The 55,158-nt window shown below is 67.2% G+C and carries 54 protein-coding genes, 2 tRNA genes and 1 pseudogene; 29 read left to right on the forward strand and 28 right to left on the reverse strand.

Annotated features, from left to right (window positions below; translation table 11 throughout):
- The first annotated feature begins 51 nt into the window (after positions 1-51).
- Positions 52-255: a hypothetical protein gene (locus CLG85_RS11365; protein ID WP_260348907.1), complete on the forward strand. Its 204-nt coding sequence runs from the start codon at positions 52-54 to the stop codon at positions 253-255.
- A 139-nt stretch (positions 256-394) separates the two neighbouring features.
- Here CLG85_RS11365 and CLG85_RS11370 read toward each other — a convergent pair whose 3' ends face one another.
- Complete coding sequence (locus CLG85_RS11370; protein ID WP_095883996.1) at positions 395-2,842, reverse strand: ATP-dependent helicase; 2,448 nt, start codon at positions 2,840-2,842, stop codon at positions 395-397.
- Between the two features lie 219 nt (positions 2,843-3,061).
- On the opposite strand from CLG85_RS11370, the gene CLG85_RS11375 reads away from it, so the two are divergent.
- The 4 genes from CLG85_RS11375 to CLG85_RS11390 all read left to right on the forward strand — a co-directional run bounded on the left by CLG85_RS11375 (position 3,062) and on the right by CLG85_RS11390 (position 9,349).
- On the forward strand, positions 3,062-6,505 hold the full coding sequence (locus CLG85_RS11375; protein WP_260348908.1) for a pyruvate carboxylase: 3,444 nt from the start codon (positions 3,062-3,064) through the stop codon (positions 6,503-6,505).
- A gap of 234 nt (positions 6,506-6,739) precedes the next feature.
- Positions 6,740-8,278, forward strand: a complete 1,539-nt coding sequence (locus CLG85_RS11380) for an ATP-dependent DNA helicase (RefSeq protein ID WP_095883673.1) — start codon at positions 6,740-6,742, stop codon at positions 8,276-8,278.
- 133 nt (positions 8,279-8,411) lie between these two features.
- Positions 8,412-8,858: a MaoC family dehydratase gene (locus CLG85_RS11385; RefSeq protein WP_095883674.1), complete on the forward strand. Its 447-nt coding sequence runs from the start codon at positions 8,412-8,414 to the stop codon at positions 8,856-8,858.
- 74 nt (positions 8,859-8,932) lie between these two features.
- A complete protein-coding gene (locus tag CLG85_RS11390) occupies positions 8,933-9,349 on the forward strand; it encodes a PaaI family thioesterase (protein ID WP_224847342.1) in 417 nt (138 codons plus the stop codon).
- 12 nt (positions 9,350-9,361) lie between these two features.
- Here the strand turns inward: CLG85_RS11390 and CLG85_RS11395 are convergent, their stop codons facing one another.
- Positions 9,362-9,964: a flavin reductase family protein gene (locus CLG85_RS11395; RefSeq protein WP_095883675.1), complete on the reverse strand. Its 603-nt coding sequence runs from the start codon at positions 9,962-9,964 to the stop codon at positions 9,362-9,364.
- A gap of 91 nt (positions 9,965-10,055) precedes the next feature.
- On the opposite strand from CLG85_RS11395, the gene CLG85_RS11400 reads away from it, so the two are divergent.
- Both CLG85_RS11400 and CLG85_RS11405 read left to right on the forward strand, forming a co-directional pair.
- Positions 10,056-10,532: a GNAT family N-acetyltransferase gene (locus tag CLG85_RS11400; RefSeq protein ID WP_375796914.1), complete on the forward strand. Its 477-nt coding sequence runs from the start codon at positions 10,056-10,058 to the stop codon at positions 10,530-10,532.
- Between the two features lie 50 nt (positions 10,533-10,582).
- A complete protein-coding gene (locus tag CLG85_RS11405) occupies positions 10,583-11,347 on the forward strand; it encodes an EcsC family protein (protein WP_095883676.1) in 765 nt (254 codons plus the stop codon).
- A 223-nt stretch (positions 11,348-11,570) separates the two neighbouring features.
- Here CLG85_RS11405 and ptsP read toward each other — a convergent pair whose 3' ends face one another.
- The 7 genes from ptsP to CLG85_RS11440 all read right to left on the reverse strand — a co-directional run bounded on the left by ptsP (position 11,571) and on the right by CLG85_RS11440 (position 18,707).
- The gene (ptsP, locus tag CLG85_RS11410) at positions 11,571-13,820 is read right to left on the reverse strand and encodes a phosphoenolpyruvate--protein phosphotransferase (protein ID WP_095883683.1); all 2,250 of its coding nucleotides are present in this window, start codon (positions 13,818-13,820) and stop codon (positions 11,571-11,573) included.
- 304 nt (positions 13,821-14,124) lie between these two features.
- A complete protein-coding gene (locus CLG85_RS11415) occupies positions 14,125-15,384 on the reverse strand; it encodes an aspartate kinase (RefSeq protein WP_095883677.1) in 1,260 nt (419 codons plus the stop codon).
- A 213-nt stretch (positions 15,385-15,597) separates the two neighbouring features.
- Positions 15,598-16,242, reverse strand: a complete 645-nt coding sequence (locus CLG85_RS11420) for an SDR family NAD(P)-dependent oxidoreductase (protein ID WP_095883678.1) — start codon at positions 16,240-16,242, stop codon at positions 15,598-15,600.
- Positions 16,243-16,252: 10 nt separating this feature from the next.
- Entirely contained in the window at positions 16,253-16,702 is a 450-nt protein-coding gene (locus CLG85_RS11425; protein WP_095883679.1) for a DUF1178 family protein, read from the reverse strand.
- Positions 16,703-16,762: 60 nt separating this feature from the next.
- Positions 16,763-17,230, reverse strand: a complete 468-nt coding sequence (locus CLG85_RS11430; protein WP_095883680.1) for an NUDIX hydrolase — start codon at positions 17,228-17,230, stop codon at positions 16,763-16,765.
- A 34-nt stretch (positions 17,231-17,264) separates the two neighbouring features.
- Positions 17,265-18,479: a 3-deoxy-D-manno-octulosonic acid transferase gene (locus CLG85_RS11435; RefSeq protein WP_260348909.1), complete on the reverse strand. Its 1,215-nt coding sequence runs from the start codon at positions 18,477-18,479 to the stop codon at positions 17,265-17,267.
- 144 nt (positions 18,480-18,623) lie between these two features.
- Positions 18,624-18,707: transfer RNA gene (locus CLG85_RS11440), tRNA-Tyr, on the reverse strand.
- Positions 18,708-18,860: 153 nt separating this feature from the next.
- Between CLG85_RS11440 and rlmB the strand changes: the two are divergent.
- The 6 genes and pseudogenes from rlmB to CLG85_RS11470 all read left to right on the forward strand — a co-directional run bounded on the left by rlmB (position 18,861) and on the right by CLG85_RS11470 (position 22,841).
- A pseudogene (gene rlmB, locus CLG85_RS11445) lies at positions 18,861-19,641 on the forward strand (23S rRNA (guanosine(2251)-2'-O)-methyltransferase RlmB).
- 48 nt (positions 19,642-19,689) lie between these two features.
- The gene (locus CLG85_RS11450) at positions 19,690-20,010 is read left to right on the forward strand and encodes a hypothetical protein (RefSeq protein WP_095883605.1); all 321 of its coding nucleotides are present in this window, start codon (positions 19,690-19,692) and stop codon (positions 20,008-20,010) included.
- A 108-nt stretch (positions 20,011-20,118) separates the two neighbouring features.
- Positions 20,119-21,240 (forward strand): 3,4-dihydroxy-2-butanone-4-phosphate synthase, encoded by a 1,122-nt coding sequence (gene ribB / locus CLG85_RS11455; protein WP_095883606.1) that lies wholly within the window; start codon positions 20,119-20,121, stop codon positions 21,238-21,240.
- Positions 21,241-21,242: 2 nt separating this feature from the next.
- A complete protein-coding gene (locus CLG85_RS11460) occupies positions 21,243-21,794 on the forward strand; it encodes a 6,7-dimethyl-8-ribityllumazine synthase (RefSeq protein ID WP_095883607.1) in 552 nt (183 codons plus the stop codon).
- On the forward strand, positions 21,791-22,273 hold the full coding sequence (nusB, locus tag CLG85_RS11465; protein ID WP_095883608.1) for a transcription antitermination factor NusB: 483 nt from the start codon (positions 21,791-21,793) through the stop codon (positions 22,271-22,273). The genes CLG85_RS11460 and nusB overlap by 4 nt, the downstream gene beginning before the upstream one ends.
- Before the next feature lie 256 nt (positions 22,274-22,529).
- Complete coding sequence (locus CLG85_RS11470; RefSeq protein WP_095883609.1) at positions 22,530-22,841, forward strand: hypothetical protein; 312 nt, start codon at positions 22,530-22,532, stop codon at positions 22,839-22,841.
- Positions 22,842-23,176: 335 nt separating this feature from the next.
- Here CLG85_RS11470 and CLG85_RS11475 read toward each other — a convergent pair whose 3' ends face one another.
- Together CLG85_RS11475 and CLG85_RS11480 are read right to left on the reverse strand one after the other, a co-directional pair.
- The gene (locus CLG85_RS11475) at positions 23,177-23,917 is read right to left on the reverse strand and encodes a COG3904 family protein (RefSeq protein WP_095883610.1); all 741 of its coding nucleotides are present in this window, start codon (positions 23,915-23,917) and stop codon (positions 23,177-23,179) included.
- The gene (locus CLG85_RS11480) at positions 23,914-25,257 is read right to left on the reverse strand and encodes a hypothetical protein (protein ID WP_176476680.1); all 1,344 of its coding nucleotides are present in this window, start codon (positions 25,255-25,257) and stop codon (positions 23,914-23,916) included. Before CLG85_RS11480 ends, CLG85_RS11475 begins: the two co-directional genes overlap by 4 nt.
- A gap of 115 nt (positions 25,258-25,372) precedes the next feature.
- On the opposite strand from CLG85_RS11480, the gene CLG85_RS11485 reads away from it, so the two are divergent.
- Positions 25,373-25,828, forward strand: a complete 456-nt coding sequence (locus CLG85_RS11485; protein WP_375796915.1) for an MmcB family DNA repair protein — start codon at positions 25,373-25,375, stop codon at positions 25,826-25,828.
- Between the two features lie 19 nt (positions 25,829-25,847).
- Here CLG85_RS11485 and CLG85_RS11490 read toward each other — a convergent pair whose 3' ends face one another.
- Positions 25,848-26,036: a DUF6324 family protein gene (locus tag CLG85_RS11490; protein WP_092424081.1), complete on the reverse strand. Its 189-nt coding sequence runs from the start codon at positions 26,034-26,036 to the stop codon at positions 25,848-25,850.
- A gap of 72 nt (positions 26,037-26,108) precedes the next feature.
- Here CLG85_RS11490 and CLG85_RS11495 point away from each other — a divergent pair, with 72 nt between their 5' ends.
- Entirely contained in the window at positions 26,109-26,624 is a 516-nt protein-coding gene (locus CLG85_RS11495; protein WP_375796916.1) for a GNAT family N-acetyltransferase, read from the forward strand.
- A 53-nt stretch (positions 26,625-26,677) separates the two neighbouring features.
- Positions 26,678-26,754: transfer RNA gene (locus tag CLG85_RS11500), tRNA-His, on the forward strand.
- Between the two features lie 136 nt (positions 26,755-26,890).
- Here the strand turns inward: CLG85_RS11500 and CLG85_RS11505 are convergent.
- Complete coding sequence (locus tag CLG85_RS11505; RefSeq protein WP_095883612.1) at positions 26,891-27,214, reverse strand: DUF6476 family protein; 324 nt, start codon at positions 27,212-27,214, stop codon at positions 26,891-26,893.
- Here CLG85_RS11505 and CLG85_RS11510 point away from each other — a divergent pair.
- From CLG85_RS11510 to CLG85_RS11530, 5 genes are all read left to right on the forward strand, one after another.
- On the forward strand, positions 27,213-28,241 hold the full coding sequence (locus tag CLG85_RS11510) for an RluA family pseudouridine synthase (RefSeq protein ID WP_260348910.1): 1,029 nt from the start codon (positions 27,213-27,215) through the stop codon (positions 28,239-28,241). The genes CLG85_RS11505 and CLG85_RS11510 overlap by 2 nt on opposite strands.
- 180 nt (positions 28,242-28,421) lie before the next feature.
- The gene (gene rpoH, locus CLG85_RS11515) at positions 28,422-29,318 is read left to right on the forward strand and encodes an RNA polymerase sigma factor RpoH (RefSeq protein WP_095883613.1); all 897 of its coding nucleotides are present in this window, start codon (positions 28,422-28,424) and stop codon (positions 29,316-29,318) included.
- 111 nt (positions 29,319-29,429) lie between these two features.
- A complete protein-coding gene (locus CLG85_RS11520; RefSeq protein WP_095883614.1) occupies positions 29,430-30,404 on the forward strand; it encodes a Gfo/Idh/MocA family protein in 975 nt (324 codons plus the stop codon).
- Between the two features lie 139 nt (positions 30,405-30,543).
- The gene (phaR, locus tag CLG85_RS11525; RefSeq protein ID WP_095883615.1) at positions 30,544-31,101 is read left to right on the forward strand and encodes a polyhydroxyalkanoate synthesis repressor PhaR; all 558 of its coding nucleotides are present in this window, start codon (positions 30,544-30,546) and stop codon (positions 31,099-31,101) included.
- 123 nt (positions 31,102-31,224) lie between these two features.
- The gene (locus CLG85_RS11530; RefSeq protein ID WP_095883616.1) at positions 31,225-32,166 is read left to right on the forward strand and encodes a DMT family transporter; all 942 of its coding nucleotides are present in this window, start codon (positions 31,225-31,227) and stop codon (positions 32,164-32,166) included.
- Here CLG85_RS11530 and CLG85_RS11535 read toward each other — a convergent pair.
- The 12 genes from CLG85_RS11535 to CLG85_RS11590 form a co-directional block, all read right to left on the reverse strand.
- On the reverse strand, positions 32,154-33,365 hold the full coding sequence (locus tag CLG85_RS11535) for a DegT/DnrJ/EryC1/StrS family aminotransferase (protein ID WP_095883617.1): 1,212 nt from the start codon (positions 33,363-33,365) through the stop codon (positions 32,154-32,156). The two genes, CLG85_RS11530 and CLG85_RS11535, sit on opposite strands and share 13 nt — an antisense overlap.
- A 114-nt stretch (positions 33,366-33,479) precedes the next feature.
- Positions 33,480-34,781: an NAD(P)/FAD-dependent oxidoreductase gene (locus CLG85_RS11540; protein ID WP_260348911.1), complete on the reverse strand. Its 1,302-nt coding sequence runs from the start codon at positions 34,779-34,781 to the stop codon at positions 33,480-33,482.
- Between the two features lie 86 nt (positions 34,782-34,867).
- On the reverse strand, positions 34,868-36,232 hold the full coding sequence (locus tag CLG85_RS11545) for a glutamine synthetase family protein (protein WP_095880968.1): 1,365 nt from the start codon (positions 36,230-36,232) through the stop codon (positions 34,868-34,870).
- The gene (locus CLG85_RS11550) at positions 36,229-36,915 is read right to left on the reverse strand and encodes a type 1 glutamine amidotransferase (RefSeq protein ID WP_095880967.1); all 687 of its coding nucleotides are present in this window, start codon (positions 36,913-36,915) and stop codon (positions 36,229-36,231) included. Before CLG85_RS11550 ends, CLG85_RS11545 begins: the two co-directional genes overlap by 4 nt.
- 63 nt (positions 36,916-36,978) lie before the next feature.
- Positions 36,979-38,322 (reverse strand): glutamine synthetase family protein, encoded by a 1,344-nt coding sequence (locus CLG85_RS11555; protein ID WP_095880966.1) that lies wholly within the window; start codon positions 38,320-38,322, stop codon positions 36,979-36,981.
- Positions 38,323-38,516: 194 nt separating this feature from the next.
- Positions 38,517-39,326, reverse strand: coding sequence for an ABC transporter permease (locus CLG85_RS11560; RefSeq protein WP_095880965.1), 810 nt, complete (start codon positions 39,324-39,326; stop codon positions 38,517-38,519).
- Positions 39,323-40,204 (reverse strand): ABC transporter permease, encoded by an 882-nt coding sequence (locus tag CLG85_RS11565; protein WP_095880964.1) that lies wholly within the window; start codon positions 40,202-40,204, stop codon positions 39,323-39,325. The genes CLG85_RS11560 and CLG85_RS11565 overlap by 4 nt, the downstream gene beginning before the upstream one ends.
- A 50-nt stretch (positions 40,205-40,254) precedes the next feature.
- The gene (locus CLG85_RS11570; protein WP_095880963.1) at positions 40,255-40,977 is read right to left on the reverse strand and encodes a transporter substrate-binding domain-containing protein; all 723 of its coding nucleotides are present in this window, start codon (positions 40,975-40,977) and stop codon (positions 40,255-40,257) included.
- Between the two features lie 50 nt (positions 40,978-41,027).
- Entirely contained in the window at positions 41,028-41,810 is a 783-nt protein-coding gene (locus CLG85_RS11575; protein ID WP_260348912.1) for an ABC transporter ATP-binding protein, read from the reverse strand.
- 145 nt (positions 41,811-41,955) lie between these two features.
- Positions 41,956-42,396, reverse strand: coding sequence for a tellurite resistance TerB family protein (locus CLG85_RS11580; RefSeq protein ID WP_224847298.1), 441 nt, complete (start codon positions 42,394-42,396; stop codon positions 41,956-41,958).
- A 93-nt stretch (positions 42,397-42,489) separates the two neighbouring features.
- On the reverse strand, positions 42,490-42,969 hold the full coding sequence (locus tag CLG85_RS11585) for a tellurite resistance TerB family protein (protein WP_260348913.1): 480 nt from the start codon (positions 42,967-42,969) through the stop codon (positions 42,490-42,492).
- 73 nt (positions 42,970-43,042) lie between these two features.
- The gene (locus CLG85_RS11590; protein ID WP_095883637.1) at positions 43,043-43,831 is read right to left on the reverse strand and encodes a 23S rRNA (adenine(2030)-N(6))-methyltransferase RlmJ; all 789 of its coding nucleotides are present in this window, start codon (positions 43,829-43,831) and stop codon (positions 43,043-43,045) included.
- 347 nt (positions 43,832-44,178) lie between these two features.
- Here CLG85_RS11590 and CLG85_RS11595 point away from each other — a divergent pair, with 347 nt between their 5' ends.
- Positions 44,179-45,312: an acyltransferase family protein gene (locus CLG85_RS11595; RefSeq protein WP_095883638.1), complete on the forward strand. Its 1,134-nt coding sequence runs from the start codon at positions 44,179-44,181 to the stop codon at positions 45,310-45,312.
- Between the two features lie 80 nt (positions 45,313-45,392).
- On the opposite strand, the gene pyrG is transcribed toward CLG85_RS11595, so the two are convergent.
- Complete coding sequence (pyrG, locus tag CLG85_RS11600; RefSeq protein WP_095883642.1) at positions 45,393-47,036, reverse strand: CTP synthase; 1,644 nt, start codon at positions 47,034-47,036, stop codon at positions 45,393-45,395.
- A gap of 171 nt (positions 47,037-47,207) precedes the next feature.
- Complete coding sequence (gene secG, locus CLG85_RS11605) at positions 47,208-47,588, reverse strand: preprotein translocase subunit SecG (RefSeq protein WP_095883639.1); 381 nt, start codon at positions 47,586-47,588, stop codon at positions 47,208-47,210.
- A gap of 280 nt (positions 47,589-47,868) precedes the next feature.
- Here secG and CLG85_RS11610 point away from each other — a divergent pair, with 280 nt between their 5' ends.
- Positions 47,869-48,810, forward strand: coding sequence for a DMT family transporter (locus CLG85_RS11610; protein ID WP_095883640.1), 942 nt, complete (start codon positions 47,869-47,871; stop codon positions 48,808-48,810).
- Here the strand turns inward: CLG85_RS11610 and CLG85_RS11615 are convergent.
- Positions 48,731-49,420: a thiamine diphosphokinase gene (locus tag CLG85_RS11615; RefSeq protein WP_095883641.1), complete on the reverse strand. Its 690-nt coding sequence runs from the start codon at positions 49,418-49,420 to the stop codon at positions 48,731-48,733. The genes CLG85_RS11610 and CLG85_RS11615 overlap by 80 nt on opposite strands.
- Before the next feature lie 470 nt (positions 49,421-49,890).
- Between CLG85_RS11615 and CLG85_RS11620 the strand changes: the two genes are divergently transcribed.
- The 6 genes from CLG85_RS11620 (at position 49,891) to CLG85_RS11645 (ending at position 54,888) form a co-directional block, all read left to right on the forward strand.
- Positions 49,891-51,153 carry a hypothetical protein gene (locus tag CLG85_RS11620; RefSeq protein ID WP_260348914.1) on the forward strand — a complete coding sequence of 421 codons (1,263 nt, stop codon included), beginning with the start codon at positions 49,891-49,893 and terminating at the stop codon, positions 51,151-51,153.
- Positions 51,123-51,878 carry a hypothetical protein gene (locus CLG85_RS11625; RefSeq protein WP_260348915.1) on the forward strand — a complete coding sequence of 252 codons (756 nt, stop codon included), beginning with the start codon at positions 51,123-51,125 and terminating at the stop codon, positions 51,876-51,878. Before CLG85_RS11620 ends, CLG85_RS11625 begins: the two co-directional genes overlap by 31 nt.
- Before the next feature lie 260 nt (positions 51,879-52,138).
- Entirely contained in the window at positions 52,139-52,936 is a 798-nt protein-coding gene (locus CLG85_RS11630) for a S49 family peptidase (RefSeq protein ID WP_095881158.1), read from the forward strand.
- Position 52,937: 1 nt separating this feature from the next.
- Entirely contained in the window at positions 52,938-53,117 is a 180-nt protein-coding gene (locus CLG85_RS11635; protein ID WP_095881157.1) for a hypothetical protein, read from the forward strand.
- Position 53,118: 1 nt separating this feature from the next.
- Positions 53,119-54,078: a calcium/sodium antiporter gene (locus CLG85_RS11640; protein ID WP_095881156.1), complete on the forward strand. Its 960-nt coding sequence runs from the start codon at positions 53,119-53,121 to the stop codon at positions 54,076-54,078.
- Positions 54,079-54,099: 21 nt separating this feature from the next.
- Complete coding sequence (locus tag CLG85_RS11645; protein ID WP_095881155.1) at positions 54,100-54,888, forward strand: SDR family oxidoreductase; 789 nt, start codon at positions 54,100-54,102, stop codon at positions 54,886-54,888.
- The last annotated feature ends 270 nt before the right edge of the window (positions 54,889-55,158 follow it).

The following is a 55,158-nucleotide window of genomic DNA, read 5'->3' on the forward strand; positions in this document are numbered from 1 at the left end:
CCCTGATCGACGATGTACTTGATCAGGCTGTTCTGCGGCTTGAGATCGAGGATGTCCGCCGCGCAGCTGCTGCTCCGGGGGAGCGTCGCCGAGATCGCCGCGCTCGTCGACGCGCCAGCGGACCAGATCGCGGATGGCTTGGTCCGGGCGGGCTTCACCGTCGACACCGAGGACGAGACCCTTTCGGCCATCGCCGAGGCCTCGGGGCGCGACGAGGCGGCGATCCTCGCGGCGCTGGTCTCCGTAGCCCGCTGAGGATCGCCTCCGGCGGGCGTTTTGCAAAGAGAAGAGGCCCGGAGCGCGCTGCACCGGGCTTTCTTCTAGGCTCAAATATCCCGGGGGAGGCGCCGCGGCGGCGGCGGCGGGGGCGGAGCCCCCATCCAGCGCGGCAAGATCAGAAGGGCACGTCGCCCGCCGAATCCGCCGCCGCGACGAATCGCGCCACCACCTTCTTCACCCCGGCCTTCTCGAAATCGATCTCGAGCTTGTCGCCTTCGAGGCCGATGATCTCGCCGTAGCCGAATTTCTGGTGGAAGATCCGCTCGCCCATCTCGAAGGCCGAGACCGCCTGCAGGTCGATCACCGTGTTGCGACTCTCGCGCGGCTGGCTGACCGACCGGGCGCTCGACGAGCGCTCCTGCAGCCGCTTCCAGCCCGGCGAGTTGTAGACATTGGCCTCGGCTGCGCGGGTCTCCAGCCCGGAGCCGCCACCGAAGCCGCCGCTCATGCCCGCCGCTCCGTAGCCGCCGCCGTAAAGCCCGGGCGGGGTGAGAATCTCGACGTGCGCCTCGGGCAGCTCGTCAATAAAGCGCGACGGCAGGGCGGATTGCCACTGGCCGAAGACCCGGCGGTTCGCGGCGAAGGAGATGGTGCAGAGCTCCTCGGCGCGGGTGATGCCGACATAGGCGAGTCGCCGCTCCTCCTCGAGTCCCTTGAGCCCGCTCTCGTCCATCGAGCGCTGCGAGGGGAAGAGCCCGTCCTCCCAGCCCGGCAGGAAGACCGCCGGGAACTCGAGGCCCTTGGCCGCGTGCAGCGTCATGATCGAGACCTTGGCGCCGGTCTCCTCGGTCTCGTTGTCCATGATCAGCGCGACGTGCTCGAGGAAGCCCTGGAGGTTGTCGAAGCTCTCGAGCGCTTTCACCAGTTCCTTGAGGTTCTCGAGCCGTCCCGGCGAGTCGGGGTTCTTGTCGAGCTGCCACATCTCTGTGTAGCCGCTTTCATCGAGCATGGTCTCGGCCAGCTCCATGTGGCTGACTGCGCGGCTCAGCGGCTTGTCCTCGTCGATCAGCACAAGGTCGTCGTCGTCCTGCTGCACTTCCGAGGGCAGGCCGAGCTGCTGCCGGGCGATCTCGTGCCAGCGTTCGATCTGGTCGACGAAGGTGGCGAGCTTGGCCGCGCCCTTGCCGGTGATTTCCTTGTCGCGCAGCAGCAGCCGCGCGCCCACCAGCAGCGGCACGCCGTGTTCGCGCGCCTTCAGCTGGATCTTCTGCTGCGCCTTGTCGCCGAGCCCGCGCTTGGGAGTGTTGACGATGCGCTCGAAGGCAAGGTCGTCCTCGGGCGAGACCACCAGCCGGAAATAGGCCATGGCGTCGCGGATCTCGAGCCGCTCGTAGAAGCGCGGGCCGCCGATCACCCGGTAGGGCAGGCCGATGGTCAGGAAGCGGTCCTCGAAGGCGCGCATCTGGTGCGAGGCGCGCACGAGGATCGCCATGTCGTCCAGCGAGAAGGCGTGCATCCCGCGCGAGCCGCGCTGCGCAGCCTCGATCTCCTCGCCGATCCAGCGCGCCTCTTCCTCGCCGTCCCAATGGCCGATGAGGCGGACCTTTTCGCCGCCCTGCGCCTCGGTCCAGAGCTCCTTGCCGAGCCGGTTCTCGTTGCCGCGGATCACCGAGGAGGCGGCGGCGAGGATATGCGCGGTCGAGCGGTAGTTCTGTTCCAGCCGCACCACATGGGCGCCGGGGAAGTCCTTTTCGAAGCGCAGGATGTTGCCCACCTCGGCACCGCGCCAGCCGTAGATCGACTGGTCGTCGTCGCCGACGCAGCAGATGTTGGTGTGGCCCTGTGCCAGCAGCCGCAGCCAGAGGTACTGGGCGACGTTGGTATCCTGGTACTCGTCCACGAGGATGAAGCGGAACCAGCGCTGGTATTGCTCCAGCACGTCGGCGTGCTGCTGGAAGATCGTCACCACGTGCAGCAAGAGGTCGCCGAAGTCGCAGGCGTTCAGCTCGCGCAGGCGGGTCTGGTACTGGGCATAAAGCTCGGTGCCGCGGTTGTTGAAGGCCGAGGCCTCCGACGCGGGCACCCTGTCGGGCGTCCAGGCGCGGTTCTTCCAGTTGTCGATCAGCCCCGAGAGCTGCCGCGCGGGCCAGCGCTTTTCGTCGATGTTGTTGGCCGCGATCACCTGTTTCAGCAGGCGGATCTGGTCGTCGGTGTCGAGAATGGTGAAGTTGGTCTTCAGCCCGACCAGCTCGGCGTGGCGGCGCAGCAGCTTGACGCAGATCGAGTGGAAGGTGCCCATCCAGGGCATTCCCTCGACCGCATGGCCGAGAAGGCGGCCGACCCGCTCCTTCATCTCGCGCGCGGCCTTGTTGGTGAAGGTCACCGAGAGGATCTCGTTCGGCCGCGCTCGTCCCGTCGTCAGCAGGTGCGCGATGCGGGAGGTGAGCGCCTTGGTCTTGCCGGTGCCCGCTCCCGCGAGCATCAGCACAGGGCCATCGAGCCGCTCCACCGCCTCGCGCTGCGCCGGGTTGAGATCGTCGAGGTAGGGCGCGGGACGCGCCGCCATGGCCCGCTGCGACAGCGAGGCCCCCTCGAATGCATCCATGTCGTCGAAACTGCTCATGCCCCAAATCTAGCGCGCCATGTTGCATTGCGAAAGGTGCGTTCTGTTTTTGTTCATCACTTTCCTTCAGGCTTTCGGACCCGCCGCCGCCGGCACGCGAGACAGTTTGCAAAGATTTGTGGCAGTAATGCTAAGTTTGCATAGAGACCTTGCGCTGCAACGCAGCATGGCGTTCACTCCACGTCACCCGGCCCGGCAGGCCAGTGACGGAGGAAAGAAATGCCAGAGTTCCAGAAGATCCTCATCGCCAACCGTGGCGAGATCGCGATCCGCATCATGCGTGCGGCAAACGAGATGGGAAAGAAGACAGTTGCCGTCTACGCCGAAGAGGACAAGCTGGGGCTCCACCGTTTCAAGGCGGATGAGGCCTATCGCATCGGCGAGGGTCTGGGGCCGGTCGCGGCCTACCTTTCGATTCCCGAGATCATACGCGTGGCCAAGGAAAGTGGCGCCGATGCGATCCATCCGGGCTACGGTCTGCTCTCCGAGAACCCCGAATTCGTCGATGCCTGCGATGCGGCGGGGATCACCTTCATCGGCCCCAAGGCGGCGACCATGCGCGCGCTCGGCGACAAGGCCAGCGCCCGCAAGGTGGCGATGGAGGCCGGGGTGCCGGTCATCCCTGCAACCGAGGTGCTGGGTGACGATTTCGACGCCATCGCCAAGGAGGCGGCGGAGATCGGCTACCCGCTGATGCTCAAGGCGAGCTGGGGCGGCGGCGGGCGCGGGATGCGCCCGATCGAGGGGCCGAAGGAGCTGAAGGAAAAGGTGCTTGAAGGCCGGCGCGAGGCCGAGGCCGCCTTTGGCAACGGCGAGGGCTATCTCGAGAAGATGATCACCCGCGCCCGCCACGTCGAGGTGCAGATCCTCGGCGACAAGATGGGCAATATCTACCACCTCTACGAGCGCGACTGCTCGGTGCAGCGCCGCAACCAGAAGGTCGTCGAGCGCGCCCCCGCGCCGTACCTCTCGGAGGCGCAACGCGAGGAGATCTGCGAGCTCGGCCGCAAGATCTGCGCCCATGTGAACTACGAATGCGCCGGCACCGTCGAGTTCCTGATGGATATGGACAGCGGCAAGTTCTACTTCATCGAGGTCAACCCCCGCGTGCAGGTCGAGCACACCGTCACCGAGGAGGTGACCGGCATCGACATCGTGCAGGCGCAGATCATGATCGCCGAGGGCAAGAGCCTTGCCGAGGCCACCGGCAAGGCCAGCCAGTACGACATCCGCCTCACCGGTCACGCGCTGCAGACCCGGATCACCACCGAGGATCCGACCAACAACTTCATTCCCGACTACGGACGGATCACCGCCTACCGCTCGGCCACCGGCATGGGAATCCGACTCGACGGCGGCACCGCCTACGCGGGCGGGGTGATCACCCGCTATTACGACTCGTTGCTGGTCAAGGTCACCGCCAAGGCGCCGACGCCGGAGAAGGCCATCGCCCGCATGGACCGCGCGCTGCGCGAGTTCCGCATCCGCGGCGTGAGCACGAACATCGACTTCGTGATCAACCTGCTCAAGCACCCGACCTTCCTGACCAACCAGTACACCACCAAGTTCATCGACACGACGCCCGAGCTCTTCGACTTCAAGAAGCGCCGCGACCGCGGCACCAAGGTGCTGACCTACATCGCCGACATCACCGTCAACGGGCACCCCGAGGTGCAGGGACGCCCCAAGCCCCATGCCGAGCTGAAGCCTGCCCGCGCGCCCCAGTTGCGCGCCGAGACGCCGCCGCCGGGCACCCGCACGCTGCTGGAAGAGAAGGGCGCGCAGGCTGTGGCCGACTGGATGGCGGCACAGACACAGCTGCTGATTACCGACACCACCATGCGCGACGGCCACCAGTCGCTGCTGGCGACCCGCATGCGATCGCTCGACATGATCAAGGTGGCCCCGGCCTATGCGGCGAACCTGCCCGGCCTCTTCTCGGTGGAATGCTGGGGCGGCGCGACCTTCGACGTCGCCTACCGATTCTTGCAGGAATGCCCCTGGCAGCGGCTGCGCGACATCCGCGCCAAGATGCCCAACGTCCTGACGCAGATGCTGCTGCGCGCCTCCAACGGCGTCGGCTACACCAACTACCCCGACAACGTGGTGCAGAGCTTCGTCGCGCAGGCGGCCGAGAGCGGCGTCGACGTCTTCCGCGTCTTCGACTCGCTGAACTGGGTCGAGAACATGCGCGTCGCGATGGACGCGGTGATCGAGAGCGGCAAGATCTGCGAGGGCACGGTCTGCTACACCGGCGACATCCTCGATCCGGCCCGCGCCAAGTATGACCTCAAGTACTATGTCGCCATGGGCAAGGAGCTCCGGGACGCGGGCGCGCATGTGCTCGGCCTGAAGGACATGGCCGGCCTGCTGAAGCCCTCGGCCGCCGGCGCGCTGGTCAGGGCGCTGAAGGAAGAGGTCGGCCTGCCGATCCACTTCCACACCCATGACACCTCGGGCGCCGCCATCGCCACCATCATGGAAGCCTCGAAAGCGGGCGTCGATGCGGTGGATGCGGCGATGGACGCGCTCTCGGGCAACACCTCGCAGCCCACGCTCGGCTCCATCGTCGAGGCGCTGCGCCACACCGAGCGCGACACCGGGCTCGACGTGGGTGTGATCCGCGAGGTCTCGAACTACTGGGAGGCGGTGCGCGGCCAATACGCGGCGTTTGAATCGGGCATGCAGGCGCCCGCCTCCGAGGTCTACCTGCACGAAATGCCGGGCGGGCAGTTCACCAACCTCAAGGCGCAGGCGCGCTCGCTGGGGCTCGAAGAGCGCTGGCACGAGGTCGCCAAGACCTATGCCGACGTCAACATGATGTTCGGCGATATCGTCAAGGTGACCCCGTCCTCGAAGGTGGTGGGGGACATGGCGCTGATGATGGTGAGCCAGGGGCTTTCCCGCGCGCAGGTCGAGGACCCGAAAAGCGACGTCAGCTTCCCCGACTCGGTGATCGACATGATGCGCGGCAACCTCGGCCAGCCGCCGGGCGGCTTCCCCGAGGGGATCGTCAAGAAGGTGCTGAAGGGCGAGACCCCGAACACCGAGCGCCCGGGCAAGCACCTGCCGCCCGCCGATTTCGCGAAACTCCGCGCCGAGCTGCAGGCCAAGTTCGAGGACGTCGAGTTCGACGACGAGGACTTCAACGGCTACCTCATGTATCCCAAGGTCTTCACCGACTACGTGGCGCGGCACGAGGATTACGGCCCTGTCCGGGTGCTGCCGACGCTGACCTACTTCTACGGCATGCAGCCCGGAGACGAGATCACTGCCGAGATCGACCCCGGCAAGACGCTGGAGATCCGCCTCATCACCGTCGGCGACACGCAGGACGACGGCGAGGTGCGGGTGTTCTTCGAGCTCAACGGCCAGCCGCGCACCGTGCGCGTGCCCGACCGCAAGGCCAAGGCTGCGGGCGGCGCCAAACCCAAGGCCGAGCCCGGCAACCCGAACCACATCGGCGCGCCGATGCCGGGCGTCGTCGCCACCGTCGCGGTGCAGGCGGGGTTTAAGGTCAAGGAGGGCGATCTGCTCTGCACCGTCGAGGCGATGAAGATGGAGACCGGCCTTCACGCCGAGCGCGACGCCACGATCAAGGCGGTGCAGGTGCTTCCCGGCGGCCAGATCGACGCCAAGGACCTGCTCATCGAGCTGGAGTGAGGGAAGGGGGCGCTGCCCCCTCGGCGCTGCGCGCCTCACCCCCGGGATATTTAACCCTAGAAGAACTTGGGGGGGAGGGTGCGCGTCCTCCCCTTCTTCTCTTTGAAAAATACGCCCGCCGGAGGCGGTCCTGCCCGTGCCGACGGTGCTTCGGCCGGCAGAAAGCTCCGGCGGCGGCGCGGAAATGCGCGGGCCTCTCTGGTGCGCGCCGCGCGGCTTTAGTAGGGTCGCGGCATGACGGCGCCCGCGATCAGTTTCTCCGAGGATCAGGCCGAAGCCTGGGACCGCGTGGCCGAGATGCTGCGCGGCGCCGGCGTCGATCTGGATGAAGGCACCACCGAGCCCGCTCGCGAGGGGCTGTCGAAGGTCATGGCGCTGATGGGCAAAGCCGGCTCGGGCAAGACGCTGCTGCTGGCGGAGCTCAGCAAGGCGCTGCAGGAGGCGGGCTGCGAGGTGGTCTCGGGTGATTTCGAGAGCCGCAAGAAGCGCGAGAAGCGCACGCTGGCGATCCTCGCGCCGACCAACAAGGCGGCCTCGGTTCTTCGCATGCGCGGCGTGCCGGCGACCACCATCCACCGTATCCTCTATACCCCGGTTTATGATCCAGTCTACGAGCGTATCGCCGAATGGCTGATGGGCAACGAGGAACGGCCGGAGATCGACACGCTGACCCCCGAGGCGCTCGACCGCGCCTATTCAGCCTACCAGAGCCACAGCTCGGTGCCGGCGGCGCTGGCGGCGGCGGGGCTGCGCGGCAGCGATTTCATCACCGGCTGGAAGCGCCGCGAGGAACCGCTCGACATCGGCTTCGTCGACGAGGCCTCGATGCTCGACGATCGGCAGTTCGAGGATCTCCAGGAGATCTTCCCCAACCTGCTGCTCTTTGGCGATCCGGCGCAGCTGGCGCCGGTGAACCAGTCGGGGAAGATGGTCTTCGACGCGGTGCCCGAGGACCGCAAGATGGAGCTGAGCCGCATCCACCGTCAGGAGGCCTCGAGCCCGATCCTCGATCTCGCACATGCGCTGGCCGACCCGGAGGTGGATTTCTACCGTTTCGAGCGGCTGGTCGAGGAGATGGCGGCCAAGGACGACCGCGTCGTCTGGGGCCAGCGGGTCGAGGTCGACCTGATGGCGCGCTCGCCGGTGCTGGTTTGGCGCAACGCCACGCGCATCCGGCTGATCAACGCCTTCCGGGCCGTGCATGGCGCCCCGGAGACCGAGCTTTTGCCCGGCGAGCCGCTGATCTGCGATGGCATCGAGCTGCCGCTCAAGCACCGAAAGAAGCGGCTCGATCTGGAAGCGCGCGGCCTCATCAAGGGCGCGCAGGTGGTCTACCTCGGGCCGGGGAAGAAGCCCGGTTTCTCGCGGCTGCACGTCATCGGCGCCCCCGACCCGCAGGTCTCGGCCGCCTCGATCGTGAAGATCGAGAAGCCCGACGAGGAAGAGCCCTTCATCCCCTTTGCCGCCCGCATGGGAGCGACTTTCCTGCACGGCGCGGCGGTGACCATCCACAAGGCGCAGGGCTCGCAGTGGGAGAACGTGCAGGTCTTCGGCCCCGACCTTTATGCCGCCGCGCGCATGGGCCGGGTCGAGGCCGGGCAGCCGCTGTGGAAGCGGCTTGCCTATGTCGCCGTCACCCGGGCCTCGGACCGGCTCTACTGGGTGGTACGCAACCGGCTCTCGCGCCCTTCGGGGCCGCTGCGAGTGGACGACCTGGGCGGCGCGCCGGTGCCGCTCGAGCTGGAGATGCAGGGCGAGGAGGCGGCTGGCTGAGCCGCTCGCCGGACGGGCGTTCGGGATTTGCACTTGCCATCGGCAGGGGCGATCCGCCACTCTGCCTCGGGATTTCGGACAGATCGGGAGACGGGATGCAGCGCGACAGAGCACTGGACGGGGGGGGCACGTCATGCCGGCTGAGGCGATTCTCGAGATGGAGCCGAAGGTCTCGCGCTGGTTCACGCTCGACGCCGAGACCGTGGCCCGTTTCGGCGAGCTGACCGGAGATTTGAAGTTCTTCCATTCGGACCCGGAGCGCTCGGCCGATTTCCTGTTCGGTGCACCCGTCGCGCAGGGGTTCCTGACGCTCTCGCTGCTTTCGGCGATGTGCGCCGACGCGGTGCCGCCCTTTCCCGGGCAGATTGCCAACGTCAACTACGGTTTCGACCGGGTCCGCTTCGTCACCCCGGTGCCGGTGGGCTCGCGGGTGCGGGGGCATTTCACCGTCGGCGGGGTCGAGGAGGGCGACGAGCGGCTGACCGTGCATTGGGACGTGGAGATCGAGATCGAGGGGCAGGGGCGCGACCAGCCGGCGCTGGTGGCGCAATGGGTGACCTTCCTCGAGCTACGCGACTGACTGGACCGGGCGGCGCATGGCTTGACGCTGGGCGGCGCAGCGCCGAGAACGGCGCGACGCAGCAGGAGAGCCCCATGGACAAGCACAGCGCGGAGATGCCCATCACCGAAACGCCCTCTGGGTACCTGTCGCACCTCGGCATCGAGATGACCGGTTGGCGGCAGGATTTCGCGCGGTTCGAAGTGGTGCTTGGGCCGGAGCACCTCAACCGCCACGACAACCCGCATGGCGGGGTGCATGCCTCGATGCTCGACACGGCCATGGGCTACGCGGGCTGCTGGACCGGCGATCCGGACGACAGGCTGATGGCTCTGACGCTCTCGCTCAACGTCCAGTACCTGTCGCGGCCCAGGGGCGGCAGGCTCATCGTCGAGGGGGTGCGCACCGGCGGTGGCAAGAGCACCTTCTTCGCCGAGGCGACGGTCACCGATGAGACCGGAGAGCTGATCGCCAAGGGCTCGGGCGTGTTCCGCTACCGCCGCCGGGGCTGAGCCGGCGCCCGTTCACTCGCCCGGACGCTTGAGCTCGAAGACGTCGCGGATCACCGAATAGTCGCGGTAGCCGAGCCGGGTGAGCGGCTGGAATGTCGTCACGTCGAACCGCCCGTCCACAAGGCAGTCGTCGCGCATGTGCACGCCGGTGACCTCGCCGAAGACCGCGAAATTGGCGGCACCCTCGAGCTTCACGATCTGCGTCACCTTGCATTCCAGCGAGGCCGGAGCGCCGGCGACGCGCGGGCAGTCGATGGTCTCGCACTCGGCCTTCCCGATCCCTGCGAGGGCAAACTCGTCCTCGCCCGCGGGCCAGGGGCCGGAGCTGAGGTTCATCACGTCGCGCGCCGCGTATTCCACGATATTCACGCAGAAAACACCGCTCTCGCGAATCTGCGCGACGCTGTCCTTCGTGCCCTCGCGGTCCTCCTTGGCGGAGGTCGACGCGAACATCACCTGCGGCGGCACATAAGCCACGGCATTGAAAAACGAGTAGGGCGCGAGGTTGTCCCCGAGGGTGCCACGGGTCGAAATCCAGCCGATGGGCCGGGGCGTGACGATGGCGTTGAACGGGTTGTGCGGCAGGCCGTGGCCGTCTTCGGGGCGATAGAACATGCCTGTCCTCTCAGGTGTTTGCGCGACTGTCGGACCCGTGATAGGGCGGATTCGTCCGAAACGCCACGGGGAGAACGGGTCTCTGTACAGCTTGCACCAGGAACGCCCGGATGATCTCTGGGAAGTCGAGGCGCTCTATGACCTGTGCTTCGCGCCGGGTCGCGAACTCCTGTCCTCCTACCGCCTGCGCGATGGTGTGTCGCCGGTCTCCGAGCTCTGCCGGGTCGCCAAGGACGACGGCGGCAGCATCGGCGGGGCGATCCGCTACTGGCCGGTGCGCGTCGGCTCGGCGCAGCTGCTGCTGCTGGGGCCGGTCGCGGTGCATCCCACGGCGCAGGGCGAAGGGCTGGGTGCGGCCTTGATCCGCGACACGCTGGAACGGGCGCGGGCGCTGGAATGGGGCCGGGTGCTGCTGGTTGGCGACGAGCCCTATTACCGCCGCTTCGGATTTTCCAAGATCGAAGGGGTCCAGATGCCTCCGCCGACCAACCCCGAGCGGGTTCTGGCGCTGGAGCTGCACCCGGGCGCCTGGCAGGGTGTCACCGGCGAGGTCGCGCGCAAGGCTTGAATTCCCGCCGGACGAGCCGATCTCTTAGGGAAGACCCTAGGAGGCCGCCCATGACCGCACCCGTTTCCGGAACCCAGCTCGTTCCCCTCAGCATCGACGCCGAGATTGCTGCGCTGGCCCGTCGTCACCGCGCCGCGGGCGGGGTCGGGCTGCAGGTGCTCAACATCATCGGCGGCAAGGCCGAGAACCTGCTCGAGCGGCTGCCCGACCGAGTCAAGGAGCGGCTCGAAGGCACAACGGCCAAGGCCCTGGAGCTGGCGCTGAAGGCCGCCTCGGGTTCGCGCCGGGCGGTGCCCGACCAGAAGGGCTGGCTGAACACCGCGCTTGCCACCGCCATGGGCGCGGCGGGCGGGGCAGGCGGGCTGCCGACGGCCATGGCCGAGCTGCCGGTCACCGTGACCGTGCTGCTGCGGGCGATCCAGGGGATCGCGGCGGAATACGGCTTTGACCCCGAGATGCCCGAGATCAAGCGAGAATGCCTCAGCGTCTTTGCCTCGGCCGGGCCGCTCGAGGCGGATGACGGGGCGGAGCTTGGGTTCCTTGCCACCCGTGTCACGCTGACCGGCGCGACGGTCCACGGGCTGATCGGCAAGGTCGCGCCGCGGCTGGCAACCGCGATGGGTCAGAAGCTGGCGGCACAGACCGTGCCCGTGCTGGGCGCCGCAGCAGGGGCGGCGACAAATTACGCCTATACCAGCTATTACCAGCAGATGGCGCATGTGCATTTCGGCCTGCTGCGGCTCTCCGAGCAGACCGGGCGTCCGCGCGCCGAACTGGTCGCCGCGTTGCAGGAGAAGCTGGCGCTGCGCGCTTAACCACTTCGCAAGGTTAATGGTCTATCAGGTGCGCGGGGCGCGGTGAAATCCGCGCCGCAGCACCCGCGCAGAAGGCGAGGGAAGCGTCCCGTGTCAGAACGGCCGGAGATGCGCGCACGACCACTATCGCCCGGGGTGCGGGGGACCGATGCGCCGGGCGAGCCTGCTTGGCCTGACGGGCACCTGCACGGGCGCGAGGGCCCGGCGGGCGTTGAGCTCCGCCTTATCCCTGCCAGCGCATGTACTCCATGACCGCGCCGCGCACCGACTGCTCGCCGCGCTCTCGCGCGTCGCAGATCACGTCGTAAAGCGCATCAAGGTCGGTACGCATGATCAGGCTCTTCACCGGCCCGATCGAGGCCGGGCGCATCGACAGCCGGTGCAGGCCGATGGCCGCAAGGCAGATCGCCTCGATCGGCCGGCCCGCGTCCTCGCCGCAGAAGCTCAGCGGCGTGCCGGTGGCCGAGCAGCGCTGCACGATCTGCTCGAGGAAGGTGAGGAAACTGACGTTCAGCGTGTCGTAGCGCCGCCGCACCCGCTCGTTCTCGCGGTCGGCGGCAAAGAAGAACTGCTTGAGATCGTTGCCGCCGATCGAGACGAACTCGACCTCCTCGAAGAACTTGTTCGAGGCATAGGCGAGGCTCGGCGTCTCGAGCATTGTGCCGACCGAGATCTTCTCGGGGACCACGTGGCCGAGCTTGCGTTCGGTGGCGATGGCCTTGTCGACCTCGGCGCGGGCGGCGCGGAATTCTTCCCATTGCGCGACAAAGGGGAACATCAGCGTCAGCGGTCGCCCCTCGGAAGCGCGCAGCAGCGCCTGCAGTTGCATGCGCATGACGCCCGGCCGGTCGAGACCGACGCGGATCGCCCGCCAGCCGAGCGCCGGGTTGGGCTCGTCCGTGGGCTTCATGTAGGGCAGCACCTTGTCCGAGCCGATATCGAGCGTTCGGAAGATCACCGGCTTGCCGCCGGCGGCCTCGGCGGCCTCGATGACCCGCTTGTAGACAGCGACCAACTCGGTGCGCGAGGGCATCTTGTTGCGCACGAGGAACTGCAGCTCGGTGCGGAAGAGGCCCACGCCCTCGGCGCCGGAGTTCTCCAGCGAGGGCAGGTCGGCCAGCAGCCCCGCGTTCATGTAGAGGCTGATCCGCTTGCCGCAGAGCGAGACCGCGGGCTTCTGGCGGATCGAGGCGTAGCGCTCCTGCGCCTCGGCCTGCATGGCGATCTTGTCGCGGAAGGCGGTGACCACCGTATCGTCGGGGCGCAGGTGCACCACGCCCTGATCACCGTCGACCATGATGTGATCGCCGTTCAGCGCCTCTGTGGTGATGCGCGGGGCGTTGATGACCAGCGGAATTGCCAGCGCGCGGGCGACCACGGCGGCATGGCTGCCGACCGAGCCTTCCTCGAGCACGATGCCGCGGAGCTGGCGGCCATAGTCCAGCAGTTCGCCGGGGCCGATGTTGCGCGCCACGAGGATGGGATCGGCGGGCATCGAGGCGCCGGTGTCCTTGCCCTGTCCGGTGAGGATGCGCAGCAGCCGGTTCGACAGGTCGTCGAGATCGTGCAGCCGTTCGCGCAGGTAATTGTCGGCGACCTGGCTCATCCGGGCACGGGCGGCGGATTGTTCCTTTTCCACCGCCGCCTCGGCGGAAAGCCCGCGCGAGATGTCTTCTTCCATGCGTCGCCGCCAGCCCTTGGAGTTGGCGAACATGCGGTAGGCCTCGAGCACCTCGAGCTGCTCGGCGTCCTCGACCGCGCCGGCGAGCAGCTCGTCGACGCTGACGCGCAGCTGTTCGATGGCGGTTGCGAGCCGCTCCAGCTCGCGCTCTGGATCGTCGGCGACGAGATTGGTGACCATCACTCGCGGCTCGTGCAGCCAGACGTGGCCCTCGGTGGTGCCTTCCTGCCCGGTGCCGCCGCGCAGCATGGTGGGCTGGGTGTGCCGCGCCGAGAGCGCCGCCGTGTCGCCTACGAAGGCGCCGAGCTCGGTCATCTCGGCCAGCACCATGGCGACCACTTCCAGCGCGTAGACCTCGTCGGAGGTGAACTCGCGTTTCTGCTTGGTCTGCACCACCAGCACGCCCAGCGTCTCGCCGAGGCGCTGGATCGGCACGCCGAGGAAGCTGGAGTAAATCTCTTCGCCGGTCTCCGGCATGTAGCGGAAGCCGCGCTCCGAGGGGGCGTCGGCGGTGTTGACCACCTTGCCGCTGCGCGCGACCCGGCCCACGAGGCCCTCGCCCATGCGCATGCGGGTCTGGTGAACGGCCTCTTTCTTGAGGCCCTCGGTGGCGCAGAGCTCGAGCGTGTCCTCGTCGCGGAAGAGGTAGATCGAGCAGACTTCGGAGCCCATGGAATCGGCGGTCAGATGCATGATCTTGTCGAGGCGCGCCTGCCCGGCGGCATCCTCGGCCATCGTGTCCCTAAGCCGCCCCAGAAGCTTGCGGCTTTCGCTTTCCGTGCCATCCGGCATTTTCGTGCCCGTCTTCATCGTTCCGCTCTGGGATCAGCTATATGCGGTTTGCCCGGAGAAAGGAAACGGGATCAAATAGCACGGTTGAATTCCGGCGCCTCTAGACGACCATTTGCCGCGCGTTTCCGCGCCTTTGAGAAGGGATCGCCGCGGCGGGAGGGCATTTCCGGGAAGATCGTCGCGCATATCGGCGCGGAAAAGAATTGGCGGCTTTAACGAATAAAAGAAACGGCGCCCCGAGAGGCGCCGTCATACAAGATGTCTGGGGATCGCGCAGCACCAGAAGGCCCCGGCGCGGGTCCGGTCAGTCGGCCTTTTCGAGCTCGAAAGCGTCGTGGAGCGCCTGCACCGCGAGCTCCATGTACTTGCGCTCGATCAGCACGGAGATCTTGATCTCGGAGGTGGTGATGACCTGGATGTTGATGTTCTCGTCCGAGAGCACCTTGAACATCTTGGCGGCAACGCCGGCGGCCGAACGCATGCCGATGCCGACGACCGAGACCTTGGCGACCTCGGTTTCCGATTCGAGCTTGTCGAAGGTCAGCTTGCCGGCTTCCTGCGCGTCGGCCAGTGCCTTCTCGGCGCGCTTCACCTGGTTGACCGGGCAGGAGAAGGTCATGTCGGTGACGCCTCCCTCGTGACCCTTGTAGTTGGTCTCGGAGACGTTCTGCACGATCATGTCGACGTTCACGCCGGCATCGGCCAGCGTGCCGAAAATCGCGGCGGCGATGCCCGGACGGTCGGCGATGGTGACGAGGGTCATCTTGGCCTCGTCCCGCGAAAAGGCCACACCGGCCACAACTTTGGATTCCATGATATCCTCCTCGTCGCAAACGAGCGTCCCGGCGTCGTCCGACTGTTCTTCGAAGCTGGAGAGGACCCTCAGCTTCACCTTGTAACGCATGGCGAGTTCGACCGAACGGGTCTGCAGCACCTTGGCGCCCAGCGAGGCCAGCTCGAGCATTTCCTCGAAGGAGATGCGGTCGAGCTTTCGGGCCTTTTCGCAGATCCGCGGATCGGTGGTGTAGACGCCATCGACGTCGGTGTAGATGTCGCAGCGCTCGGCCTCGAAGGCGGCGGCAAAGGCGACGGCGGTGGTGTCCGAGCCGCCGCGGCCGAGCGTGGTGATGCGGCCTTCGGGGCTGATGCCCTGGAAGCCGGCGACCACGGCGACCTTCATGCCCTCGTCGAACTTGCGGTTGATGTTTTCGGTGGGGATGCCCTCGATCCGCGCGGCGCTATGCGCTGAGGTGGTCAGCAGCGGCACCTGCCAGCCCTGCCAGCTGCGCGCGGGGATATCCATTTCCTGCAGCGTCAGCGCCATCAGGCCGGCGGTCACGTTCTCGCCCGAGGAAACGACGGCGTCATATTCGCGCGCGTCGAACAGCGGCGAGGTCTCTTCGACGTAGCCGACAAGCTTGTTGGTCTCGCCCGACATGGCCGAGACGATGACGATCACGTCGTAGCCCTTGGCCACTTCAACGCCGACGCGTTTGGCCGCCCGGCGAATCCGGTCAAGCGTGGCGACGGAGGTGCCGCCGAATTTCATCACGAGAACGGGCATGGCGCCTCCCCGGCATGGTCCTTTGAATCAGCGGTGCTTTACTTGGGGGGGGCGGGGCTGCGCAAGGGGATTGCGCGCCCACCGCGAGCGATCGCTGCGTGAGCCGGAGGCATCGTGGCATTTTCGAAAAGATGAAAGCGCCGGGGCTTCGCAGTTGTTCATTCCCGCCTGTCCGAGGGTTGGGGCCCCGGGTTGCAGAGGTACGCCCGGCGCTCAATAGGCGTGCGCGCGGCCATCCCAGGTCTCGAAGCAGCCGGTGGTCTCGAGGCTCAGCGCCTCGAGCCGGTCGGCGAGCCTTTCGGCGGATTGCTCGGGGGTCAGTTCGGCGCCGCTGCCGCCCATGTCGGTGGTCACCCAGCCGGGGTGGTAGATGCCCACGGCGATGCCCTGCGGGGTCAGCGCGGCGGCGAGATTGCTGCCGAGGTTCAGCGCCGCGGCCTTGGAGGCTCGGTAGATCAGCGCGTTGCCCTTGGCCAGCGCGTTCGACCCCATCTGCGAGGAGATGATCATGATCTTCGGGGTCTCGGCCCGCGCCAGCAGCGGCAGCATCGCCTGCACCGTCAGGAATACCCCGGTGACATTGACCGCGAACATCTCGGCCCACATCTCGGGCGGGTAGCCGGTGCCCAGCGGCTCGTGCCGGTCGAAATAGACCCCGGCGTTGCAGATCAGCGCGTCGAGCGTGGTCTGCCCGAGCTGCTCGGCCAGCGCCCTCGGCGACGCCGGGTCGCTCACGTCGAGCGGCAGCAGCCCGGGGGTGTTGCGCGCCGTGCCCAGCACCTCTTGCCCGCGCGCGGTGAGAGTCTTTGCAAGCGCCGCGCCGATGCCGCGGTTCGCGCCGGTGATCAGCAGGGTCATGGGAGCTCTTTCAGTTGGATTTTCGTGTCGGCATGAAGGGCAGGGGGGCCACCGGCACACCGTCCTCGATCAGCGCCTTGGCCTCGTCGCCGCGGGTCTCTCCCCAGATCGGGCGGTGCGGAGCGTCGCCGCTGTGCATGGCGCGCGCCTCGCGGGCGAAGTCGCGGCCAACGTAGTCCGAGGTCTTCTCGACATGCTCGCGCAGGGCGCGCAGCGCCTGCTCGGCGGGCGAAGACGGCTCGGACAGGTTGTGCTTTTCCTTGGCGGGTGCGGGCGCGCTCTCGGGGCGCGCGGCGCCGCTGTTCACGCGTGGGGCCATGAGCATCTTTTCCACCTTGGGCGAGCCGCAGACGGCGCAGGCCACCATGCCCGCAGCATGCAGCTTGTCGAAGGCGCTGGCCGATTGGAACCAGCTGTCGAAGCGGTGGTCATGCGTGCATTTGAGCGAGTATTGGATCATGCGGCTGTTCCGAAATGATCTCTTTTACCTAGTCAAATTCCGCGCAGGTTCAAGCCGATGTCAGTGCTTGAGGGAATAGGGGCGGAAGCCGAGCAACAGCTTGGCCAGTTCCGGGTGTTCGACCATCTCGGCGGCGCGCTTGGGGCTGACCCAGCGCTGCTTGCGTTCGCGCCGCTCGGGGAACTTCTTGTCGAGCTCCATCACTTCGAGCGGGTAGACCAGCGCGAGATGCGGCCGGTTCGAGCTGCGCTTCTGGTAGGTGTAGCCGCCGACGCAAAGCTCGTTTACGAGCCCCTTCACCCCGGCCTCTTCCCAGGCCTCGCGCGCGGCGGCCCTGGCCGGGCTGCGGCCTTGCATCGGCCAGCCCTTGGGCAACGTCCAGCGTCTGCGGCCCCGGCTGGTGATGAGGAGGATCTGCATCTTGCCGTCGCGGACGCGATAGCAAAGCGCCGCATATTGCACGTGGGTGCGCTTGGGCAGGGTCCTGATGCCCGGTCCGCGAGAAACGATGTCCAGTGAAGCGCCCATCCTGTTGTCCTGCTCTTTTTCGAGGAGGATGCGCCTATTTGGATGCTGCGTCCATATGTTGTGTCAGTTCTGAGACAAGTTCGCCTGCCGATGCCTCCGGTTCGAGCAGCGCGCCCGCCGCGGCCCCGGCGCGCTGCTGGGACTTCTCGTCGGCCAGCGAAAGCAGCGCGGCGGCAAGGCCCGCGGCATCCTCGATGGGCAGGGCGGCACCGGCGTCGTCGAGCAGGCGGAAGGGCACCCGGAAGTTGCGCACGTCGGGGCCGTGGATCAGCGCGTCGCCAAAGGCCGCGGGTTCGTAGGGCGTATGGCCGCCGCGGTCGGTCAGCGTTCCTGCGATGAAGACGCGGCCGGCGAGGCGGTAGAAGAGCGCCATCTCGCCCAGCGTGTCGGCGAGATAGACATCGGCACCGCTCGGCGACTCGCCGAGGCTGCGGCGCGCGCAGCTCAGCCCTTGCGCGGCGGCAAGCCGGGCGATCTGCTCGGCCCGGCGCGGGTGTCGCGGAGCGAGAATCAGTCGCAGGCCGGGGTCCTGTTGCCGCGCTTCGGCATGGGCTGCGAGCACGGTCTCGTCCTCGCCCTCGTGGGTGGAGGCGGCGAGCCAGGTGCGGGCGCGGGGGAATTCGGCCTCGAGCGCGGCGTCGTGCTGCTCGGGCGGGGTGTAGAGCGCCTTGAGGTCGACCACTGGCCCCTGCGCCGCCTTGGGCAGCCCGGCGGCGACGAAGCGGTCGCGCGAGTCGGGGTCCTGCGCCGACAGGAAGGCGATGCGCCGCAGCACACGTGCCTGCAACCCGCCGAAGAGACGCCAGCCCTTGGCGGTGCTCTCGGTGAGCCGTCCGCCCAGCACCAAGACCGGACCGGGGCAGCTCAGCAGGCGGTTCGGCCAGAGCTCGGATTCCATGGTGATATGGCTGGTCACGTTCCAGCGGCGATGCATGCGCTTTGCGGCGCGCGCGAGGTCGAGTGGCGCGAGTCGCGCGCAGAGCCCCCAGCTTTGCGCCAGCGCCACACCCGACTCGGAGTTGCAGGTGACCAGCAGCTTCATCTCGGGCCGCGCGGCGCGCAGCGCTTCGATCACCGGCTTCGCCGAGGCCAGTTCGCCGTTCGAAGCGGCGTGCAGCCAGACGTGCGCACCGGGCAGCGCCTTGCCGTGGCCGAGCCGCGCGCGAATCCCGTCCCAGTCGCCCTTGAGCGCGGCGCGGCCCAGCACGACGGCCGCGAAGAGGGACAGGAGCAGGCGGTAACGCAGCATTGGCGGGACTGGGTCCTCAGGGCAGGATCGTGATATCAGAACGGCACTTAGGCCGAAGGGCCAAGCGCTGCAACACTCGGAGGCGCGGGACTGCCGCACTGCCGGAAGCTTGATATATAAGGAGATGTTTCCGAAGAGGGAAAGTGGTGGGCGACCCTGGAATCGAACCAGGCGTGCGTCTCCGCGAGGGAGTTACAGTCCCCTGCCACACCTTGCGGCCTGTCGCCCACTTTCCGCCAGTCTCTGGCGTGCGGCGCCGTATGACCGGCGTCGTGGGGCGCTGACTACAAGCACTCAAAAGGGTCGTCAACAGGAAAATATCTTGCAGCGCGTCACCGGGCGATGCAGAGACCGAAGCTCAGGAAAAAAAGGACGCGTGCCATGGTCAAGAAACCGAAATGGGTGGTCGAGAAGGAACAGTCGAAGAAGGCCAAGGCGGCCGAGACCGTCTGGCTGTTCGGCCTGCATGCGGTGCGTGATGCGCTGATGAACCCCAAGCGCGAGAAACTGCGCTTGATCTTGACTTTAAATGCTAAAACCAAGCTCGAGGACGCGCTGGAGGCCGGCGGAATCGAGCCCGAGATCCACGATCCGCGGAAGTTCGGCGCACCGCTCGACCCGCAGTCCGTGCACCAGGGCGCGGCGCTGGAGGTGAAACCGCTGAACTGGGGCCGACTCGAGGATGTCGCGCTCGGAGATGGCGATACGCCCCCCCCGTCTGGTGGTTCTCGACCGGGTGACCGATCCGCATAACGTCGGGGCAATCCTGCGCTCGGCCGAGGTTTTCGGCGCGCAGGCAGTGATCGGCACGCTGCACCATTCGGCCCCCGAGACCGGCGCGCTGGCAAAGACCGCCTCGGGCGCGCTGGAGCGCCAGCCCTACCTGCGCGAGCGCAACCTCGCCGACACCATCGTGGCGCTGCAGGGGATGGGCTACATCGTGCTCGGCCTCGACGGTGAGGCCGAGGTCAGCATCGACACGGCGATGGAAGGCAAACGCGATCGCGCCGTGGCACTGGTGCTCGGCGCCGAGGGGCCGGGGCTGCGCCAGCGCACCAAGGAGACCGTCGACCAACTGGTGAAGATCGACTTCGCGCGCGGTTTCGGCTCGCTCAACGTGTCGAACGCGGCGGCGGTGGCCCTCTACGCCGCAAGGCCCTGATCCGGGGGCGAACTTGCGGGGCGGCAGCGGCGGACCCATATCGGGGGCATGGTCCAGACGATTGCCACCTGTTGCTACTGCGGAAGCCGCGCCGCCCTCGTGCTGAACGGCACACAGCGCCATGAACTCAGCTGCGCCTCCTGCGGGGCGCCGCTGCGCCAGCTGAAGAACCTCAAGTCCGAGACCGGGCGCGGCGCCACCGGTCCCGCCCCGGCGCAGGCGAGGCCGATGCCGCATCCCTCCAAAACGCAGCGCAAGGTCGAGAAGGCCGCGCGCAAGATGGCGAAGAAGCACCTCAGGAAACGGCGCTCTCCGGCGCAGCGGGCCGCCAAGGGGATCTTCGATCTGCTCGAGGACATTTTCGACTGAGGCGGCGCGCCCTGCCATGCACAGGCTGCAGCACAGTGCCGCACAAAAACCGGCCTAGTCTTTCTTGCCCTCCTGTCTTATTTGGCGGGGGACGAAATGCGAGGCGACATGGCGGATTACGAAAACCCGGGCCCGGTTGAAGAAAACTGGAAAGACGCGATTTCCTCGGTCGAGGAGATCATCGAGGATGCCCGCAACGGGCGGATGTTCATCCTCGTCGACCACGAGGACCGCGAGAACGAGGGTGACCTCGTGATCCCGGCGCAATGGGCGACCCCCGACGCGATCAACTTCATGGCCACCCATGGCCGCGGCCTGATCTGCCTGTCGATGACCTCGAAGCGCATCGACGAGCTGGGCCTGCACCTGATGTCGGTCAACAACTCCTCGCGCCACGAGACGGCCTTCACCATCTCGATCGAGGCGCGCGAGGGCGTGACCACCGGCATCTCCGCTGCCGACCGGGCCAAGACCGTAGCCGTGGCCATCGATGCCTCGAAGGGCGCGGCCGATATCGCCACCCCGGGCCACGTCTTCCCGTTGCGCGCCAAGGACGGCGGCGTGCTGGTGCGTGCCGGCCACACCGAGGCCGCGGTGGACGTCTCGCGCCTTGCCGGTCTGAACCCCGCGGGCGTGATCTGCGAGATCATGAACGAGGACGGCACCATGTCGCGCCTTCCCGAGCTGGTGGCCTTTGCCCAGAAGCACGGGCTGAAGATCGGCACGATCTCGGATCTCATCGCCTACCGCCGCCGCCACGACAACCTTGTGCGCGTGCGCTCCGAGGAGGTGATCCGCTCCGAGTTCGGCGGCGACTGGCACATGCGCATCTACACCGACCAGTCCCATGGCGACGAGCATATCGTGCTGACCAAGGGCGATATTTCCGGCCCCGAGCCGGTGCTGGTGCGGATGCATGCGCTCGACCCGATGCTCGACATCATCGGCACCGGCCACGGCGGTCGCTCGGACGAGTTCCGCGACTCGATGCAGGCGGTGGCCGAAGAGGGGCGCGGCGTGGTCGTGCTGCTGCGTGACACCTCGATGAAGCTTGAGTTGCATGACGACGTGTCTCCGCGCACCCTGCGTCAATACGGGCTCGGCGCGCAGATTCTCTCGTCGCTCGGCCTGTCGAAGATGGTGCTGCTGACCAATTCGCCCACCCCGCGCGTCGTCGGGCTCGAGGCCTACGGGCTCGAGATCGTGGGCACCCGCAAGATCGGAGACTGACGATGGCCTCGAGCGAAACCCATTACACCCTGCCGCGCGCCGAGTTCGACAAGCCGGTGAAAATCCTCATCGTCGTCGCGCCCTACTACAAGGATATCGCCGACGAGCTGATCGCCGGCGCCATCGCCGAGATCGAGGCGGCGGGCGGCTTCCACGAGATCGTCGAAGTGCCCGGCGCGCTGGAAGTGCCGACCGCCATCGGCATCGCCGAGCGCATGTCGAACTTCGACGGCTACGTGGCGCTCGGCTGCGTGATCCGCGGCGAAACCACCCATTACGAAACCGTCTGCAACGACAGCTCGCGCGGGCTGACGCTGCTCGGCCTGCAGGGGCTCTGCATCGGCAACGGCATCCTCACCGTTGAGAACCACGAGCAGGCGCGGGTGCGTGCCGAATCGGCCGGCCAGAACAAGGGCGGCGGTGCCGCGGCTGCAGCCTTGCATCTTGTCGCGCTGGCCCGTAGGTGGGGCGGCGCCCGCAAGGGGGTGGGATTCGTGCCCGCCCAGGATGAATACCAGATCGCGGGCGCTTCCAAAGGAAAGCATAGCGCATGACGACCCCGGTCCCTCCCTCCGGCAATCAGAAACGCCGTATGAAATCCGCATCCCGGCTCTACGCCGTGCAGGCGCTCTACCAGATGGAGCTCTCCGGCACGACGGCTGAGAAGACGATGCGCGAATTCCTCGACTACCGCTTCGGCGCGGAAGTCGAAGAGGGCGTGGAGCTGGTGGACGGGGACGTCGATCTCTTCGGCAAGATCATCGGCGAGGCGGTCAACTGGCAGGCGAAGATCGACCAGATGACCGATCGCGCGCTGGTGGCGAAATGGCCGATCGACCGGATCGACCCGATCCTGCGCGCGCTGTTCCGAGCCGCGGGCGCCGAGATGATCGCGCTCGACACGCCGCCGAAAGTGGTGATCACCGAGTTCATCGACGTGGCCCGCGCCTTCTTCAACGAGGGCCGTGAGGTGCAGTTCGTGAACGCCGTGCTCGACCACATGGCGCGCGAGGCGAAGCCCGAGGCGTTCTGACGACTTGCGGGAAAGGGGGCGCTGCCCCCGCCGCGCTGCGCGCGACTCCCCCGGGATATTTGGACCTAGAAGAAAGGGCCGGTCGCGCGCGTCGTGACCGGCCCTTTTGCGCCGGTGGCCGCTGCCCTGGCGGCAGCGGGGCTTGCGTTTCGCTTCGGCATCCCTAAATCTGAATGTGACGAAGCGGAAGTTTCCGCGGGTCTTGCGCTTTGGTGCGAGTCCGCTACGCTTCATTCACCTGATGAAGGAGAGTCACATGCCGAAACTCGTCCGCCTCTACATCACCCAATGCGCGATCGGCTTCGGCCTGTCGGCAGGTTTCGTCGCGCTGCTGCTCTGGCAGAACGTCGCCAACCTGCAGCACCTGGTGACCCATAGCGACGCGGGCATGCTGGCAGTGTTTCTCCTGTGGCTGTTCAACGGCCTGGTCTTTGCCGGCGCGCAATTCGCGATGACCGTGATGCGCCTGTCTGGCGATGTCTCGCGTCCTTCGGGCGGCAAGCGCATGGCGCTCGAGCCGATGCCGGTTCGCATCCCCGTCGAGCAGAAGCCGCGCCGGCTTCTCTGAGCGGACGACCGGATGAAATGAGTCGAAGCGCCTCCTCGCGGGGCGCTTTTTTTCATGCGCGGCTCTCATGCGCGCGGTGCGGGGCGCACCGCTCATGCTGTCGATCATCTGGGGGTGGGAGCGGCGGGAACCGGTCCTTCCGTGGGGTTATCTCATTCCCGAGGACCTGTATATACAGGTGGGCGTCAGGTAACCGGACCAGGGCCCGGACAGAGCCAACTCCCTCGGAATTGCTTAAGGCCACCGGAATGCAACCATGCACGCAAAGGTCAGAACCCGCCTGAGCCGGAGATAGTGGCAGAGAGGCCCTTCGACAAGGGGTAAGCGGTGGTCTGTCAGCTTTCCGCCGTCACGAATTTGTATCGGGCCAAGTCCTCGGGCAGCAGGATGTAGATCTGGTCGGCGGGTGTGGCGAGCGCGGGGCGCAGCAGCATCGGATCGATGCCCATTTCCTCGAGGTATTCCATAACCTCGCCCTGGCCGCGCTGGATCTGCTCGACCGCGATGAAGGCGGGCAGGATCGTGCTTTCGCCGAAATAGTGCTGGTGCACGCCGACCGAGGCGCCCTCGGCAATGTCCCGGGTTGTGCCCGAGGCGAGGAGGTAGGGGCAGGCGGAGTAGCAGAACTCGCCCTTCAGCATACGCGTCTGAAGTCCCATCTGTCGAACGTGCCGTCCGATGGCAAGCGCGTCAGGCACCGAGCCGCCGGGGCTTTGCAGGACCAGCGACTCGAGTGGCGCGGCCTCGTCGAGCGCGGCGATAATCCGCTCGGCGTCGCCCTCGGCGATGGTGCCTTCGAGCCGCCATGTCGCGCCGTCGCTTCGGGTCAGCGCCAGCCGGTTGGGCAGCTTGCCGGGATCGCGCAGCGGCGAGAGCGGCGGCAGGTCGCGGTTCGGCGCAAAGGTGCGTCGCTGGTCACCGGGCTGCACCGGCTGCGACAGGCGCGGGGCGGAAGGGCCGAAGCGGGGCAGGGAAAAGTCGCTGCTGGTCAGGTCGCCCCAAACGAGGAAGGCGCCGAGCGCGATCTGCAGCACCAGCGCGCCGGTGAGGGCGCGGGCGACGGTCAGGTGCCTCATGGCGTGCGCCCGGTAAAACGGGAGACCTCGGGGGTCTCCTCCGTCGCCGGGACCGGCGCGGATGCCGGGGCAGGGGGCGCCGGGTGCAGCGTGGTCTCGACATCGCGCATGGCGTGCAGCGCGGCGCGCAGCTCGGCGAGGGTCAGCGTGTCCTCGATCTCGGCGCCCTCGCGCCCGTGGCGGATCGCACCATGGGTGACGGCGAGAATCAGCACAAGCACCGCAGGCAGCAGGTCGATGGCGATGGCCCCGGCCCAGGAGGGCACGAAATTGCGGGCGTACATGATGACCGCGTCGGCGGCGGAGACCGGCGTGTAGGTGACCTCGGCGGCGGGCTGCAGCGCCAGCACGTTCTGCGCGGCGCGCTCCAGCGTGGTCGCGCGCTGGCCGAGCACTTCCAGCACCGAGGTGATGGTCGCCGCCTGGTTGCCGCGGTCGGCGTCGCTCTGGCCGTCGAGCTCTGGTAGCACCACCGAGGCGGCCAGGTCCTGCGCGGCGCGCTCGACCAGCGGTGCGACCGAGAGCTGGCGGAGTTGCGCGATGAGGCCCTGCAGCTCCACCGCGGCCTCGGAAAATTCCACCGAGCGCGGCTCCACCGGCCCTGGCTCGACGGTCAGCGCGCGCATGCGCGACAGGATGGCGTTGCCCTGGGCGAAGGCGCTGTCGACCAGCGGCGTCTGCTCGGCGATCTGCGCCTCGAGCGCCGAGAGTTCCGCCGCCTTTTGCCGCAGCACGCGGAACACGGCGCCGCGCCCGGCGAGGCCGGAAAGCGAGCCCTGCGCCTCCTGCTCGGAAAGATCCTCGAAGCTCTGCCGCACCCGTGCCACGTCGCGCTCGAGCGACTGGCCGGTGAGCGCGATTTCATGGGTGCGCTCCAGCGCGCCCTGGTAGTCCTGCACGGTCTTGGCGAGGTGCTGCTCGACCGCAGCCGAACCCGCCAGCGCCGCGGCGTTGAGCCAGGAGGACATGGCGATGATTGCCAGCGAGCCCAGGCCCATGGCCGCCAGCAGCCCGACGCGCGACCGGGTCGAGCGCATCGCCGGGAACAGCCGCATCAGGTAGGACCAGAAGACGAAAATGCCCACCGAGACCGCCACCGAATAGGCGATGGCGGCAAAGACGGTGAAGGCGCCGCCCTCTTCGAGCAGCGACGACACCCCGAGATAGGTGTAGATGCCCGAGGCCACCGAGAGCACGCCGAGCGCCGTGCCCGAGAAGGTGTCGAGCCAGCCGAGGTGGGATTCGAGCTCGCGCGCGTGGCGGATGCCACGGGTCTTCGACTGGGCGGAGCGGGTGTCGTCGGTCTCGGCCGGCGCGGCGTCGGTCCGGGCGTCTGTCATGGGCGGGGCCTCCTGCAACCATTTGACAGGAAATAGGCGCTGCGGCGGCGCAAAAAAGAGTGAGCGGCCTGCGGCTTGTCTTTGTTCACCCATTGTTCATACTGGGTGCATGAGCATGCTGAGCGAAACACCGATGATGCCCGGCCAGGTGCTGGCGCGCGGCGTCTGCCGTCACCTGGCCAGCCTCGGCTTCGCGCCGGTCGAGGAATTCGTTCCCGAGCGCGGCCGTCGGGTCGACGTGATGGCGCTGGGGCCGAAGGGCGAAATCTGGGTGGTCGAGTGCAAGAGCAGCCGTGCCGACTTCATGTCGGACGGCAAGTGGCAAGGCTATCTGGATTGGTGTGACCGCTATTTCTGGGCGGTGGACGAGGCGTTTCCCACCGATCTGCTGCCCGAGGGCACCGGGCTGATCATCGCCGACGCCTATGACGCGGAGATCCTGCGCATGGCGCCCGAGGCGAAGCTCAGCGGCGCGCGGCGCAATGCGCTGATCCGGCGCTTTGCCACCCATGCGGCGCGGCGGCTGCACGCGTTGAGGGACCCCGAGGCGCGGCTCGACGCCTGGGGGTGATGTCAGCAGGGCAGGCGGCTCAGCGCTTGACCTTGCGCGCGGTCGCGGCGGCGGCGCGCAGCTCCTCGGCGATTTCCTCGGCTTCTTCGGGGTCGAAGTCCATCGGGATCTCGAGATCGCCGGCGTAGATGTAGAGGCGCACCATGCCCTGGTCGGTCGGGCCGATCTGCAGGTTGGCTTCGATGTCGCGTTCGGTGTTGATCCCCATGATCGTCCCCATGAAACTGGAATTGCGCGGGCTTAGACCCGTGGCGGATATATTGCAAGCGAGGGGGCCGGGATGTCCATGTTGCAGACGGCGGAGGAGACCATCGAGCTGAGGCCCTACGGTCCCGGCGACCGGGACTGGCTGGTGCGTCAGCACGCCGAGCTCTACGCCCGCGACGAGGGTTTCGACGACAGCTTCGGTCCGCTGGTGGAGAGCATCCTGCGGGATTTCGAGGCGAAGCATGACCCGGTGCGCGAAGGCGGCTGGATCGCCTGGGAGGGTGGGGATCGACTCGGCAGCATCTTCTGCGTCGATGCGGGGGCGTGCGAGGGGGAGGCGCTTGCCAAGCTGCGGCTCTTCCTGCTGCTGCCGGAGGCGCGGGGCAGGGGTCTTGGGCAGCGCCTGCTGGAAACCTGCATGGGATTCGCGCGTGACGTCGGGTACACCCGGATGACGCTCTGGACCCATGAAAGCCACCGCGCCGCCTGCGCACTCTATTTGAAAAACGGGTTTTCCCTTGTGTCCTCGGTACCTGTGACCAGCTTCGGGGTGCCGCTGGTCGAGCAGCATTGGGAGCGTGCAATTTAACTCAGGATTGGGGCTTGCAATCGAAAATGGCTGGCGTTATTCCCCCCGAGCGTGCCGCCTTAGCTCAGTAGGTTAGAGCGCTTGATTGTGGATCAAGAGGTCTCCCGTTCGAACCGGGAAGGCGGTACCATCTTCCTCCCTCGCAGTATGTGACAGGCCGAGAACGCCGGTTAACCTGTGCGGTGCCGGTTTGGGGCTCTGCCCCGTCCGCGCCGGCGCGGACTCCCCGGGATATTTTTTGCCTAGAAGAAGACCCGCGTCGGCGATTAGTCGGCGGGGGTGATCGCAATGGTCTGGCGGAGTTCCCGAGTCGCGCGGTCGAAGATCAGGATCTGGTTGTCCGTGGTGACCACGGCGTACCAGTCGCCACCCTGCGTGAAGGCCGAGGCCGTCGCGCCGGAGGGCAGGGTGATCTCGGCGGGCAGCGGTGCGGGAGGTTTTGTTGCCGCGGTGAAGCGGATGACAATCAGCGACACAATGGCTACAAGCCCTGCGATCATCACCGCCGTGAGCACCGTGACCAGCCGCCGCAGGAAGCGCAGGTTGGCCGGTTCGGGCAGGATTTCGGGATCTTCAGGAGTATTGGACATGGAGCAGCCTCTGCGCGTCGTCATCGGGGAAGCCCCGCCGCCGCGTCTTGATAAGGCGCTGGCACGCGATGTGCCAGAGGAAGCCGCGCTGTCGCGCACCCGCCTTGCGAAACTCATCGCCGAGGGCGCGGTGATGCGCGCGGGCGAGGTGCTCTCGGATCCCAAGGCGAAGGTCGAGGAGGGCGACGTGCTGGAAATCTCCGTGCCGCAGGCCGAGGAGAGCCATATCGGCCCCGAGGACATCCCGCTCGACATCGTCTGGGAGGATGACGACCTCGTGGTGGTCAACAAGCCCGCGGGCATGGTGGTTCACCCGGCACCCGGCACGCCCACGGGCACGCTGGTCAACGCGCTGCTGTTCCACTTCGGCGACAAGCTCTCGGGTGTTGGCGGGATGAAGCGGCCGGGCATCGTGCATCGGATCGACAAGGACACCTCGGGGCTGCTGGTAGTGGCCAAATCCGACCGGGCGCACCACGGGCTGGCGGCGCAATTCGAGAAGCACAGCGCCGAGCGCGCCTATCTCGCGCTGGTGCACGGCGTGCCCTCGACCGCCGATCCGCGGCTGCGCGGGGTGAAGGGCGTGTCGGTCGAGCCCGGAGAGGTGATCCGCATCCAGTCCGGGCTGGCGCGGCACAAGACCGACCGGCAAAAGCAGGCGGTCTACTTCGACGGGCAGGGGCGTCACGCCACCACCCGCGCGCGGGTGCTCGAGACCTTCGGAGCGCCGCCGGCGCTGGCGCTGGTGGAATGCCGGCTGGAGACCGGGCGGACCCATCAGATCCGCGTGCACATGGCCCATGCCGGGCACGGGCTCATCGGCGATCCGGTCTACGGCGGGCGCCGCAAGATCGCCGCCAAGGCGCTGCCGCCGCAGGTGGTGGCTGAGGTCGACCGCTTCGATCGGCAGGCGCTGCATGCCGCGCTTCTGGGGTTCGAGCACCCGGTGACGGGCGAAGACCTGCGCTTTGAGGCGGAGCTGCCCGCGGACATGGCGCATCTGCTGCAGACATTGCGCGGCGAGTGACATATCCTTCGCATCTGCGTGAGATCGTCGAAATCCGGATCCGCGGAGCGGGACTATGCGTTAAATACGTGAAAACCTTGAACACCCCATGGTGCATCCCTGCACAGTGGAGTGGTTGAATTCCATCGAGGGGCTGCCCATATGGCATGTTAACCCTCATAACATTGGAGGAAGGGGCACGTGAGCAACTACGCGAATCTGCCGGCGCCGTCGCCGGAAGCCGGCCTCAGCCGTTACCTGCAGGAGATCCGCAAGTTCCCGCTGCTGGAGCCGGAAGAGGAATACATGCTGGCCAAGCGCTGGGTCGAGGAGCAGGACGCCGCCTCGGCGCACAAGATGGTCACCAGCCACCTGCGTCTCGCGGCGAAGATCGCCATGGGGTACCGTGGCTACGGCCTGCCGCAGGCCGAGGTGATCTCGGAGGCCAACGTCGGGCTGATGCAGGCGGTCAAACGCTTCGATCCCGAAAAGGGCTTCCGCCTGGCAACCTATGCCATGTGGTGGATCCGTGCCTCGATCCAGGAATACATCCTGCGCTCCTGGAGCCTGGTGAAACTCGGGACCACCTCGGCGCAGAAGAAGCTCTTCTTCAACCTGCGCAAGGCGAAGAACCGCATCGGCGCGCTGGAGGAGGGCGACCTGCGGCCCGAGCATGTCGAGAGGATCGCCACCGACCTCGGCGTCTCCGAGGACGAGGTGATCTCGATGAACCGGCGCCTGTCGGGCGGTGACGCCTCGCTCAACGCCACCGTCGGCTCCGAGGGCGAAGGGTCCATGCAGTGGCAGGACTGGCTCGAGGATGAGGACGCCGACCAAGCGGCAGACTACGCCGAGCGCGACGAGATGGACGCGCGCCGCGCCATGCTGGCGCAGGCGATGGACGTGCTCAACGATCGCGAGAAGGACATCCTCACCCAGCGCCGCCTTGCCGAGCAGGCGGTGACGCTCGAAGAGCTTTCGGGCATCTACGACGTCAGCCGCGAGCGGATCCGGCAGATCGAGGTGCGCGCCTTCGAAAAGCTGCAGAAGCGCATGCGCGAGCTGGCGATGGAGCAGGGGATGCTCACCGACGCCTGATCCGCTCCCGGCCAAGTCCTACGAACGCCCGTCGCCCTGCGGCGGGCGTTTTGCTTGCGGGGGGGCGCTACGGGCGCTACCATCGGGCGCGACACAGCAAGGGACAAGATCATGGCTGACCACGTCAGATGGGGCATCCTCGGCGCCGCCAATTTCGCCAAGAACCACATGGGACCGGCGATCCACGCCGCGCGCGGCGGTGCGCTGAGTGCCATTGCGACCTCGACGCCGGAGAAGGCCGCGCCCTTCGCCGAGTTTGCCCCGGGGCTGAAGGTGCACGAGAGCTACGAGGCGCTTCTTGCCGATCCCGAGATCGACGCGGTCTACATCCCGCTGCCGAACAGCCTGCACGCCGAGTGGACGCGCAAGGCCGCGCAGGCCGGCAAGCACGTTCTTTGCGAGAAACCCATCGCGATGCGAGCCGAGGAGATCGACGAGTTGATTGCTGTCCGTCAGGCGACGGGGAAGCTGGTGGCCGAGGCCTGGATGGTGGCGCATCACCCGCAGTTCGCCAAGGCGCGCGAGCTCTTGCAGGCGGGCGAGATCGGCGAGCTGGTGCGGGTCGACAGCACCCATAGTTTCTACAATGACGACCTCGGCAATATCCGCAATCAAGCGGATGTCGGGGGCGGCGCGCTGCGCGATGTGGGCGTCTATGCCTTCGGCTCGGTGCGGCTGATCACCGGGCAGGAGCCGGGCGAGATCCTCGCCGCCGAGATCGATTGGCGGAACCAGGTGGATGCTTCGGCGCATGTCATGGCGCGTTTCCCGGGATTTCTCTACACCGGCCGCGTCTCCACCCGCGCCGCGCCCTGGCAGGAAATCGTGCTGCATGGCACCCGGGCGGTGATGCGCCTGCCGGTGCCCTTCAATGTGCAGGTCTTCGGCGAGGCTAGGCTCGAGCTGCACGGGCCGGGGCTGGAAACTCGGACCTGGCGCTGGCCGGCCGAGAACCATTACGTGCTGCAGGTCGAGGCCTTCAACCGGTCGGCGACGGGCGCGGCGGACTACCCGCTGCCGCTGGAGTTCTGTCGTGGCACCCAGGCCTTCGTCGACCGCATCTTCGCTGCGGCGCCGCGGGGCTGATGCTGCGCAGCATTTTACGGGCCGCGGCGCAGCAAAATTGCTGCCCGCGCTCGGCAAGTGCTAGTGAAACTGATGCTTTTCTTTTTTTTCTGCACTCGCATAGGCTTTTTCTCAACTCTGCGTGGAGGGAGGGTCCATCGTGGCTGACAAGGAAAAACCGCTGCTCATCAAACGCTACGCGAGCAGGCGGCTCTACAATACCGAGACCAGCGACTACGTGACGCTCGAGGATATCTCGGGTTTCATCCGGGACGGGCGCGATGTGCAGATCGTCGATCTGAAGTCGGGTGATGATCTCACCCGGCAATACCTGCTGCAGATCGTTGCCGAGCACGAGAGCCGCGGCGAGAGCGTGCTGCCGATCAACGTGCTGACCGACCTCGTGCGCAGCTACACCACGCAGGCGACCTCGGCGGTGCCGCAGTTCCTTGCTGCCAGCTTCGAGATGTTCCGCGAGAGCCAGAGCAAATGGGCGGACAGCATGAGCCACATGAACCCCATGATGCCGAAGATCCCGGGGCTCGAGGCGATGCAGGCGCAGCAGGAGGCCTTTCTCAAGGCGATGGCCGGGAACATGGGTAAGAGCTGGTCTGGCCCCGAGAAGGAAGAGCCGAACGGCGAAAGCGAGGAAGACCTAGCGGCCATCAAGAAGCAGCTGGCCGAGTTGCAGCAGAAGCTCTCTAAAATGGACAAGTGATGCGGCGGGCCCTTCGGGGCCCGATGTGTTTCGGGGGACTCTGGACGCGCGACTTTCAGGGCCACCGGGACTTTGCGCAGGATTCGGATTTCCCCCGCCTGCGGCTTGCGGCAAAGGGAGGGCATGGACACCGCATCTTCCCTCCGCATCGACCGCCGCTCGGCGCTGCTGCTGCTCACCCTGGCAACGCTCTGGGGCAGCACCTTCCTTTTTGCCGAGATCGCCCTGACCGAGCTTAGCCCGATGCAGGTGACACTGCATCGGGTGGTGATCGCGGCCTTCGCGCTCTGGCTGGTGCTGCGCCTGCGCGGGGTCAAGGTGCCGCGCTCGCCGCGGCTCTGGGGCGCCTACCTTGTCATGGGCGCGCTCAACAATGCCTTGCCCTTCACGCTGATCTTCTGGGGCCAGACCCATATCGAGAGCGGGCTGGCGGCGATCCTCAACGCCTCTACCGGCGTGCTGGGCGCGGTGGTGGCGGGGCTATTGCTGCGTGACGAGCGGCTGAGCTGGCGCAAGCTGGCTGGGGCGGGGCTCGGGCTCGCGGGGGTGGCAGTGGTGATCGGGCCGGACCGGCTGACCACGCTCGATCCGCGCAATCTGGGGCAGGGCGCGGTTCTGCTGGCGGCGCTGAGCTATTCGCTGGCCAGCGTCTGGGCCAAGCTGAGGCTCGCCGGGCAGCCGCCGCTGGCCAATGCCTTCGGCATGCTGGCGGGCGCTGCGGTGATCATGCTGCCGCTGGTGATCTGGCAGGACGGGCTGCCGACACTCGATTATTCGCCACGCGTCTGGGCCGCGTTGCTGGGCCTGTCGCTGCTGGCCACGGCGCTGGCCTTCATCCTCTACTTCGCGATCCTCGCCCGGGCGGGCGCGGCGAACCTGATGCTGGTGACGCTGCTGATCCCGGCCTTCGCGATCCTCATCGGCCGCGTCGTCCTGGGCGAGCAGCTTCCGGCGGGGGTCTACCTCGGCCTCGCGATCATCGCCTCCGGGCTTGTGGTGACCGACGGGCGGCTGCTCGCGCGTCTGCGACGCAAGCCGCCCGCCGAAGAGCCTCAGGTGCCGTAGGCACGCAGCGGACCCATCACGCTTTCGGCGGCGCCCACCAGCACCTCGGCGACAGCCTCGCACTCTGCGAGGCTGAGCCGCGCAGGCAGGCGGGTGTCGCAGGCACGCTCGAGCATGGCGCGGGTCCGGGGCAGCTCGGGCACCTCCTCGAGGAAGCGCCAGTTCCAGAAGGCGCGGGCATTGTCGGACGAAAGCCCGAAGAGCTGCACCTTCACGCCGCCCGCCTCGGCGGCAGAGAGGAAAGCGCGCATCTCCTCGGCGCTCATCCCGGTGAGGTTGAACTGCAGCGAATCCGGCGCGCGCTCTTCCGGAACCAGCTTCTCGGGCACCTCGATCCAGGGCGAGCGGTTGAGGATCGCCGCCACATGGTCATGGTTGCGCCGGCCGTCGCGGACACGGCGCGCGACATGCGCCAGCTGCGGGCGGATCACCGCGGCGGCAAGGTTCGACAGGCGCAGGTTGTAGAGCGGCAGCCGGTTCTGCCAGCGGGCAAAGGCCTCTTCCAGATCGGACGTATTGTCCCCCGGTGCCATGTGTTTCTTCCAATTGTGCTCGTAAGCGCCCGAGAGGATCACCGCCCGCGCCACGAACTCGGCGTCGTCGGTGATCAGGATGCCGCCCTCGCCGGCGTTGACCAGCTTGTAGCTCTGGAAAGAGAAGCAGCCGACCCGGCCCAGCGTGCCGATGTTGCGCCCCGCCCATTTGGTGCCGAGCGAATGCGCGGCATCCTCGATCACAGGCAGCCCGCGCGCGTCGCAGAGCGTCAGGATCGCGTCCATGTCCGAGGTGTGGCCGCGCATGTGGCTGATGATCACCGCGGCGACACCGTCCAGCTTGGCCTCGAAGTCGGCGATGTCGATGCGGTAGTTCTCGCCGACCTCGCAGAGCACCGGCACGCAATCCGCATGCACGATCGATGAGGGCACGGCGGCAAAGGTGAAGCCGGGGATGAGAACCTTGGCGCCGCGCGGCAGGTCCAGTGCCTTGAGCGACAGGAAGAGCGCCGCCGAGCAGCTCGACACCGCCAGCGCGTATTTGGCACCCAGCAGCGCCGCGAACTCGCGCTCGAGCAGGGCGACGGGCGCATCCTCGGGCGCGGTGTAGCGAAAGAGATCGCCCGACAGCAGCAGGCGGTCGATCTCGGCGCGAGCCTCCTCGGGAATGGGCTCCGCATCATGCATGTTGGGAAGGCTGCTCATATCACTAAACCCAAATTGTTTCTTCTGAAAAACTTAAACACCCGATCTGTGACAGCCAAGTGAAAAGGCCTCCCCGGGGGGGGAGGCCTCGCGGAAACTTGCCCGTCGCCGGTCTCAGACCCCGAGTCGATCGCGCAGCGCGTACCAGCTCATCGCCAGCGCCAGCAGCGGCGCGCGCAGCGCCGCACCGCCGGGGAAGCCGGGCACCGGCAGGGCCGCCATGGCGTCGAATCCCGCGGACTGCCCGCGCACCGCCTCGGCCAGCAGCCGCCCCGCGTGCACCGCGGTGCCGACCCCGTGGCCGGAGTAGCCCGAGGCGGTCAGCACGTTCGGCCCGAGCCGGGCCAGCAGCGGCAGGCGCTTCATGGTGATCGCCAGCGTGCCGCCCCAGGCGTAGTCGAGGCGTACGTCCTCGAGTTGCGGGAAGATCTCGAGCATCGGCTTGCGCACCAGCGCCTTTATGTCGTCAGGGAAGCGGTAGCCGTAGCTTTCGCCGCCGCCGAACAGCAGCCGCCCGTCGTGGCTGAGCCGGAAGTAGTTCACCACGAACTTCGAATCCGCCACCGCCACGTCGCGGGTCAGCACTTCGCGGGTGCGCTCTCCGAGTGGCTCGGTGGCGACGATGAAGTTGTTGATCGGCATCACCTTTGCCGCGACCTTCGGCTCGAGCCCGCCGAGATAGCCGTTGCAGGCAAAGATCACCTGTCCGGCGCGCAGGGTGCCGCCGTTGGTGTGGATGAGCACCTCGCGGCCCTGCTCGACGCTTTCCACGTGGCTGGTCTCGTAGATCCGCGCCCCTGCGTCGGCGGCGGCCTTCGCCAGCCCCAGCGCGAAGCGCAGCGGGTGCAGATGCGCCGCGCCCATGTCCAGCACCCCGCCGCGGTAGTCGGGCGAGGGGCAGAGCGCGTGAAAGGCGTCGCGGTCCAGGGCCTCGATCTCGTAGCCGTATGTCTCGCCCATGTGCGCGGCGTAGTGGTGCAGGTGCTCGACGTCGCCCTTGTTCGAGCCGCACCAGGCGACGCCGTCGCGCAGGTAGCAGTCGATCTCGTGCTTGGCGATCAGCTCGCGGCAGAGCCCCTTGGCCTCCTCGCCCAGATCCCACAGCACCCGGGCGTTGCCCTCGCCGACCATCTTCTCGAGGCTGACCTGGTCCTGCCGCTGCCCCGAGCCAAGCTGTCCGCCGTTGCGCCCCGAAGCGCCGAAGCCGACCCGATGCGCCTCGAGCAGCGCTACGTCCAGCCCCGCCTCGGCGAGGTGCAGCGCCGCCGAGAGCCCGGTGTAGCCGCCGCCGATGATGCAGACATCGGCGCGGGCCTCGCCCTCGAGCTTGGGGAAGGGCGGCAACATCTCCGAGGTCGCCGCGTACCAGCTCTGCGGATACTCGCCGCGCCGGTCGTTGGAGAACAGCAGGTCCATCAGGCGTCTCCCGTGGTTTCTTCTAGGCGGAAATATCCCGGGGGTTCGGGGGCAGCGCCCCCGATACCTTGGGCGTTAGGGCGTGCTCAGACGTTGAGCAGCAGGTGCTCGCGTTCCCAGGGCGAGATCACCGCGAGGAACTCCTCGTACTCTGTGCGCTTCACGATCGAGTAGACTCGGGCAAACTCCGGCCCCAGCACCTCGTGCAGCTTGGTGGCCTCGTCGAAGAGGTCGAGCGCCTGGCCGAGCACGCGCGGGATGTCACCCTCGCCCTCGTAGGCGTCGCCGCGGAACTGCTTGGAGGGGCGGCGCTCCTCCATCAGCCCCAGGTAGCCGCAGGCCAGCGAGGCGGCGATGCCGAGGTAGGGGTTGCAGTCCATTCCGGCGAGCCGGTTCTCGACGCGCCGGGATTCCGGCCCAGAGATCGGGATGCGGATGCCGGTGGTGCGGTTGTCGCGGCCCCACTCGAGGTTGATCGGCGCCGCGCTGTCGCGCACGTAGCGGCGGTAGCTGTTCACGTAGGGCGCCAGCACCGCGATGGCCGCGGGAAGATAGGCCTGCAGCCCGCCGATGAAGTGGAAGAAGGCGTCGGTCTCTCCGCCGGCGGGGCCGGAGAAGATATTGCGGCCGGTCTCGCGGTCCATCACCGAGTGGTGGATGTGCATGGCCGAGCCCGGCTCGTCGGCGATCGGCTTGGCCATGAAGGTGGCAAAGCAGTTGTGGCGCAGCGCCGCCTCGCGGATCAGCCGCTTGAAGTAGAAGATCTCGTCCGCCAGCTTCACGGGATCGCCGTGCTGGAGGTTGATCTCGAGCTGTCCGGCGCCGCCTTCCTGGGTGATGCCGTCAATCTCGAAGCCCTGCGCCTCGGCGAAGTCGTAGATGTCGTCGATCACCGGGCCGAATTCGTCGACCGCGGTCATCGAATAGGCCTGGCGGGCGGCGGCGGGGCGGCCCGAGCGGCCCATCATCGGCTCGATCTCCTTGGCGGGATCGACGTTGCGCGCCACGAGGAAGAATTCCATTTCGGGCGCGACGATCGGATCCCAGCCCTGCTCCTCGTAGAGCTTGACCACACGTTTGAGCACGTTGCGCGGCGCGTTGGGGATCGGCTTGCCCTTGCGGTCGTAGGCGTCGTGGATGACCTGCAGCGTCCAGTCGGCGGTCCAGGGCGCGGCGGTGGCCGTGGTCATGTCGGGGCGCAGGATCATGTCGCGCTCGATGAAGCCGACGGTCTCGTCGGCGGCTTCGCCCCAGTCGCCGGTGATGGTCTGGTAGAAGATCGACTCGGGCAGGTGGAAGTAATCCTGCCGGGCGAATTTCGACGCCGGCACCGCCTTGCCGCGGGCAATCCCGGGCAGGTCGGCGATCACGCATTCGACCTCGTCAAGCCGTCGCCCCTCCAGGTAGGCAGTGGCGGGGAGGGGAAGCTGGTTGGTCCAGTCTTCGGTCATGCAAGAGCCTTTTGCTTGAAGAAATGTGCGAACTGATCGGCGAGGGCGCGCTGGTCGAGCGGGATGCCGAGGGCCTTGTCGGCGGCGTCGAGCCGCTCCTGCGGCACCACACCGGGGCCGCGGGTCTGGATCAGGGCGCGGGTGAAATCGTCATTGAACTCGGGGTGGGGCTGCACGGTGTAGGCGTGGCCCGGGTAGAGCAGTGCGGCGTAATCGCAGAAGTCGGAACTGGCCACGACCTCGGCGCCTTGCGGCAGCTCGGTGACCTGATCCTGGTGCCAGGCGTTGATCACCTTTTCCTGCCCGTCCTTGAAGCGGTAGGTGGTCGGCCCGACGACCCAGCCGCCGGGGTGTTTCTCGACCTTGCCGCCAAGCGCCTGCGCGATGATCTGGTGCCCGAAGCACACGCCGATCAGCGGCTTGCCGGCGGCGTAGATGTCGCGGATCAGCTGCTCGAGCGGCGGGATCCAGGCATGGTCCTCGTAGGCGCCGTGGCGCGAACCGGTGATCAGCCAGCCATCCGCCGCCTCGGGGCCTTCGGGGAACTCGCCGTTCACCACCGACCAGCTTTGGAAGTCGAACCCGTAGCCATCGAGGAGCCGGGCGAAGAATGCGGGGTATTCACCGGTCTCATCCGCGAGTTCCGCGGGGACGAGGCCGGTCTGCAGTATGCCGATTTTCATGGATCACACATGTGGTTTCTGGCCCGAAGGTAGTCTTGCCGCGACGGCGCGGCAAGGCCGTGGTCAGACCGTATCTAGGTAGATTTCGACCTGTTCGAGCGGCGAGAGCTCGGTCATGTAGAGCTGCTCCTGGCGCTTGGTCAGCAGCAGGTTGCGGATCAGTTCCTGCGGCAGGATGCGGGGCATGATCTCGCTCGTCTCGAAGGCATCCATGGCTGAAACCCAGTCGGTCGGGATCAGCGGCAGGTCCTGCGCGTAGGCGTTGCCGGTGATCGGCTCGGGCGGCTCGATCTCGTCCTCGATGCCATTGAGCGCCGCGCCGAGGATCGTGGCCATCAGAAGATAGGGGTTCACGTCGCCGCCTGCCACGCGGTGCTCGATGCGCCGTGCCGCCGGGCTGCCCGAGGGCACGCGGATCGCGGCGGTGCGGTTCTCGTAGGCCCAGGAGATGCCGCAGGGGGCGTGGTTCTCGGGGATCAGCCGTTCGTAGGAATTGAGGTGCGGCGCGAAGATCAGCGTGCTGTCGTGCATCGCCTCGACGCAGCCGCCGATGGCATGGCGCAGCACGTCGGTACCCTTCGGCCCGCCATCGTCGAAGATGTTGTTGCCCTCCTCATCGAGCACCGAGAAGTGCATGTGCATGCCCGAGCCCGCGTAATCCTCGTAGGGCTTGGCCATGAAGGAGGCGGCAAAGCCGTGGCGGCGGGCCAGTCCCTTGAGCAGCATCTTGAACAGCCAGGCGTCATCGGCGGCGCGCAGCGCGTCGTCCTGATGCATCATGTTGATCTCGAACTGACCCAGGCCCGCCTCGGAAATGGCGGTGTCGGCGGGGATGTCCATGTCCTCGCAGGCGTCGTAGAGATCGGTGAAGAAGATGTCGAAAGTGTCGAGTGCGCGGATCGAGAGCACCTCGGCGGCCTTTCGGCGCTTGCCCGAGCGCGGCGAGACCGGCACCTGCAGCTTCTTGGTGCTGTCGTCGATCAGGAAGAATTCCATCTCGAGCGCGACCACCGGGGTCAGCCCGTGGCGCTTGTAGCGGTTGACCACCTGCGCCAGCGCGTGGCGCGGGTCGCCCTCGTAGGGCTTGCCGCCCTCGTGGAACATCCAGATCGGCAGCAGCGCCGTCGGCGCCTCGAGCCAGGGCATCGGCACAAAGCCGCGCTCGGTGGGTTTCAGAACGCCATCGCGGTCGCCGGATTCGAAGACCAGCGGGCTGTCGTCGATGTCCTCGCCCCAGATGTCGAGGTTCAGCGCCGAGAAGGGGAAGCGGGTGCCGTCCTCGACGACCTTGTGGGCGAAGCGGGAAGGGACGCGCTTGCCGCGCGGCTGTCCGTTGAGGTCGCATGCGGCCACACGGATGGTGCGGACCTGGGGGTTCTTGCGGAGCCAGGTTTTCGGGTCTGTCATTTTCTGTCCAAGAATTTGATCAAATTCAGCGTAGCGAGTCGGATGCAGGCTGGCAAGCGGGGGCAGGGGGGAAGAAAGCGAGTATTTTGGGAAAGCTGAAGGGATGGGCGGTGTCCGGCGCGGATCGCGGCAGGCAAGAAAAAAGCCGGGCGCGCAGGGCGTCCGGCTTTGGAATCTTGGTTCGCGGGCGGGGCTCAGCGCATCAGCAGCCGCGGGCGCATCCGCATCTTCTGGCGGCGCTCCTTCGGAAGGTGGCGGTTCAGCCGCTTGTTGATCAGCCCGAAGACCCCCACCACGCAGAGCGTCAGCAGGATGAAGAACCCCGCGAGGATCGGGTAGGGCACGAAGGGGTTGAAGGTCTTGTCGGCGAAGTAGTTGGCGTAATAGAGCGCGTCACCGCGCTGCTGCCAGGCCGGGAAGCCCGAGAAGAACACCAGCGTTGTTGCGTGGAAGAGGAAGATCGCCTCGTTGGTATAGGCGGGCCAGGCCAGCCGCAGCATGGTCGGCCAGACGATGCGCCTGAACCGGGGCCAGCCGGAGAAGCCGTAGGCATCCGCCGCCTCGACATCGCCTCGCGGCACCGACAGAAGCGCGCCGTAGAAGATCTCGCCGGTATAGGCCGCGGTATTGAGGAACAGCACCAGCGCCGCGCCCAGCCAGGCCGAGGTCAGCGGATCGAAGGCCGGCGACACGCTCTTGAGGCTGAGGAACAGGAAGTAGGCGAAGAAGAACTGGATGAACAGCGGCGAGCCGCGGAAGACGAAGATCACCCATTCCGCCAGCTTCCGCACCGGCGTGATCTTCGACGCCTTGCCGAGCGCCAGCGCAGTGGCCAGGAAGAAGCCGGTGACCAGCGCGACCACGCCGAAGTAGATGTTCCACAGCATGCCCGAGCCGATCAGCGTGACCTGCTGGCACAGGGTAAAATTGTCGCGCGGCAGCAGGCGCTCGCCGATGCCGATCGAGCGCAGCCCGTAGTCCGCGATGGTTTCCCAGCAGCTCATGAGGCCTTCCTCTGCGCTTCGCCGCCCATGGTGGCCTGCCCGTGGGTGAGCCGTTTCATGATGCGGTCCAGAACGATTTCCGACACGCGGGTAAAGGCGAGGTAGAAGACCAGCAGCGCCAGGAAGTACCACATGCGCCAGTCGGGGTGCGGGTAGTCGGTGAACTTCGCGGTCTTCGCGCCGCCCAGCTCGCGCGCCCAGTAGACGATGTCCTCGACGCCCAGCAGGAACAGCAGCGGCGTCGCCTTGATCAGCACCATCCACAGGTTGGACAGGCCGGGCAGCGCATAGACCCACATCTGCGGCACGAGGATGCGCCAGAAGGTCTGGCGGCGGCTCATGCCATAGGCCTCGGCGGTCTCGAGCTGGGCGCGGGGCACGGCGCGCATGGCGCCGAAGAGCACGTTGGCGGCAAAGGCGCCGAAGACGATGGAGAAGGTCAGCACCGCGAGCGAGAAGCCGTAGGTCTCGTGCACCCATTGGGCGGCGGTCGAGAGCGGCAGCTTGGCCTCGGGACAGACCACGAAATCATTGCCCTGGCGGATCGGCTGATCCCAGTCAGGGCATTTCACTTCGTGCCGTATCCACTCGAAGAACTGGTCGAGGGCGATCACGAAGAAAAGGAAGAAAGCGATGTCCGGCACGCCGCGCACGATGGCGATATAGGCCTTGCCGAGCCACGAGAGCGGCGGGAAGTGCGAGCGCGCCGCCATGGCGCCGCCGAAGCCAAAGGCCAGGGCGACCGGCGCGGTGATCGCCAGCAGCAACAGCACGGTGCCGACCGAGACATAGATCGACAGGTGCTTGCCCGTGGTCAGGTAGCAGCTCAGCCATGCCAGGCCGTCGATCGCGTTGGGGTCGGTACACCAGGAGAACATGTCGTATCAGCCGTCGAGGGGGCCGCAGGGGCCCCCTCGTCTTGGGGCGCTCAGAACGAGGCGCCGATTTCCCATTTTTCGAGCAGCGCGTTGAGCGAGCCGTCGTCTTTCATCGACTGGATGGCCGCGTCGAACTTCTCTTTCAGCGCGGTGTCGCTCTGGCGCAGACCCATGCCGACGCCGCCGCCGATCAGCTCGTCCTTGTCGAGCAGCATCACGTCGTCGCTCTCGTCGGCCACCGGCACGAGGTAGCTCTTGTCTGCGAGCACCGCGTCCGCCTCGCCGTTGCGCACGGCGGCGACGGTCTCGTCGGGGGTGGCGTATTCGACCAGCGTCGCGCCCATCTCGGCGACGAAGGCCGCCTGGATGGTGCCGGTCTGCGCGGCGATCACCGCGCCTGCGAGGTCGATGCCGTCATTGCCGGTCAGCACCAGGTAGGCCGAGGGATCGGGTTGGGTGTAGTTCTGGGTGAAGGCGATGACCTCCGCACGGTCGGGCGTGATCGACATGCCGGCCATGATGGTGTCGTAGTTGCCCGACACGAGGTTGGGGATGATCGAATCCCAGTCGTTGGTCACCCACTCGCAGGTCACCTCGGCGCGGGTGCAGAGCTCGTCGCCCAGCTCGCGCTCGAAGCCGTCCACTTCACCCTTGTCGTTGATGAAGTTGTACGGAGGGTAGGCGCCCTCGGTGCCCATGCGCACGACGTCCTGAGCCAGCGCCATCGAGGCGGTCATGGCCAGCGCGGCGGTGCCGAGAAGGATGGATTTCATTGGAGTTGCTCCCTGGTTAGGTAGATGTCCGGGGTGGTCTCTGCCGCCCGTCAGACGTGGCTGGTCGACCGCAGGAAGCCCTGCAGCCGTTCCGATTTCGGGGCGCCGAACAGCTCGGCCGGGGCGCCTTCTTCCTCGATGAGCCCCTTGTGGAGGAACACCACGTGATCGCTCACGTCATGGGCCATCTTCATGTCATGGGTGACGATGATCATGGTGCGCCCTTCGGCGGCGAGATCCTTGATCACCTTCACGACTTCCTGCTCGAGCTCGGGATCGAGCGCCGAGGTCGGCTCGTCGAAGAGCAGCGCCTCGGGTTCCATGCAGAGCCCGCGTGCGATCGCCGCGCGCTGCTGCTGGCCGCCCGAAAGCTGCGCCGGCCAGGCGTCGGACTTGTCGCCGATGCCGACCTTGTCGAGGTAGCGCCGGGCTGCGGCCTCGACCTCGTCGCGCGGGCGGCCGAGCACGTGGATCGGCGCTTCCATGACGTTCTGCAGGATGGTCATATGGGCCCAGAGGTTGAACTGCTGGAACACCATCGACAGGTTCGTGCGGATGCGCAGCACCTGCTTGGGATCGGCGGGGCGGCGGTGGTGGCCGCTGCCGTGCCAGCGCACCGGCTCGCCCTTGAACAGGATCTCGCCCTGCTGGCTGTCCTCGAGCAGGTTGCAGCAGCGCAGGAGCGTCGACTTGCCGGAGCCCGACGAGCCGATCAGAGAGACCACGTCACCACGCTTGGCGGTGATGCTGACCCCCTTGAGCACTTCGAGCTCGCCGTAGGCCTTGTGCAGATCGCGGATCTCGATGACTGGAGCTTGGGCTGGATCGGTCAAGCCAAACCTTCTTGGGCAGTTGCTGATATTGGCGGCGAGAATGGGCGCAAAATGGCCCGATTGTCCATGCGCAAAACGGCGGCGGTCGAACGCTTTGCGCGGCGTAAATCGGCATCTGCCCGGATTTCAGCCGCTGCGACGGGGTTCAGCCCGCGGCTTCCACCCGCTGCCGGGCCAGCGCCGAATCCCTGTCGTTGATGCCCAGAAGGTTCGACACCAGCCGAAGCACCGCGTCTTCCTCGTCGTCGCGGGTGCCGTCGGCGAGCGCCACCTGCCACAGCGCCTCGATCACCGCGATGCGATCCTCATAAGCGACGGCGTCCTTGATCGCCCGGGTGAAGCGCACGGTGTCGGGGGCCTCGGCCTCCAGCGCCTCGGCATCACGGCGCAGCCGCGCGGCCTCGAAGGGCGAGAGCCCGTAGCGCGTGGCGGCGATGCGGTCTATCCGGTCCTGTTCGGACTGGTCGTAAGTCTCGTCGGCGCGCGCGACGCGCACCAGCAAAGCGCAGAGCGCCAGCCGCGCATCGGCGTCGGGCAGGAGCTCGGGGCCGGGATCGACCAGCCGTTTGAGGAAATCAGCGAACATGCGCCAGATATAGCCGCCTTGCGCCGCCGCGCCAACGCCCTGCGCGCGATCGTGTAGGGCCGCGCAGCGGACGGGGGCAGCGCCCCCGATGCCCTAGCCCGCCCGGCTCGCACCAAGATCGCAGGGCGCGACGAACAGCAAGTGCTCGGCAAGCCAGAGCGCGGTGTGCCGGGTGCCCGGGGCGGGATCGCTCCCGGCCATCACCTCGCAGAGGCAATGCGCCAGCGCCAGGCGGTCGCGGTACCCCACGGCACGGGCGAGCATGGCGGCGAAACAGGCGGTGTCCGGGGCGCAGGCGGCGACCGCCTGGCAGGACAGCCGCATCTCGGCGGCCTCGCGCTGGGTCAACTCGTGGCGCCGCGCCAGCACGGCATCCACCAGCGCCACGCCGATCAGCGGCGGTGCGCCCTGTGCCTCGGCGGCGGCGCGCAGCAGCAGAGCCCCGAGCGCCAGCGGCACGTCGCAGGGTTCCAGCGGCGTAGCCTCGGGGGCCGCCATCCAGAATTTCAGCCCGCGCGCCATGGCTGTCTCGGCCGGAGTGCGGGCGGGCGCTGCAGGAGGGGGGGGTGCCATCTGTCTCCCGTTGGCATGTGTCAACGGGGTTACTCTGCGTCACCTTGCGGGTCTGGGCAATGGCAGAAAGCGGTCAGCCGAGGGCACCGGCATCGCGCAGCCGATCGGTGAGCTCGGCACCGGCCTCGGCGAGGCCCCAGGGCGGGTTCACGATGAACATGCCCGAGCCGATCATCCGGTGCCCCTCGCGCGCCGGCGGGAAGCGGATCTCGTGGCAGAGCGCCTCGGGGAAATCCTCTGATAGCTGGGCGATCATCGGCACATGCGCGGCGGAACTGAGGATCGGGTACCAGAGCGCCAGCACGCCGACGTTCCACTTCTTGGCGATCTGGCGGAAGAGCTTGGGCAGCTCGACGTAATCCTGCTTGAGCTCGTAGGGCGGGTCGACGAGCATCACGCCGCGGCGCGGATCGGGCGGGCAGAGACTCTGCGCCAGATCGAATCCGTCCTGCCGATGGATCGAGATATTGGGGGCGCGCAGCGCCCGGGTCAGCGCCTGATGCTCCTGCGGATGGAGCTCGGCGAGATGGATCTTGTCCTGCGGGCGCAAGAGCTTGGCGGCGATCATCGGCGAGCCCGGGTAGGCATTGGGACCGTGCTCGCGGCGCACCTCGGCCAGCGCCCGCAGGTAGGGATGCCCGTCGCGGAAGATGCCCTGGTAGGCCTCGATCCCCTGCGCCGCCTCGCCGGTCTTTACCGCTTCCGCCGAGGTCAGGTCATAGAGCCCGCGCCCGGCGTGGGTCTCGATGTAGCTGAGCGGCTTGTCCTTCTTCGTCATGTAGAAGAGCAGCTCTGCCAGCAGCGCATGCTTCTGCAGGTCGGCGAGGTTTCCGGCGTGGAAGGCGTGTTGGTAGGACAGCATCGCGGCCTCGGCTGATGGTCGGATCGATGGATTGGCGGGGCAGGGGCCATGCGCATGACATGCACGCGTCCCGCGCATGCCGCCGCAAATAGCGCCTGGCGGGAGTGAAGTCGAGCGCAGCCGCGGGCGCTCGCCGAATGGGCGATTGCCTCGGTCCGCAGCGCCTCTGTGGCGCGAGTGCGCCGAGAGGGGCGCGGGGGGCAGTTGAGGCTTGCCGAACGCCGGTCCATGCGCGACCATCGTCGCTATTGTTCGAAGTGATATTCCAACCTGTTCGCGCAGGCCCAGCAAAAGCGTGGGGCGTCGTCCCGTCGCGATAGCCCGGCCTTGTGCAAAGGAGTGACATAGTGACCATTGATGATTTGATGGCAGCGGCCCGGGGCCGGCCAAGCGGCTTCGATTACATGCGCCTGACCTTGTCTGTGCTGGTTCTGATGATCCACAGCGTGCAGATTGCCTACGGGCAGAAACCCTACATGAACGCCGTCTGGGCGCATTTCCCGATCGATGGCCTCGCGATGACCGTGCTGCCGATGTTCTTCACCCTGTCGGGGTTCCTGGTGGCGGGCAGTCTCTACCGCTGCCGCACGCTGCTGAGCTTCATGGGGTTGCGCTTCATACGCATCTACCCGGCGCTGGCCGTCGAGGTGACAATCTCGGCGGTGCTGATCGGCGGGCTGGTCACCAACCTGAGCTGGCCCGAGTATTTCACCAGCGAGGCGTTCTTGCGCTACCTGCTCAACGTCACCGGCCACGTGAGCAATGCCTCGCTCTACCTGCCGGGCGTCTTCGAGACCAATCCCGAGCCCGGCATGGCGAACGGCCAGCTCTGGACCGTGCCCTACGAGCTGATCTGCTACATCGGTCTGGGCGTGCTTGCGCTGGCCGGGGCGCGCAAGGACCGGCGCGTGCTTCTGGCCGGGTTGCTGGTCTTCATCGCCTTTTCGGTGATCAAGATGGGGCTACGGACGGGCTGGCATTTCGATCCGTGGGTGGGGCCAGTGACCGGAAGGGCGCTGGTGATCGCGTTCCTCTTCGGCATCTGCCTGCATGCCTATCGAGACCGGGTGCAGGTCCATGGCTACCTCGTGGCCATCGCCGCGGTGGTGGCGGTCATCGCGTTCAGCATAAGCGGGCTGGGGCAGTACATCGGCCTTGTGGCCATTGCCTATGTCACCGTGGGACTCGGGGTCCTCGACCTGCCGCGCCTCTGGGTGCTGAAGAGCGCCGACCTGAGCTACGGCATCTTCCTCTATCATTTCATCATTCAGCAGTTGATCGCGCATCTGCTGCCCGGGATGCGCGAATGGTACTGGATCACCGCCATCTCGCTGCCGGTCACCATGCTGGTCGCGCATCTGTCCTGGGTGGGGATCGAGCGACCGGCGCTGAAGCTGCGCCAGCGCGTCTTTGCGCTGGAGTGCAGGATCATGCGCAGCCTGCCGGGTATGACCGGCTGGCACGCTTCGGCTGAGCGCTGAGCACGCAACGACCGGCGCCTTGAACGAAAACGCCCCCGCGGTGATACGCTGGGGCGCTTCTCATGTCGTAGGGTGGAGGCTCAGACCAGCCGCGAGACCTCTTTCGCCGCGCGGACGAAATCCTTGAAGAGGGGGTGCGGATCGAAGGGCTTCGACTTCAGCTCGGGGTGGAACTGCACGCCGATGAACCACGGGTGATCCGGCCATTCCACGATCTCGGGAAGACGGCCGTCGGGCGACATGCCAGAGAAGCACAGGCCGCCCTTTTCCAGCGCTTCGCGGTACTTGATGTCGACCTCGTAGCGGTGGCGGTGACGTTCGTCGATCGATGTGGTGCCGTAGACTTCGGCGACCTTCGAGCCCTCGGTCAGCACCGCGTCATAAGCGCCGAGGCGCATGGTGCCGCCCTTGTCGTCGGCCACCGAACGGTTGACCTTCTGGTTGCCCTGCACCCATTCCTTGAGGTGGTAGACGACCGGCTCGAAGCGCTTCTCGCCCTTTTCGTGGTCGAATTCCTCGGAGCCGGCCTTGGCTACGCCGGCGACGTTGCGCGCCGCTTCGATGACCGCCATCTGCATGCCGAGGCAGATGCCGAGGTAGGGCACCTTGTGCTCGCGCGCGAACTGCGCCGCCTTGATCTTGCCCTCGGTGCCGCGCTCGCCGAAGCCGCCGGGCACGAGAATCGCGTCGTAGCCTTCGAGATAGGGGGCCGGGTCCTCGCGCTCGAAGAGCTCGGCGTCGACCCAGCTGACGTTGACCTTCACCCGGTTCGCCATGCCGCCATGGGTCAGCGCCTCGGCGATCGACTTATAGGCGTCCTCGAGCTGAGTGTACTTGCCGACGATGGCGACGTTCACCTCGCCCTCGGGGTTGTGGATGCGCTCCGAGACGTCTTCCCACTTCTCGAGGTTGGGGCGCGGTGCCGGGGTGATGCCGAAGGCATCGAGCACCGCCTGGTCGAGACCCTCGCGGTGATAGGCCAGCGGCGCGTCGTAGATCGACGGCAGATCCTGCGCGGCGATCACGCTGTCGGGGCGCACGTTGCAGAACAGCGCGAGCTTCTCGCGTTCCTTCTGCGGGATCGGGCCCTCGGAACGGCAGACGAGGATGTCGGGCGCGAGACCGATCGAGCGCAGCTCCTTGACCGAGTGCTGCGTCGGCTTGGTCTTCAGCTCGCCCGAGGCCTTGATGTAGGGCAGAAGCGTCAGGTGCATGAAGACGCACTGGCCGCGCGGCTTGTCCTGGCTGAATTGGCGGATGGCTTCGAAGAAGGGCAGGCCCTCGATGTCGCCGACCGTGCCGCCGATCTCGCAGAGCATGAAGTCCACCTCGTCCTCGCCGATCGAGATGAAGTCCTTGATCTCGTTGGTGACGTGCGGAATGACCTGGATGGTCTTGCCGAGGTAGTCGCCGCGGCGCTCCTTCTCGAGCACGTTGGTGTAGATGCGGCCCGAGGAGATGGAATCGGTCTTGCGGGCCGGAACGCCGGTGAAACGCTCGTAGTGGCCGAGGTCGAGGTCGGTCTCGGCGCCGTCATCGGTGACGAAGACCTCGCCGTGTTCGAAGGGGCTCATGGTGCCCGGATCGACGTTCAGATACGGATCGAGCTTGCGCAGACGGACCGAGAAGCCCCGCGCCTGAAGCAGCGAGCCGAGTGCCGCCGAGGCAAGACCCTTGCCCAGAGAAGAAACGACACCGCCGGTGATGAAGATGAAACGTGCCATTGGCAGCGCGACCCCGTGATTTGCGTCAAAAAAGGAGGACACCCACGGCCCATCGAGCCGCAGCATCACGGGAGTCCACGTATAAAGGATTCGGGCCGCACTGTCTAGCCAACCGCAAGATGCTGTTGCGGCTGACAGGCGGCCCTCAAGCTGTTGTTAGTCGAGCAGTTCTTAGTCGGCGCTCGGAACCATCGGCGCATCTGCGCCTGCGTCATTTCCGCCCGACGGCGGGGGCAGGAGCCCGTCGGTGTCCAGCGGAGCCGGTGCCGAGTTGTTCGTGTCGGTTGCCGGAGCGGAGCCTGAGAGACGGTCCATGACCGACACGCCGCTGGCATCGCTCGCCGCGAGCACCGTCAGGGTGATCGAGGTGATGATGAAGCCGATGGCCAGGCCCCAGGTGATCTTGCCCAGTGCGGTGGCAGCCGCACGCTGGCTCATGGCACCGCCGCCGCCGCCCATGCCGAGACCGCCGCCTTCGGAGCGCTGGAGCAGCACGACGCCGATCAGCGCGAGCGCGAGGAGGAGGTGCACGATAAGGATCACGTTTTCCATGGGGCGTCTCAGGCATTCCGGCTGTGTTGAACGGGCGCTATGTAGGCCAAGGAGGATGCACACGCAACCCGGCTCTTGGCCGCGGGGGCAAAGGGCTGCGGCGCTGGTGCGGCGGGGCCGCGCCTCCCGCACCGCGCTTGGGTTTCCGCGCCCGGGAAAATTCCTGCAGGCCATCGACTTCGCCACACCGCAGACCCGGCAGGGCGGCGCCGAGCGGCGCCCTCAATGCGGAGGTGAGATTGTCTTGTGACGTCGCGGGGGCGCGGCTAGGCTGCGCGGCATGGCTGGTGATCGTCCCCTTCTCGGTGTGCTCTTGATGTTCGGGTTCTGTATCGTGGCGCCCATGGGCGACGCGATGGCCAAGCTGCTGGGCGACAAGGTCTCCATCGGCCAGCTGCTGCTTTTGCGCTTTGCCATCCAGGCGATTGTGCTGATTCCCCTCGTGATCGCGACGCGCGGCGTCTGGCGCCTGCGTGGCCGGATGCTGGGGCTGACGGTGCTGCGCACGCTGATGCACATGCTGGGCATCGCCATGATGTTCGCCGCGCTGCGCTACCTGCCGCTGGCCGATGCCGTTGCCATCGCCTTTGTCATGCCCTTCTTCACGCTGCTTCTGGGGCATTACGTGCTGGGCGAAGAGGTGGGCTGGCGCCGCATGGCAGCCTGCGGGGTGGGTTTCATCGGCACGCTGCTGGTGGTGCAGCCCGCCTTCGCCGAGGTCGGCTGGCCGGCGCTGCTGCCGCTGGGCGTCGCGCTCAATTTCTCGCTCTTCATGCTGGTCACCCGCCAGATCGCCCGCGAAGTGGATGCCATCTCGTTGCAGGCCGTCTCAGGCGTGATCGCGGTGGTGCTCATGACACCCGTGCTGCTGCTGGTGCCGGGCGGGTGGGTGCCCGGGCTCGCGCTGAGCCAGCCGAGCGCGCCGGTCTGGGGGCTGATCTTCGCGATCGGGCTTTTGGGCACGTTGGCGCATCTGCTGATGACATGGTCGCTGCGCTTCGCGCCGGGCGCCACGTTGGCGCCGATGCAGTACCTCGAGATTCCCTTCGCCACGATCATCGGCTTCGCGGTCTTCGGAGATTTGCCGAACGGGCTGGCGACGGTCGGGATCTGCATCACCGTCGCCTCGGGGCTCTACATCCTCATGCGCGAGCGGGCCATCGCGAAGGCGCTTCGAGAAGCGCCCGTTCCAACGCAGCCAGGGCCTGCACCGGCAGAATGATCAGCATTTTCGGTGCATCGAGGCGCAGCATGACCCGCGGCGCATCGGTCTCGTTCGAGGTCCCCGTGACGAGGTCGGGGGTGAAGCGCAGCCCGTCGATCGGCCAGCGCAGGCCCCGGCTGGTCCCGCCGACCTCGGCCATCGGGTAGAGTGAGAAGCGGCTGCCGACCGGCAGATCGAGCGCCAGCTCAGGTGGGCAAAGGGCCACGACGTCCTCGCGCCCGACCAGCAGGCAAGGGCGGTCCGGGCGCCGCGCCAGCACGGTCATCGCAGCCAACTGGTGATCGAACCGCGCACCGAGAAACCCCGCCGCGTAGATCAGCGGCGCCTCGATGGTGCGCAGGCACTTGTCGAAATCCGTGCTGTCCTGCTCGGCGATGCGGTGGATGCGCGCCGCAGGGATCCGGGCGCGGTGCTCCGGGGTCAGGGAGTCGAGATCCCCGATCACCGCGTCGGGAACAACGCCCGCCGACAGCAGCGCCGCGGCGCCGCCATCCGCGGCCACGCGGGTCTGCGTCCGGGCGAGCAGCGGCGCGAGCAGATCGGTTGGGCAATCGCCCCCGCCCACCAACAGGACAGGAGATTGTGATCGGATCAGTCCGGGATTCATGGCTTTTTAGTGGCTTTCCTGGAAAACGACCACAATCTGGTCATGAAATGATACTGCGAAAACCTCAGATTCGGTCAGCTTTGGTCTCCTAGTGGGTGGTAAACAAACTGTTGCAGATCGAGTGAAAAGTGAGCGGAACATGGTGAGTTCGAGCAAGATCCTGACGGTGTCCTACGGCACTTTCTCCTGCACGGCGGAAGGCTTCGAGGATCCCCTTGGCGTGGTCAAGGACACGACGCAATTCTTCCGGGGGGTGGTGCGCGAGGACCGCTTCTTCGGGGCGGAGCCGCCGCAGTTCGACCCCGAGCTTGCCGCGCAGCTCCTTCAGGCCCAGCTGGATGCCGAGGCACAGGGCGGCCGCCTCGTGCTGCGCGGCCCGCTTGCCGATGTGGCCACCCCTGTCTCGCACTCCCCAGCACCCTCCGTCGCTGCCTCGGTTGCCCAGCCCGCCGCCGAGGTGATCGGCCCGGATGCGGACCGCGGCATGGAAGCGGCGCTGGCCGAAACCGCCGCCCGCGCCGCCGCTGAGGCCGAAGCCGCCGGGCCGAGGAACTCGGCCGGAGAGCGCCGAGCCCGAGTCCGATCTTCCGGCCGTCGACAGCCTTGCCGCCGAGGCCGCCTTCTTCGCCGCCGAGGCCGGGCAGGCCGCGGGCGACGAATATGACTATGAGGAAAGCGCCTTCGACGTCGCCGCAGCACCGGCGCCGCGTGCGGTGCCGTTGGAGGAGGCTCAGGATGAAGCCGCGGACAGCGTTGCCGCCAAGCTCCGCCGCATCCGCGCGGTGGTGTCGGGCGGGGCTGCCGCCTCTGCCGTCGCCGCGCAGGACGAGTCCGATCAGGATGACTCGGCACTGGAAGGCGCGGATACGGTGGCCGCCGTCTCCGCCATGCTGGGCAGCCTCGCCTCCGACGAGCCGGCCCCCGCCGCGCCCGAAGTCGAGGCTGGTGAGGATACCCTCGCCGCGAGCCTGATCGAAGCGGTCATGACCTCCGAGGAAGAGGACGTCGTCGCCGAGGCAGCGCCCGCGCCGGCACCGCTTGCGCTGACCTCCGAGTTTGCCGCCAAGCCCGAGGCCCTCGCCGAGGCACAGCCCGCCGAGCAGCGCCGCAGCCCGCGCCGTGTGCGCGTGGTCAAGGTGACCCGCGCCGCCTTCGACGCCGCTGTCGCCTCGGGGCAGCTCGAGCAGATGGACGAGCCCAAGCCCTCGAGCAGCCTCAGCGCCGAGGACGAGGCCGAGCTGGCCCGCGAGCTGGAGGCGGTGAAGGCCGAGTTGGCCGCCGGGCTCGAGAGCGAATGGGACGAGGTCGAGGATCTCGACGCGCTCTCCGCCGCGCCCGCCGCTGAAATCCCGGCGGAAGCCGAGCAGGTGCTCGCCGATCTCGAGGCAGAGACCGCCGAGGGCGCCCCGGCCGAAACCGCCGGGGACGACGAGGACTGGGACGACGAGGTTGGGACGACGAGGCTTGGGATGACGAAGACCTCGACGACACCTCCTGGGAGTCGGAGGAGGACGCCGAGGCGGCCGAGCTTGACGATGAGGACGAGGATGAGGTCGAGCCCGAAGTCGCGGAGTACGACGACGAGGATGAGGACGATTACGACGCCGAGGATGCTGCCGCCTTCGCCGCCGCCTTCGACGAGGCTCCCGAGGCGCAGGGTGCCGACCAGCAGGAGGACGACCTCGAGGATGCCATCGCCCGCATGGCCCATGAGGACGTTCGCAAGGCGGTGAAACTGTCGAGCCCGGCGCGTGTCATGCTCACCGAGCAGAGCGTCGAGGACAATGATACCTCGCGCATCCTCGACGAGACCAACACCCAGATGGAGGAGCCCGAGGGCAACCGCCGGCGCAGTGCCATCGCGCATTTGCGCGCTGCCGTGGCCGCGACCCGCGCGGATCGGCTGCTGGGTCGCAAGAAGGACGCCGAGGCGCAGACCCAGCCCTACCGCGAGGATCTCGCCGACGTGGTGCGCCCGCGCCGCCCCGCCGCCCCGGCCCGCAGCGAACGCGCCGCCGAGGCTTCGGTCGAGACCTCCATCGATCCGCGCCCGGCGCCGCTCAAGCTGGTGGCCGAGCAGCGGGTGAACCTCTCCGCCGAGGCGGCCGCCACCCCGCTGCGCCCGCGCCGCGTGACGCTGGCCGATTTCGACGCGGCGGATGCCGACGCTTCGAGCGATTTCGCCGATTACGCGGACAGCGTCGGCGCCCACGACCTGCCCGAGCTGCTCGAGGCGGCGGCGGCCTACCTGTCCTATGTCGAGGGCCGCGAGCAGTTCTCGCGCCCGCAGCTGATGACCAAGGTGCGCCAGGTCGAGGGGCAGGACTCCAGCCGCGAGGACCGGCTGCGCAGCTTCGGCCAGCTGCTGCGCGACGGCAAGATCGAGAAGACCGGCGGTGGGCGGTTCACCGTCTCCGAGCGGATCAGCTTCAAGCCTTCGGCCCGCGCCGTCGGCTGAGCCGGAGATCATTTCCGAGAGATGAGGGCGGGGGCGCGGCTCCCGCCCTTTCTCGTCACCGGGGGGCTTGGCTGCGGCGATGGCAGAGGAGGCTCCGCCCCCACGCGTCCCTGCGGGGCCGCGCTCCCCCGGGATATTTCTGCCTAGAAGAAAGGGTCTTCGCCGGTGCCGGGGGCGTAGGGGCGGGCCGCACGGTATCATGCGAGAGTTCTTTTGACCTTCGTCTTGTCGTCGCGGTGGGGCGTGTCTACATCACCCGCATGCAAATCCCGATCCCCTTCGTGAAATCAAAGCCCCTCGTCTCCGTCGTGCGCCTGCAGGGCGCCATCGGCACGCAGGGGCGCGGCGCGCTGAACGACGCGGCGCTGGCGCCGGTGCTCGAACGGGCCTTTCGCCGCGGCAAGCCGAAGGCGGTGGCGCTCGAGATCAATTCGCCCGGCGGCTCGCCGGTGCAGAGCTCGCTGATCGGCGCGCGCATTCGCCGCCTGTCAGAAGAGACCAAGGTACCGGTCTTCGCCTTCGTCGAAGACGTGGCGGCTTCGGGCGGCTACTGGATCGCCTCGGCGGCGGACGAGATTTTTGCCGACGAGAGCTCGATCCTCGGCTCGATCGGGGTGATCTCGGCGGGCTTCGGCGCGCAGGTCTTCCTCAATCGGCAGGGTATCGAGCGGCGGGTGCACACCGCGGGCAAGTCCAAGAGCATGCTCGATCCATTTCGCCCCGAGACGGAAGAGGACGTGGCACGGCTCAACCGCATCCTCGGCCAGCTGCACGAGACCTTCATCGCGCAGGTCAAGGCGCGGCGTGGGGCCAAGCTGAAGAATGACCCGGACCTCTTCACCGGAGAGATCTGGATCGGCCGCTCGGCGGTCGAGGTCGGGCTCGCCGACGGCGTGGCGCATCTCGTGCCCGGGATGAAGGCGCGCTACGGCGACAAGGTTAAATTCCGCCGTTACGGCATGAAGAAGCGGTTGATCCCGCGGCTCGGGCTGAGCCTTGCGGAGGAGGCGCTGGGGCTGATCGAGGAACGCGCGGGCTACGCGCGCTTCGGGCTCTGACATGCTGGCGAAGGTCGTCGCCCTGTTCCTGGTGGTCATCGCGGTGCTGGGAATCTTCGGCAAGCTGCGCATGCCTGGGATCGGGCGGCTGAGCCGCCGCGAGGCGGGAAGGAAATGTCCGCGCTGCGGCCGGTACAGGATCGGCAAGGGGCCGTGCCCCTGCGGCGAACGAAAGGTCTGAAATGGTATTTCTCTACGCGGCCCTCGGCCTTGTGATCCTGCTTCTGGCGGGGGATGCGCTGGTCAAGGGGGCGGTGAACCTGTCCTTGCGCATGGGCATCCCGGCGCTGATCGTCAGCCTCACCATCGTCGCCTTCGGCACCTCGGCACCCGAGTTGCTGATCTCGATCCAGGCCGCGCTCGACGGGGTGCCTGGGATCGCGCTGGGCAACGTGGTCGGCTCGAACACCGCCAACGTGCTGCTGGTGCTGGGCATCCCGGCGCTGATCACGGTGATCCATTCCTCGACCCATGACACCCGCAAGAGCTACGCGATCATGCTTGGCGCGACGGTGCTGTTCATCGCGCTGGCCTTCCGTGGGGTCTTCGACTGGATCGCCGGGCTGACCATGCTGGCGGTGATGGCGGTGATCCTCTGGGATTCGGTGCGCGACGCGCTCTGCCACCGCAAGAACGGCAAGGAGGCGGCCTGCGAGGCCGACGAGCTCGAAGAGCCCGAGGGCGCGGACCCGGACATGCCGGGCTGGAAGATCGCGCTCTACCTGCTGCTGGGCCTTGTCGGCCTGCCGGTGGGGGCAAACTTGCTGATCGACAGCGCCACCGAGATCGCCGAGATGTTCGGGGTGCCGGACACGGTGATCGGTCTGACGCTGGTGGCCCTCGGCACCTCGCTGCCCGAGCTGGCGACGACCGTCATGGCGGCGATCCGCAAGCAGGCGGACGTGGCGCTCGGCAACGTGATCGGCTCGAACGTCTTCAACCTTCTGGCGATAATCGGCGTGGCCTCGCTGATCAAGCCGATGCCGGTGGACCCGCAGTTCCTCAGCTTCGATCTGTGGGTGATGCTCGGCGCCTCGCTTCTGCTCGTGCCCTTCGTCTTCCTCGGCCGGGACATCGGCCGGGTCTGGGGGGTGATCCTCTCGGCGCTCTACCTCGGTTACGTGGCAGCGGTTCTGATTTAAACGGTTTCGGGGGAGAAACGCATGGGACTCGAAAAACGCGCGCTGGTCACCGGCGCGGGCAAGCGGCTGGGCCGCGCAATGGCGCTCTACCTCGGTGAGCGCGGCTTCGATGTGGCAGTGCATTACGGCGGCTCGGCAGAGGCGGCGGAAGAGGTGGCGCAGGCGCTCCGGGCCATGGGCCGCACTGCGGTCACGCTGCAGGCGGACCTGCTCGACGAGGCGCAGAGCGAGACCCTGGTGGCGCGCGCCGCCGAGGCGCTTGGTGGGCCGCTCGGGGTGCTGATCAACAACGCCTCGATCTTCGAGCATGACGACATTGCGACCGCGACCCGCGCCAGCTGGGACCGTGCGATGGAGTCGAACCTGAGGGCGCCCTTCGTGCTGCTGCAGGGCTTCGCCGCCCAGGCCCCCGAGCCTGAGACCGACTCGCGCGGCGAGCCGCGGGCGCGGGCGCTCTGCGTCAACATGCTCGACCAGCGGCTGCGCAAGCTGACGCCGGAGTTCATCAGTTATACGCTGGCCAAGTCGGCGCTCTGGACGCTGACCCAGACCGGCGCGCGGGCGCTGGCGCCGCAGGTGCGGATCAATGCCATCGGGCCTGGGCCGACGCTGCAGGGCGCCGACCAGAGCGCCGAGGGCTTCGCCAAGCAACGCGCGGCGACGGTGCTGCAGCGTGGCTCCAATCCCGAGGACATCTGCGGCGCGCTGGGGTACTTCCTCGACGCGCCGGGGGTCACCGGGCAGTTCCTCTGCACCGATGGCGGGCAGCATCTCGCCTGGGAAACGCCGGACACCTGCGACCGGGAATAAGGTCGCAGTTTGCCCTGCTTGGGGAGTCCTTGCGGCAGCCCCTCAGGGAGTCCCTGCGGCAAGTTGTACACGTGTCACAGTTGCTTCACAGATCCGTTAGGAAAGCGTCAAGCTTTCAAGGGTTTGGAGCTGGATTTTGAAATCTTTCCAGCAATATCAATGTGTTATTATTTAGCCTAAATATTGTGCAAATCAACGAAACCGCCCAGATACAAGGGAAAATCAGCGAAGCCGGGATTTGACCCTCAGGGTTATCCACAGGAATGGTGG

Origin of the sequence: Alloyangia mangrovi, from assembly GCF_002300555.2 — a bacterium.
In the GTDB taxonomy this organism is placed as follows: domain Bacteria; phylum Pseudomonadota; class Alphaproteobacteria; order Rhodobacterales; family Rhodobacteraceae; genus Salipiger; species Salipiger mangrovi.

Bases quoted from the DNA above. Each gene is read 5' to 3' on its own strand.
- CLG85_RS11365 (WP_260348907.1), top strand. From the start codon at position 52: ATGTCCGCCGCGCAGCTGCTGCTCCGGGGGAGCGTCGCCGAGATCGCC.
- CLG85_RS11370 (WP_095883996.1), bottom strand. From the start codon at position 2,842: ATGAGCAGTTTCGACGACATGGATGCATTCGAGGGGGCCTCGCTGTCG.
- CLG85_RS11375 (WP_260348908.1), top strand. From the start codon at position 3,062: ATGCCAGAGTTCCAGAAGATCCTCATCGCCAACCGTGGCGAGATCGCG.
- CLG85_RS11380 (WP_095883673.1), top strand. From the start codon at position 6,740: ATGACGGCGCCCGCGATCAGTTTCTCCGAGGATCAGGCCGAAGCCTGG.
- CLG85_RS11385 (WP_095883674.1), top strand. From the start codon at position 8,412: ATGCCGGCTGAGGCGATTCTCGAGATGGAGCCGAAGGTCTCGCGCTGG.
- CLG85_RS11390 (WP_224847342.1), top strand. From the start codon at position 8,933: ATGGACAAGCACAGCGCGGAGATGCCCATCACCGAAACGCCCTCTGGG.
- CLG85_RS11395 (WP_095883675.1), bottom strand. From the start codon at position 9,964: ATGTTCTATCGCCCCGAAGACGGCCACGGCCTGCCGCACAACCCGTTC.
- CLG85_RS11405 (WP_095883676.1), top strand. From the start codon at position 10,583: ATGACCGCACCCGTTTCCGGAACCCAGCTCGTTCCCCTCAGCATCGAC.
- ptsP (WP_095883683.1), bottom strand. From the start codon at position 13,820: ATGCCGGATGGCACGGAAAGCGAAAGCCGCAAGCTTCTGGGGCGGCTT.
- CLG85_RS11415 (WP_095883677.1), bottom strand. From the start codon at position 15,384: ATGCCCGTTCTCGTGATGAAATTCGGCGGCACCTCCGTCGCCACGCTT.
- CLG85_RS11420 (WP_095883678.1), bottom strand. From the start codon at position 16,242: ATGACCCTGCTGATCACCGGCGCGAACCGCGGCATCGGCGCGGCGCTT.
- CLG85_RS11425 (WP_095883679.1), bottom strand. From the start codon at position 16,702: ATGATCCAATACTCGCTCAAATGCACGCATGACCACCGCTTCGACAGC.
- CLG85_RS11430 (WP_095883680.1), bottom strand. From the start codon at position 17,230: ATGGGCGCTTCACTGGACATCGTTTCTCGCGGACCGGGCATCAGGACC.
- CLG85_RS11435 (WP_260348909.1), bottom strand. From the start codon at position 18,479: ATGCTGCGTTACCGCCTGCTCCTGTCCCTCTTCGCGGCCGTCGTGCTG.
- CLG85_RS11450 (WP_095883605.1), top strand. From the start codon at position 19,690: ATGGTCCAGACGATTGCCACCTGTTGCTACTGCGGAAGCCGCGCCGCC.
- ribB (WP_095883606.1), top strand. From the start codon at position 20,119: ATGGCGGATTACGAAAACCCGGGCCCGGTTGAAGAAAACTGGAAAGAC.
- CLG85_RS11460 (WP_095883607.1), top strand. From the start codon at position 21,243: ATGGCCTCGAGCGAAACCCATTACACCCTGCCGCGCGCCGAGTTCGAC.
- nusB (WP_095883608.1), top strand. From the start codon at position 21,791: ATGACGACCCCGGTCCCTCCCTCCGGCAATCAGAAACGCCGTATGAAA.
- CLG85_RS11470 (WP_095883609.1), top strand. From the start codon at position 22,530: ATGCCGAAACTCGTCCGCCTCTACATCACCCAATGCGCGATCGGCTTC.
- CLG85_RS11475 (WP_095883610.1), bottom strand. From the start codon at position 23,917: ATGAGGCACCTGACCGTCGCCCGCGCCCTCACCGGCGCGCTGGTGCTG.
- CLG85_RS11480 (WP_176476680.1), bottom strand. From the start codon at position 25,257: ATGACAGACGCCCGGACCGACGCCGCGCCGGCCGAGACCGACGACACC.
- CLG85_RS11485 (WP_375796915.1), top strand. From the start codon at position 25,373: ATGCTGAGCGAAACACCGATGATGCCCGGCCAGGTGCTGGCGCGCGGC.
- CLG85_RS11490 (WP_092424081.1), bottom strand. From the start codon at position 26,036: ATGGGGATCAACACCGAACGCGACATCGAAGCCAACCTGCAGATCGGC.
- CLG85_RS11495 (WP_375796916.1), top strand. From the start codon at position 26,109: ATGTCCATGTTGCAGACGGCGGAGGAGACCATCGAGCTGAGGCCCTAC.
- CLG85_RS11510 (WP_260348910.1), top strand. From the start codon at position 27,213: ATGGAGCAGCCTCTGCGCGTCGTCATCGGGGAAGCCCCGCCGCCGCGT.
- CLG85_RS11505 (WP_095883612.1), bottom strand. From the start codon at position 27,214: ATGTCCAATACTCCTGAAGATCCCGAAATCCTGCCCGAACCGGCCAAC.
- CLG85_RS11520 (WP_095883614.1), top strand. From the start codon at position 29,430: ATGGCTGACCACGTCAGATGGGGCATCCTCGGCGCCGCCAATTTCGCC.
- CLG85_RS11530 (WP_095883616.1), top strand. From the start codon at position 31,225: ATGGACACCGCATCTTCCCTCCGCATCGACCGCCGCTCGGCGCTGCTG.
- CLG85_RS11535 (WP_095883617.1), bottom strand. From the start codon at position 33,365: ATGAGCAGCCTTCCCAACATGCATGATGCGGAGCCCATTCCCGAGGAG.
- CLG85_RS11540 (WP_260348911.1), bottom strand. From the start codon at position 34,781: ATGGACCTGCTGTTCTCCAACGACCGGCGCGGCGAGTATCCGCAGAGC.
- CLG85_RS11545 (WP_095880968.1), bottom strand. From the start codon at position 36,232: ATGACCGAAGACTGGACCAACCAGCTTCCCCTCCCCGCCACTGCCTAC.
- CLG85_RS11550 (WP_095880967.1), bottom strand. From the start codon at position 36,915: ATGAAAATCGGCATACTGCAGACCGGCCTCGTCCCCGCGGAACTCGCG.
- CLG85_RS11555 (WP_095880966.1), bottom strand. From the start codon at position 38,322: ATGACAGACCCGAAAACCTGGCTCCGCAAGAACCCCCAGGTCCGCACC.
- CLG85_RS11560 (WP_095880965.1), bottom strand. From the start codon at position 39,326: ATGAGCTGCTGGGAAACCATCGCGGACTACGGGCTGCGCTCGATCGGC.
- CLG85_RS11565 (WP_095880964.1), bottom strand. From the start codon at position 40,204: ATGTTCTCCTGGTGTACCGACCCCAACGCGATCGACGGCCTGGCATGG.
- CLG85_RS11570 (WP_095880963.1), bottom strand. From the start codon at position 40,977: ATGAAATCCATCCTTCTCGGCACCGCCGCGCTGGCCATGACCGCCTCG.
- CLG85_RS11580 (WP_224847298.1), bottom strand. From the start codon at position 42,396: ATGTTCGCTGATTTCCTCAAACGGCTGGTCGATCCCGGCCCCGAGCTC.
- CLG85_RS11585 (WP_260348913.1), bottom strand. From the start codon at position 42,969: ATGGCACCCCCCCCTCCTGCAGCGCCCGCCCGCACTCCGGCCGAGACA.
- CLG85_RS11590 (WP_095883637.1), bottom strand. From the start codon at position 43,831: ATGCTGTCCTACCAACACGCCTTCCACGCCGGAAACCTCGCCGACCTG.
- pyrG (WP_095883642.1), bottom strand. From the start codon at position 47,036: ATGGCACGTTTCATCTTCATCACCGGCGGTGTCGTTTCTTCTCTGGGC.
- secG (WP_095883639.1), bottom strand. From the start codon at position 47,588: ATGGAAAACGTGATCCTTATCGTGCACCTCCTCCTCGCGCTCGCGCTG.
- CLG85_RS11610 (WP_095883640.1), top strand. From the start codon at position 47,869: ATGGCTGGTGATCGTCCCCTTCTCGGTGTGCTCTTGATGTTCGGGTTC.
- CLG85_RS11615 (WP_095883641.1), bottom strand. From the start codon at position 49,420: ATGAATCCCGGACTGATCCGATCACAATCTCCTGTCCTGTTGGTGGGC.
- CLG85_RS11620 (WP_260348914.1), top strand. From the start codon at position 49,891: ATGCGGACCGCGGCATGGAAGCGGCGCTGGCCGAAACCGCCGCCCGCG.
- CLG85_RS11625 (WP_260348915.1), top strand. From the start codon at position 51,123: ATGGCCCATGAGGACGTTCGCAAGGCGGTGAAACTGTCGAGCCCGGCG.
- CLG85_RS11630 (WP_095881158.1), top strand. From the start codon at position 52,139: ATGCAAATCCCGATCCCCTTCGTGAAATCAAAGCCCCTCGTCTCCGTC.
- CLG85_RS11635 (WP_095881157.1), top strand. From the start codon at position 52,938: ATGCTGGCGAAGGTCGTCGCCCTGTTCCTGGTGGTCATCGCGGTGCTG.
- CLG85_RS11640 (WP_095881156.1), top strand. From the start codon at position 53,119: ATGGTATTTCTCTACGCGGCCCTCGGCCTTGTGATCCTGCTTCTGGCG.
- CLG85_RS11645 (WP_095881155.1), top strand. From the start codon at position 54,100: ATGGGACTCGAAAAACGCGCGCTGGTCACCGGCGCGGGCAAGCGGCTG.